The 41,390-nt window shown below is 59.4% G+C and carries 37 protein-coding genes and 3 pseudogenes; 19 read left to right on the forward strand and 21 right to left on the reverse strand.

Translation table 11 applies throughout. The features are described from left to right. Nucleotides 1-128: 128 nt before the first annotated feature. Complete coding sequence (locus FQ187_RS26425) at nucleotides 129-512, reverse strand: PaaI family thioesterase (RefSeq protein WP_149631721.1); 384 nt, start codon at nucleotides 510-512, stop codon at nucleotides 129-131. Then, on the reverse strand, nucleotides 512-2,836 hold the full coding sequence (locus tag FQ187_RS26430; RefSeq protein WP_149631722.1) for a Tex family protein: 2,325 nt from the start codon (nucleotides 2,834-2,836) through the stop codon (nucleotides 512-514). Before FQ187_RS26430 ends, FQ187_RS26425 begins: the two co-directional genes overlap by 1 nt. Nucleotides 2,837-3,197: 361 nt before the next feature. Between FQ187_RS26430 and ompR the strand changes: the two genes are divergently transcribed. Together ompR and FQ187_RS26440 are read left to right on the forward strand one after the other, a co-directional pair. Continuing rightward, the gene (gene ompR / locus FQ187_RS26435) at nucleotides 3,198-3,938 is read left to right on the forward strand and encodes a two-component system response regulator OmpR (RefSeq protein ID WP_129439422.1); all 741 of its coding nucleotides are present in this window, start codon (nucleotides 3,198-3,200) and stop codon (nucleotides 3,936-3,938) included. A 115-nt stretch (nucleotides 3,939-4,053) separates the two neighbouring features. Beyond that, complete coding sequence (locus tag FQ187_RS26440) at nucleotides 4,054-5,367, forward strand: ATP-binding protein (protein ID WP_149631723.1); 1,314 nt, start codon at nucleotides 4,054-4,056, stop codon at nucleotides 5,365-5,367. 165 nt (nucleotides 5,368-5,532) lie between these two features. On the opposite strand, the gene rimK is transcribed toward FQ187_RS26440, so the two are convergent. The 3 genes from rimK to FQ187_RS26455 are packed head-to-tail and all read right to left on the reverse strand — an operon-like array spanning nucleotide 5,533 to nucleotide 7,710. After that, nucleotides 5,533-6,438, reverse strand: a complete 906-nt coding sequence (gene rimK / locus FQ187_RS26445) for a 30S ribosomal protein S6--L-glutamate ligase (RefSeq protein ID WP_149631724.1) — start codon at nucleotides 6,436-6,438, stop codon at nucleotides 5,533-5,535. Further along, the gene (locus FQ187_RS26450; RefSeq protein WP_176471525.1) at nucleotides 6,435-6,896 is read right to left on the reverse strand and encodes an ATP-dependent zinc protease; all 462 of its coding nucleotides are present in this window, start codon (nucleotides 6,894-6,896) and stop codon (nucleotides 6,435-6,437) included. Before FQ187_RS26450 ends, rimK begins: the two co-directional genes overlap by 4 nt. Before the next feature lie 34 nt (nucleotides 6,897-6,930). After that, entirely contained in the window at nucleotides 6,931-7,710 is a 780-nt protein-coding gene (locus FQ187_RS26455; RefSeq protein ID WP_149631751.1) for an EAL domain-containing protein, read from the reverse strand. A 116-nt stretch (nucleotides 7,711-7,826) separates the two neighbouring features. Here FQ187_RS26455 and FQ187_RS26460 point away from each other — a divergent pair, with 116 nt between their 5' ends. Next, nucleotides 7,827-8,234, forward strand: a complete 408-nt coding sequence (locus tag FQ187_RS26460; RefSeq protein WP_149631725.1) for an RNA-binding S4 domain-containing protein — start codon at nucleotides 7,827-7,829, stop codon at nucleotides 8,232-8,234. A 46-nt stretch (nucleotides 8,235-8,280) separates the two neighbouring features. Here the strand turns inward: FQ187_RS26460 and FQ187_RS30595 are convergent. Next, a pseudogene (locus FQ187_RS30595) lies at nucleotides 8,281-8,421 on the reverse strand (phosphoesterase); the annotation flags it as partial. Nucleotides 8,422-8,570: 149 nt separating this feature from the next. Between FQ187_RS30595 and hslO the strand changes: the two are divergent. Then, nucleotides 8,571-9,473 (forward strand): Hsp33 family molecular chaperone HslO, encoded by a 903-nt coding sequence (gene hslO / locus FQ187_RS26470; protein WP_149631726.1) that lies wholly within the window; start codon nucleotides 8,571-8,573, stop codon nucleotides 9,471-9,473. A gap of 181 nt (nucleotides 9,474-9,654) precedes the next feature. Next, complete coding sequence (locus FQ187_RS26475; protein WP_149631727.1) at nucleotides 9,655-11,196, forward strand: phosphoenolpyruvate carboxykinase; 1,542 nt, start codon at nucleotides 9,655-9,657, stop codon at nucleotides 11,194-11,196. A gap of 144 nt (nucleotides 11,197-11,340) precedes the next feature. Here FQ187_RS26475 and FQ187_RS26480 read toward each other — a convergent pair whose 3' ends face one another. The 4 genes from FQ187_RS26480 to FQ187_RS26495 all read right to left on the reverse strand — a co-directional run bounded on the left by FQ187_RS26480 (nucleotide 11,341) and on the right by FQ187_RS26495 (nucleotide 13,982). Further along, nucleotides 11,341-11,694: a DUF1493 family protein gene (locus FQ187_RS26480; RefSeq protein WP_129439408.1), complete on the reverse strand. Its 354-nt coding sequence runs from the start codon at nucleotides 11,692-11,694 to the stop codon at nucleotides 11,341-11,343. Nucleotides 11,695-11,808: 114 nt separating this feature from the next. Further along, nucleotides 11,809-12,105, reverse strand: a complete 297-nt coding sequence (locus FQ187_RS26485) for a hypothetical protein (protein WP_076029037.1) — start codon at nucleotides 12,103-12,105, stop codon at nucleotides 11,809-11,811. A 384-nt stretch (nucleotides 12,106-12,489) separates the two neighbouring features. Further along, on the reverse strand, nucleotides 12,490-13,617 hold the full coding sequence (locus FQ187_RS26490) for a hypothetical protein (protein ID WP_149631728.1): 1,128 nt from the start codon (nucleotides 13,615-13,617) through the stop codon (nucleotides 12,490-12,492). 101 nt (nucleotides 13,618-13,718) lie between these two features. Then, on the reverse strand, nucleotides 13,719-13,982 hold the full coding sequence (locus FQ187_RS26495; RefSeq protein WP_149631729.1) for a hypothetical protein: 264 nt from the start codon (nucleotides 13,980-13,982) through the stop codon (nucleotides 13,719-13,721). A 308-nt stretch (nucleotides 13,983-14,290) separates the two neighbouring features. Between FQ187_RS26495 and FQ187_RS26500 the strand changes: the two genes are divergently transcribed. From FQ187_RS26500 to FQ187_RS26515, 4 genes are all read left to right on the forward strand, one after another. Continuing rightward, nucleotides 14,291-14,587 carry a hypothetical protein gene (locus tag FQ187_RS26500; RefSeq protein ID WP_149631730.1) on the forward strand — a complete coding sequence of 99 codons (297 nt, stop codon included), beginning with the start codon at nucleotides 14,291-14,293 and terminating at the stop codon, nucleotides 14,585-14,587. A 229-nt stretch (nucleotides 14,588-14,816) separates the two neighbouring features. Beyond that, nucleotides 14,817-16,751 (forward strand): ATP-dependent DNA helicase RecQ, encoded by a 1,935-nt coding sequence (locus tag FQ187_RS26505; RefSeq protein WP_149631731.1) that lies wholly within the window; start codon nucleotides 14,817-14,819, stop codon nucleotides 16,749-16,751. Nucleotides 16,752-16,853: 102 nt separating this feature from the next. Next, entirely contained in the window at nucleotides 16,854-18,080 is a 1,227-nt protein-coding gene (locus FQ187_RS26510; protein WP_149631732.1) for a 3-hydroxyacyl-CoA dehydrogenase, read from the forward strand. Nucleotides 18,081-18,251: 171 nt separating this feature from the next. Further along, entirely contained in the window at nucleotides 18,252-18,683 is a 432-nt protein-coding gene (locus FQ187_RS26515) for a thioesterase family protein (RefSeq protein WP_149631733.1), read from the forward strand. A 69-nt stretch (nucleotides 18,684-18,752) separates the two neighbouring features. Here FQ187_RS26515 and FQ187_RS26520 read toward each other — a convergent pair whose 3' ends face one another. The 4 genes from FQ187_RS26520 to FQ187_RS26535 form a co-directional block, all read right to left on the reverse strand. Next, entirely contained in the window at nucleotides 18,753-19,244 is a 492-nt protein-coding gene (locus FQ187_RS26520) for a glycine zipper domain-containing protein (RefSeq protein ID WP_149631734.1), read from the reverse strand. A 240-nt stretch (nucleotides 19,245-19,484) separates the two neighbouring features. Then, complete coding sequence (locus FQ187_RS26525; protein ID WP_149631735.1) at nucleotides 19,485-21,833, reverse strand: FdhF/YdeP family oxidoreductase; 2,349 nt, start codon at nucleotides 21,831-21,833, stop codon at nucleotides 19,485-19,487. Beyond that, a complete protein-coding gene (fdhD, locus tag FQ187_RS26530; protein WP_149631736.1) occupies nucleotides 21,830-22,669 on the reverse strand; it encodes a formate dehydrogenase accessory sulfurtransferase FdhD in 840 nt (279 codons plus the stop codon). The genes FQ187_RS26525 and fdhD overlap by 4 nt, the downstream gene beginning before the upstream one ends. Before the next feature lie 94 nt (nucleotides 22,670-22,763). Next, nucleotides 22,764-23,651: a LysR family transcriptional regulator gene (locus tag FQ187_RS26535; RefSeq protein ID WP_149631737.1), complete on the reverse strand. Its 888-nt coding sequence runs from the start codon at nucleotides 23,649-23,651 to the stop codon at nucleotides 22,764-22,766. Nucleotides 23,652-23,787: 136 nt separating this feature from the next. On the opposite strand from FQ187_RS26535, the gene lysM reads away from it, so the two are divergent. Next, nucleotides 23,788-24,228 (forward strand): peptidoglycan-binding protein LysM, encoded by a 441-nt coding sequence (gene lysM / locus FQ187_RS26540; protein ID WP_149631738.1) that lies wholly within the window; start codon nucleotides 23,788-23,790, stop codon nucleotides 24,226-24,228. A 125-nt stretch (nucleotides 24,229-24,353) separates the two neighbouring features. Here lysM and yrfG read toward each other — a convergent pair whose 3' ends face one another. Then, the gene (gene yrfG, locus FQ187_RS26545) at nucleotides 24,354-25,016 is read right to left on the reverse strand and encodes a GMP/IMP nucleotidase (protein WP_149631739.1); all 663 of its coding nucleotides are present in this window, start codon (nucleotides 25,014-25,016) and stop codon (nucleotides 24,354-24,356) included. Between the two features lie 90 nt (nucleotides 25,017-25,106). On the opposite strand from yrfG, the gene nudE reads away from it, so the two are divergent. Next, entirely contained in the window at nucleotides 25,107-25,673 is a 567-nt protein-coding gene (gene nudE, locus FQ187_RS26550; RefSeq protein WP_033058385.1) for an ADP compounds hydrolase NudE, read from the forward strand. Continuing rightward, nucleotides 25,670-26,497 carry a 3'(2'),5'-bisphosphate nucleotidase CysQ gene (cysQ, locus tag FQ187_RS26555; protein WP_149631740.1) on the forward strand — a complete coding sequence of 276 codons (828 nt, stop codon included), beginning with the start codon at nucleotides 25,670-25,672 and terminating at the stop codon, nucleotides 26,495-26,497. The genes nudE and cysQ overlap by 4 nt, the downstream gene beginning before the upstream one ends. A gap of 12 nt (nucleotides 26,498-26,509) precedes the next feature. On the opposite strand, the gene FQ187_RS26560 is transcribed toward cysQ, so the two are convergent. The 4 genes from FQ187_RS26560 to rfbC all read right to left on the reverse strand — a co-directional run bounded on the left by FQ187_RS26560 (nucleotide 26,510) and on the right by rfbC (nucleotide 30,854). Further along, complete coding sequence (locus tag FQ187_RS26560) at nucleotides 26,510-26,965, reverse strand: thioesterase domain-containing protein (protein WP_149631741.1); 456 nt, start codon at nucleotides 26,963-26,965, stop codon at nucleotides 26,510-26,512. 40 nt (nucleotides 26,966-27,005) lie between these two features. Then, complete coding sequence (locus FQ187_RS26565; protein ID WP_149631742.1) at nucleotides 27,006-28,397, reverse strand: sigma-54 dependent transcriptional regulator; 1,392 nt, start codon at nucleotides 28,395-28,397, stop codon at nucleotides 27,006-27,008. Beyond that, nucleotides 28,394-30,202, reverse strand: a complete 1,809-nt coding sequence (locus FQ187_RS26570) for an ATP-binding protein (protein WP_149631743.1) — start codon at nucleotides 30,200-30,202, stop codon at nucleotides 28,394-28,396. The genes FQ187_RS26565 and FQ187_RS26570 overlap by 4 nt, the downstream gene beginning before the upstream one ends. Before the next feature lie 106 nt (nucleotides 30,203-30,308). Then, nucleotides 30,309-30,854, reverse strand: coding sequence for a dTDP-4-dehydrorhamnose 3,5-epimerase (rfbC, locus tag FQ187_RS26575; protein WP_149631744.1), 546 nt, complete (start codon nucleotides 30,852-30,854; stop codon nucleotides 30,309-30,311). Between the two features lie 197 nt (nucleotides 30,855-31,051). Between rfbC and FQ187_RS26580 the strand changes: the two genes are divergently transcribed. The 4 genes from FQ187_RS26580 (at nucleotide 31,052) to FQ187_RS26595 (ending at nucleotide 36,701) form a co-directional block, all read left to right on the forward strand. After that, nucleotides 31,052-33,964 (forward strand): aminotransferase, encoded by a 2,913-nt coding sequence (locus FQ187_RS26580; RefSeq protein ID WP_149631745.1) that lies wholly within the window; start codon nucleotides 31,052-31,054, stop codon nucleotides 33,962-33,964. 288 nt (nucleotides 33,965-34,252) lie between these two features. Further along, nucleotides 34,253-35,131 (forward strand): N-carbamoylputrescine amidase, encoded by an 879-nt coding sequence (gene aguB / locus FQ187_RS26585; RefSeq protein WP_149631746.1) that lies wholly within the window; start codon nucleotides 34,253-34,255, stop codon nucleotides 35,129-35,131. A 5-nt stretch (nucleotides 35,132-35,136) separates the two neighbouring features. Further along, on the forward strand, nucleotides 35,137-36,243 hold the full coding sequence (gene aguA, locus FQ187_RS26590; protein WP_149631747.1) for an agmatine deiminase: 1,107 nt from the start codon (nucleotides 35,137-35,139) through the stop codon (nucleotides 36,241-36,243). Nucleotides 36,244-36,488: 245 nt separating this feature from the next. Continuing rightward, nucleotides 36,489-36,701 (forward strand): hypothetical protein, encoded by a 213-nt coding sequence (locus FQ187_RS26595; protein WP_149631748.1) that lies wholly within the window; start codon nucleotides 36,489-36,491, stop codon nucleotides 36,699-36,701. A 103-nt stretch (nucleotides 36,702-36,804) separates the two neighbouring features. On the opposite strand, the gene FQ187_RS26600 is transcribed toward FQ187_RS26595, so the two are convergent. Continuing rightward, nucleotides 36,805-38,895: a TonB-dependent siderophore receptor gene (locus tag FQ187_RS26600; RefSeq protein ID WP_149631749.1), complete on the reverse strand. Its 2,091-nt coding sequence runs from the start codon at nucleotides 38,893-38,895 to the stop codon at nucleotides 36,805-36,807. A gap of 254 nt (nucleotides 38,896-39,149) precedes the next feature. On the opposite strand from FQ187_RS26600, the gene FQ187_RS26605 reads away from it, so the two are divergent. The 3 genes and pseudogenes from FQ187_RS26605 (at nucleotide 39,150) to FQ187_RS26610 (ending at nucleotide 41,131) form a co-directional block, all read left to right on the forward strand. After that, nucleotides 39,150-39,821 carry a DsbA family protein gene (locus tag FQ187_RS26605; RefSeq protein WP_149631750.1) on the forward strand — a complete coding sequence of 224 codons (672 nt, stop codon included), beginning with the start codon at nucleotides 39,150-39,152 and terminating at the stop codon, nucleotides 39,819-39,821. Between the two features lie 166 nt (nucleotides 39,822-39,987). Then, complete coding sequence (locus FQ187_RS30600; protein ID WP_256667453.1) at nucleotides 39,988-40,218, forward strand: OprD family outer membrane porin; 231 nt, start codon at nucleotides 39,988-39,990, stop codon at nucleotides 40,216-40,218. Then, a pseudogene (locus FQ187_RS26610) lies at nucleotides 40,161-41,131 on the forward strand (OprD family outer membrane porin). The gene FQ187_RS30600 and the pseudogene FQ187_RS26610 overlap by 58 nt, the downstream one beginning before the upstream one ends. Nucleotides 41,132-41,203: 72 nt before the next feature. Here the strand turns inward: FQ187_RS26610 and FQ187_RS26615 are convergent. After that, nucleotides 41,204-41,390: pseudogene (locus tag FQ187_RS26615) on the reverse strand (IS4 family transposase); the annotation flags it as partial.

Raw genomic sequence — 41,390 nt, forward strand, 5'->3', positions numbered from 1 at the left:
GCGAATGCGGTGGGTCAGGCAACATTAAAGTCATCTGACCCACCGCATTCGCGAGCAAGCCCGCTCCCACAGGGAACTCCGGCGCTGCGGTTACAGCGCCGAAATTAACTCAAATCGATGACAGGTAGCTACAGGACAGCGAACGTGCCTTGTGCTTTTGCGACGAGTTTGTCGCCTTGCATCACGTCGGCTTCGACCACCAGCGTGCGCCGGCCCGGGTGGATCACCCGCGCCGTGCACATCACTTCACCGTCTGCGACGGCGCGAATGTAATTGATCTTGCACTCGATGGTCGCGCTCTGCTGGTCAAAGCCGTGGGTGCTGGAACAGGCCAGCCCCATGGCAATGTCCACCAGACTGAACAAGGCCCCGCCGTGCAGCTTGCCGCCGCGATTGCGCAGTTCTGGTTCCAGCGCCAGGGCGACTTGCGCCACCCCGGCCTCCAGACTGTGCAAGCGACACCCCAGCAACTTGAAAAAAGCGCTTTCGGTCAGCCCGGGCGGGATGTCCATCAGCGTTTCTTCAACTGCTTGGCGTTGGCGAACAGCGAAGCCATGGCGTTGTTGGCCGGAGCCACCGCCGTGGTTTCCTTACGCGGTGCGGTGTTCTGGGACTGGCGCGGGGCCGAGCCCGGACGCGCACCACGGGCACCGTCGATTTTCTCGCCCGGGGTGTCGCTCATACGCATCGACAGGCCAACGCGTTTGCGTGGGATGTCGATTTCCATGACCTTCACTTTCACCACGTCACCGGCCTTCACCGCTTCACGCGGATCCTTGATGAACTTCTCCGAAAGCGCAGAGATGTGCACCAAACCGTCCTGATGCACGCCGATGTCGACGAACGCGCCGAAGTTGGTCACGTTGGTCACCACGCCTTCGAGGATCATGCCCAGTTGCAGGTCCTTGAGGTCTTCGACGCCTTCCTGGAACTCGGCGGTCTTGAACTCGGGACGCGGGTCGCGGCCAGGTTTTTCCAGTTCTTGCAGGATGTCGGTGACCGTTGGCAGACCGAAGGTTTCGTCGGTGTACTTTTTCGGATCAAGACGCTTGAGGAAGCTGGCGTCGCCGATCAGTGAGCGAATGTCGCGGTCGGTCTCAGCGGCGATGCGCTGGACCAGCGGATAGGCTTCCGGGTGAACTGCAGACGAATCCAGCGGGTTGTCACCGTTCATGACGCGCAGGAAGCCAGCGGCCTGTTCGAAGGTTTTCTCACCCAAACGAGCGACTTTCTTCAACGCCGCACGGGTTTTGAACGCGCCGTGTTCGTCGCGGTGGCTGACGATGTTTTGCGCCAGGGTCGCGTTGAGGCCGGAGATGCGCGCCAACAGGGCCACGGAAGCGGTGTTCACGTCGACGCCGACGGCGTTCACGCAGTCCTCGACCACAGCGTCCAGGCCGCGCGCCAGTTTCAGCTGCGACACGTCGTGCTGGTACTGGCCGACGCCGATGGATTTCGGGTCGATCTTCACCAGCTCGGCCAGTGGATCCTGCAGGCGACGGGCAATCGACACCGCGCCACGGATCGACACGTCGAGGTCCGGGAATTCCTTGGACGCCAGTTCCGACGCCGAGTAAACCGATGCGCCGGCCTCGGAGACCATGACTTTGGTCATCTTCATGGCTGGGTATTTTTTGATCAGCTCTGCGGCCAGCTTGTCGGTTTCACGGCTGGCGGTGCCGTTGCCGATGGCGATCAGGTCCACTGCATGCTTGGCGCACAGGGCAGCCAGAATCGCGATGGTCTGGTCCCATTTGTTGTGCGGCACGTGCGGGTAAACCGTGGCGTGATCCAGCAGTTTGCCGGTGGAATCGACCACGGCCACCTTGCAACCGGTGCGCAGGCCCGGGTCGAGACCCAATGTGGCACGCGGGCCAGCCGGCGCCGACAGCAGCAAGTCGTGCAGGTTATGGGCGAACACGTTGATCGCTTCGGTTTCCGCGCCATCGCGCAGTTCGCCCAGCAAGTCGGTTTCGAGGTGGGTGTAGAGCTTGACCTTCCAGGTCCAGCGCACCACTTCGCCCAGCCATTTGTCGGCGGCGCGGTTCTGGTTCTGAATGCCGAATTGCTGGCCGATCATGCCTTCGCACGGGTGCATGGTGCCCGGCAGTTCGTCGCCGACTTTCAGCGCCGAACTCAGAATGCCTTCGTTGCGGCCACGGAAAATGGCGAGCGCGCGGTGCGATGGCATGCTTTTCAGCGGTTCATCGTGTTCGAAGTAGTCGCGGAACTTGGCGCCTTCCTCTTCTTTGCCAGCGATGACGCGGGCGCTGAGGGTGGCTTCCTGCTTGAGGTAGCTGCGCAGCTTGTCCAGCAGGCCGGCGTCTTCGGCGAAGCGTTCCATCAGGATGTATTTGGCGCCTTCGAGGGCAGCCTTCACATCGGCGACGCCTTTTTCGGCATCGATGAAGCGCGCGGCTTCAACGTCTGGCGTCAGGGTCGGGTCGTTGAACAGGCCGTCGGCCAGCTCGCCGAGGCCGGCTTCCAGGGCGATCTGGCCCTTGGTGCGGCGCTTCTGCTTGTACGGCAGGTACAAGTCTTCGAGGCGGGTTTTGGTGTCGGCGAGTTTAATGTCGCGTTCAAGTTGCGGGGTCAGCTTGCCTTGTTCCTGGATGCTGGCAAGGATGCTGATACGCCGTTCGTCGAGTTCTCGCAGGTAGCGCAGACGCTCTTCCAGATGACGCAGCTGGATGTCATCGAGGCTGCCGGTCACTTCTTTCCGGTAGCGGGCGATGAAGGGAACGGTAGAGCCTTCATCGAGTAGCGCGACGGCCGCTTCGACCTGTTGTGGGCGGACGCCGAGTTCCTCGGCGATGCGGCTGTTGATGCTGTCCATAAAACCACCTGACAAATTGTGAAAGCAGGCTCGCAGGCGCAGAGAAAAGGGCTCGGCGAGTCTGGTTGAGCGGCCTGGCCTGCGCCGCTACCTGGATCAACAGGCATCCCGTTGACCCGTGAAATCGAACAATTACTGCTTGCGCCATGAAAATAAAAAACGGCCACCTACAGTAATGATCAGACGTTGCCTGACACAAAAGGCCGCGCATTATAACCAGCGTTCTGTCATTCGGGGGCATCGCAGGCTGTAGGCATAAAGACCGGATTTCTGGCGATGAAGGAAAAATCTGCTAACAATGCACACGGTGCGTATAACGGCAGCTACGCCATAATGCGCGCCGAGATCAAAGGAGCATCTAATGAGCAGCACTGCAAACATTGCTGAAGGCGAAAAAATTCTTATTGTTGACGACGATCCAGGGCTGAGCAGCCTGCTGGAACGTTTTTTCGTCAGCAAGGGCTACCGCGCCCGCGCCGTGCCGAACACTGAACAAATGGATCGCCTGCTGGCGCGTGAAGTGTTCAACCTGGTCGTCCTCGACCTGATGCTGCCCGGCGAAGACGGCTTGACCGCTTGCCGTCGCCTGCGCACCTCGAACAACCAGATTCCAATCATCATGCTGACCGCCAAGGGCGATGAGCTGAGCCGCATCAAGGGCCTGGAGCTGGGCGCCGACGATTACCTGGCCAAGCCATTCAACCCGGACGAGCTCATGGCTCGTGTCAAAGCGGTCCTGCGTCGTCAATCGACTCCTGTGCCGGGCGCACCGGGCAGCGAAGACGAAAGCGTGACCTTCGGTGACTACGAACTGTCCCTGGCCACCCGCGAGCTCAAACGCGGCGACGAAGTGCACATGCTCACCACCGGTGAGTTTGCGGTGCTCAAGGCGTTGGTCATGAACGCCCGCCAGCCACTGACCCGCGACAAGCTGATGAACCTGGCCCGTGGCCGCGAGTGGGATGCCCTGGAGCGTTCCATCGACGTGCAGATTTCCCGTCTGCGCCGGATGATCGAGCCCGATCCGTCCAAACCGCGTTACATCCAGACAGTCTGGGGCGTGGGTTACGTGTTCGTTCCGGATGGCGCCGCCACCAAGTGATCGGCGATTTGTAGGAGCGGGTCTTGCGGGCAACGGGTCAGTTGACCTTGCTCGCAGACTCGCGATCCGCAATATGCGAGCATCGCTCGCTCCTGCAAGTGTGTAGCGGTTATCCATGAAAACCCCCGTTTGGTTCCCCCAGAGTTTCTTCTCCCGCACCCTTTGGCTGGTGCTTATCGTCGTCCTGTTCTCCAAGGCGCTGACGTTGGTTTATCTGTTGATGAACGAAGACGTGCTGGTGGATCGCCAATACAGCCACGGCGTCGCCCTGACGCTACGCGCCTATTGGGCGGCCGATGAAGAAAACCGCACGAAGATTGCCGATGCCGCGACCCTGATCCGGGTAGTGGGCGCTGGCGTACCGGAAGGTGAGCAGCACTGGCCTTACAGCGAGATCTATCAGCGGCAGATGCAGGCGGAGCTGGGTGCCGACACCGAAGTCCGATTGCGAATGCATTCGCCGCCAGCCCTGTGGGTTCGGGCTCCAAGCCTGGGTGACGGCTGGCTGAAAGTGCCGCTTTACCCGCATCCGTTGCGCGGCCAGAAAATCTGGAACGTGCTCGGCTGGTTCCTCGCCATCGGTCTGCTGTCCACCGCCTCGGCGTGGATCTTCGTCAGCCAGCTCAATCAACCATTGAAACGTCTGGTCTATGCCGCGAGGCAACTCGGCCAGGGCCGTAGTGTGCGCCTGCCGATCAGCGACACGCCGAGTGAAATGACCGAGGTCTATCGCGCCTTTAACCAGATGGCCGAAGACGTCGAACAGGCGGGGCGTGAGCGCGAATTGATGCTGGCGGGGGTGTCCCACGACTTGCGCACTCCACTGACCCGGTTACGGCTATCTCTGGAACTCATGGGTGACCACAGCGACCTGAGCGACGACATGGTCCGCGACATCGAAGACATGGACGCGATTCTCGACCAGTTCCTGGCGTTCATTCGCGATGGTCGCGACGAGTCGGTGGAAGAGGTGGACCTGAGCGATCTGGTGCGCGAAGTCGCGGCGCCGTACAACCAGAACGAAGAGAAAGTGCGCCTGCGCCTGGAGCCGATTCAGCCGTTTCCGTTGCGGCGGGTGTCGATGAAGCGGCTGCTCAACAATTTGATCGGCAACGCGTTGCATCACGCCGGCAGTGGCGTCGAAGTCGCGGCGTATGTGTCCGGGGACACTGCTGCGCCGTACGTGGTGCTGAGTGTGATGGATCGTGGGGCGGGGATTGATCCGTCGGAGCTGGAGGCGATCTTTAACCCGTTCACCCGTGGCGACCGTGCCCGAGGTGGTAAAGGCACCGGGTTGGGGTTGGCGATCGTGAAGCGGATTGCTTCGATGCATGGTGGGAATGTTGAGCTGCGCAATCGGTCTGGTGGTGGGTTGGAAGCGCGGGTGCGATTGCCGCTTGGATTGATGCTGCCGCGGGATGCGGTTTAAGAGATCAGCATTGTCGTTGGGGCTCAAGGCCTCTTCGCGAGCAAGCCCGCTCCCACAGTAGATCGTGTCAGACACTGATATTGTGTTCGCCACAGATCAAATGTGGGAGCGGGCTTGCTCGCGAAGGCGGCCTGCCCGTCACCACAAAAGCCGGCTTTTGTACCCTTAACCCTTGCCTTTGGTGCGCGTCATATTCGGCCCAGCATTCTTCTCCAGATGCTCAATGATGATCCCCGCCACGTTCTTGCTGGTGGTGGTTTCAATCCCTTCCAACCCCGGCGATGAATTCACTTCCATCACCAGCGGCCCGTGATTGGAACGAAGGATATCCACACCCGCCACCGCCAATCCCATGACCTTCGCCGCGCGCAACGCCGTCATGCGTTCTTCCGGCGTGATCTTGATCAGGCTGGCAGTGCCACCCCGATGCAGGTTGGAGCGAAACTCCCCAGGCTTGGCCTGGCGCTTCATCGCCGCGATCACCTTGTCGCCCACCACGAAGCAGCGAATGTCCGCCCCGCCGGCTTCCTTGATGTATTCCTGAACCATGATGTTCTGCTTCAGGCCCATGAACGCCTCGATCACCGACTCCGCCGCCGTCGCCGTTTCACACATCACCACGCCGATGCCCTGAGTGCCTTCCAGCACCTTGATCACCAGCGGCGCGCCGTTGACCATCTCGATCAAGTCGGGAATGTCGTCCGGGGAGTGCGCAAAACCAGTGACCGGCAAACCGATCCCTCTGCGTGACAGCAATTGCAGGGACCGCAGTTTGTCCCGCGAGCGGGCGATGGCCACCGATTCATTGAGCGGGAACACGCCCATCATTTCGAACTGGCGCAACACCGCGCAGCCATAAAACGTCACCGACGCGCCAATCCGCGGGATCACCGCATCGAAACCCTCCAACGGCTTGCCGCGGTAGTGGATCTGCGGCTTGTGGCTGGCGATGTTCATGTAGGCGCGCAGGGTGTCGATCACCACCATTTCATGGCCACGTTCGGTACCGGCTTCGACCAGACGACGAGTGGAATACAGACGCGGGTTCCGCGACAGCACAGCGATCTTCATGCAACACCTGTGGAGGAGGTAGATACCGGGAACACCGGCTTGTCTTGTACGTACTTAATGCCTGGATTGACCACCAACTGGCCGTCGATCAAGGCTTTTGAACCGAGTAACAGGCGATAACGCATGGACTTGCGGCAGGCGAGAGTGAACTCGACCCGCCAGACCCGATCACCGAGGGCCAGGGTGGTGCTGACCACGTAACGCATCTGCGCGTGGCCGTTGGAGCTTTTGATGGTCTTCATCGTCACCAGGGGGGCTTCGCAGCGCCGGTGACGCAGTTGCACCACCGTGCCCAAGTGAGCAGTAAAGCGCACCCACTGTTCCCCGTCGCGCTCGAACGGTTCGATATCGGTGGCATGCAGGCTGGAGGTGCTGGCGCCGGTGTCGATTTTTGCGCGCAGGCCCGCGACTCCCAAATCCGGGAGCGCCACCCACTCGCGCAGACCGACAACGGTCAAATGGTCAAATGTCTTCAATAGGAAAAACCGGCGATTAACGCGTCCAGGTCCCAGGTGTTACCTGGGCCAACGCTTTGAATGCGGGCTTGGCGAACCAGTAACCCTGCATCAGAAAAATTCCACAGTCCGCCAGGAAATCCCGTTCTCCGGCGCTTTCGATCCCTTCGGCAATGACTGTAACGTTCAGCTCCGCACAGATTGTGACAACCCCTCGAACGATAACCTGACGAACACGATCGCGGTCGACATCGCGGATCAGTGCCATGTCGAGTTTGATCAGGTCCGGTTGGAAATCAGCAAGTAGATTGAGCCCCGAGTAGCCCGCGCCGAAATCGTCGATGGCGGTCTTGAAGCCGAATTCGCGGTATTCACGCAGAATATTGGTCAAATGGCGATAGTTATCTACGTGCTGGCTTTCCAGAGTTTCGAAAATCAGCCGGTCGATGGGGAAGTTGTGTTTTTTCGCGGCTTCCAGCGTGCTTTGAATACACAGTTCCGGGCGGTACACGGCGTTGGGCATGAAGTTGATCGACAGATGCGTCTGCATCCCTAGATTCGCCGCGCCTTCAATGGCTCGGGTCCGACAGAGCTGGTCGAAGCGGTAGCGGTTGTCCTCGGTGACCTGATCGAGAACCGACTGTGCACCCTCACCCGTTACACCGCGCACGAGTGCCTCATGGGCGAAAATCGACTGATCTCGCAAATCGACGATCGGTTGGTAGGCAAAGGCAAAATCGAAGCCCAGGGGCTCACTTTGCTGGCAACCCTGGCAACCGCCCTTTGGCGAGGTCAATGAAGACGGAAATATAGTCACTCGATTACTCCATGCCGGTGAGCCGGCCAAGAACACAGTCTATCTGGAGGGCCGAGTTCTTGCGCCCGACAGAAACGGTAGTACAGTTCCGACTATTCACCGAGAGAGGAATTCCAGTGGCACAAAAACAGGAAGAGGACGACAAGGTCCGTCTCGATAAATGGTTGTGGGCCGCGCGTTTTTATAAAACACGTGCCTTGGCCAAGGCGGCGATTGAAAGCGGCAAGGTGCATTGCCGGGGCGAGCGCTGCAAACCGGGCAAGGAACCGAGGATCGGCGACGAGTTTCAGATTCGCGCAGGGTTCGAGGAGCGCACGGTGGTTGTTCAGGCGCTGTCGATCGTACGCCGTGGCGCGCCAGAGGCTCAGGCGCTCTACGCTGAAACCGAAGCCAGCATCGCCAAGCGCGAGGCGGCTGCGGCCATGCGTAAGGCCGGTTCGCTGGGCGTGAGCACCGATGGCAAACCGAGCAAGAAGCAGCGACGGGATTTGTTCAAGTTTCGTGGAAGCAGCAACGACGAGTAGTCGCCGCTGTTCGCATCGAGAGATGCAGACTTGCAATTGCCTAAGCGTGTAGCCATATCGGGTTAATCGCCAGCAGCGCGTTGGAGGGGTGAAAGCGCCACTCGTCGAAAACCACCCACAGCCTCTGACCCGTAGGCCATAACCAGAAGGCCAGTTGCGCCAGAGGTAAGAAATTGCATAAAGCCATCCGGCGAAGGTTTCACCTTGCTTGGAACAAACCCGGATTGTTCATAAAATGCCCCTCACGGCTGAACATCGCGCACCCAAATGGTGCCGCAGAGACGCAATTTCTCACTGTTTGAAATCATTTTGTCATTACTTCAGATACCCAGACCTATGACCGATTTACCGGATACCGACTACACCCAACGCTTCATCTTCGATGACAGCGACACCCGCGGCGAGCTGGTTGCGTTGGAGCGTAGCTACGCCGAAGTCCTCGCTAAACACCCGTACCCGGAGCCGGTTGCACAACTGCTCGGCGAGCTGATGGCGGCGGCGTCGTTGTTGGTCGGCACCTTGAAGTTCGATGGCTTGCTGATTCTCCAGGCCCGTTCCGAAGGCCCGATCCCGCTGCTGATGATCGAGTGCTCCAGCGAGCGCGAAATCCGTGGCCTGGCCCGATACGAAGCCGAGCAGATCGCGCCGGATGCGACCCTCGCCGACCTGATGCCCAACGGCGTATTGGCGCTGACCGTCGACCCGACCCAAGGCCAGCGTTACCAGGGCATCGTCGACCTCGATGGCGAAACCCTGTCGGAGTGCTTCACTAACTACTTCGTGATGTCCCAACAAATCGGTACGCGTTTCTGGTTGTACGCCGATGGTCGTCGCGCCCGTGGCCTGTTGTTGCAACAACTGCCTGCTGATCGTTTGAAAGACGAAGAAGAACGCGCCGCCAGCTGGCAGCACATCACCGCGTTGGGCAGCACCCTGACCGCCGATGAATTGCTGAGCCTGGACAACGAAACCGTCCTCCATCGTCTCTACCACGAAGAGCAGGTTCGTCTGTTCGATGTGCAGAAGCTGCGCTTCCGTTGCAGCTGCTCGCGCGAACGTTCTGCCAATGCGCTGGTCAGTTTGGGTCTGGAAGATGCCCAGTCACTCGTGATCGAACATGGCGGCAACATTGAGATTGACTGTCAGTTTTGCAACGAGCGCTACTTGTTCGACGCCGCCGATATCGCTCAATTATTCGCCGGCGCGGGTGTTGATACGCCGTCAGATACCCGTCACTAAAACGGTTCAGCGCAGGTAAATTCACTGGTTTGTGCCGGAATAACGCCGTTACGACGGGAGGGCCCTACTATTTTTGGGCTTTTCTGGCATAATCCGGCCCACTTTTTTCGCGGTAGTAGTGCACGACTTTCTACTACAAAACGTTTGGAGCACACTCGGCCAATGGCCGACGGGGAACCTCATGACGCAAGCCAATAACGCCGTGTACACCGATCTGAGTGTTGATGATCTGGTAAAAGAAGCCCTCAATCGCGGTGAAGGCGAGCTTGCCGATACCGGCGCGCTGGTTGTTCGCACCGGTCACCGCACCGGCCGCTCGCCAGTCGATCGTTTCATCGTTGACGAGCCGTCCACTTCGGCTTCCATCGCCTGGGGCCCGATCAACCGCAAGTTCCCGGCCGACAAGTTCGATGCCCTGTGGGACCGCGTTGAAGCGTTCAACAACGCACAAGAGCATTTCGTTTCCCACGTGCATGTAGGTGCGTCCGAAGACCACTACCTGGCCGTGAAGATGACCACCCAGACTGCCTGGCAGAACCTGTTCGGCCGTTGCCTGTTCATCAACCCGCAGAAGTACAACCCGGCTGGCCGTGATGAGTGGCAAGTGCTCAACGTTGCTAACTTCGAGTGCGTGCCAGAGCGTGACGGCACCAACTCCGACGGTTGCGTGATCCTCAACTTCGCTCAGAAGAAAGTGCTGATCGCCGGCATGCGTTACGCCGGTGAAATGAAGAAAGCCATGTTCTCGGTGCAAAACTTCCTGCTGCCGGCTGCCGACGTGCTGCCAATGCACTGCGCCGCCAACATCGGCGAAGAGGGCGACGTGACCCTGTTCTTCGGTCTGTCCGGCACCGGCAAGACCACCCTGTCCGCCGATGAAAGCCGTTACCTGATCGGTGACGACGAGCACGGCTGGGGTGAAGGCGTTGTCTTCAACATCGAAGGCGGCTGCTACGCCAAGTGCATCGATCTGTCCGAGAAGAACGAGCCGGTCATCTGGAAAGCCATCAAGCACGGCGCAGTCCTGGAAAACGTCGTTATCGATGAAGCCAAGCACGCCGACTACACCGATGTCAGCCTGACCCAGAACAGCCGCGCCGCCTACCCGCTGGAGCACGTCGCCAAGCGTTCCGAGAAAAACCTCGGTGGCGAGCCAAACGCTGTGATCTTCCTGACCTGCGACCTGACCGGCGTACTGCCGCCAGTGTCGATCCTCAGCGAAGAACAAGCGGCCTACCACTTCCTGTCCGGCTACACCGCACTGGTGGGCTCGACCGAAATGGGTTCCGGCAGCGGCATCAAGTCGACTTTCTCCACCTGCTTCGGCGCACCGTTCTTCCCGCGTCCGGCTGGCGAATACGCAGAACTGCTGATCAAGCGCATCCGCGGCTTCGGCTCCAAGGTCTACCTGGTCAACACCGGCTGGACCGGCGGCGGCTACGGCGTCGGCAAACGCTTCAACATCCCGACCACTCGCGGCGTGATCGCAGCGATCCAGAGCGGCGCGTTGATCGGTGCTAAAACCGAACACCTCGACACCATCAACCTCGACGTGCCGTTGGCTGTGCCGGGCGTTGAGACTGGACTGTTGAACCCACGTAATACCTGGGCTGACAAGGCTGCTTATGATGAAGCCGCTAAAGCACTGGCTGGGTTGTTTGTTGAGAACTTCAAGAAGTTTGAAGTGAGCGACGCGATCAAGGCTGCTGGGCCTAAGCTGTAAGGCTTGGATTTAGCGAATGAAAAAGCCGCCCTTTGAGGGCGGCTTTTTTGTGCGTGCAATGCAGGCCGTCAGGGACACCTTAAGTGCCATTATTCCAGCCGAAAAGGCGCTAAACGACCAGAATAATGGCACTTACGCGTTCAGCTAGATTCCTTCCAATTCCTGTGTGTCCCACCGTTGCAACTTGATCGCTTGGTAAATCATTCCGATAGTCAGAGGGATCTTGTCGCCACGCCCCTTGGCCCGGCGCTTGAGGAATACGTCAAAGCCTTCGGGCTGGAAGTAGCGATAGGCGTCGTAATCGATGAAGTCGATGGCGAACTGTTCTTCCAGCGTCTCCATCAGGTGGCGCGCATCGGTGCCGTTGCAGCCAAAGTCGAAGTTAATCGAGGTGGTGAGGCTGATGGTTTTGCGTTCTGGCAGACCGAGCTCTTCGTGCAGCAGCTGCATGAGCAGATGCATGGTTTGGTCGTCGGGGAAGTCGGGGGCGAAGTTCATTGCGGAGTGTCCGATTGGGCTTGGGTGGAGCTTATTGATCGTCGGGCCCTGGGGGAAGGACCGACTAACTTGAGGCATTCCCACGCAGAGCGTGGGAACGATCTTCGCTCGGCGTCAGGTTGGTGCTTTCCAGCCCATCATGCGTTGTTGGGCGACTTTCAGCAGGTCGCAGCCGTCCTGAGTCAACAGGTAGAGGGCGTGGGTGATATGCGGGATGTCTTCCACATCGCCGTTTTTGAAGCATTGGCAATGTAGGGTTTTGAGTAGGTCGCCGGAAGCTCTGATTCGCTGGAGGGCAGCTTCGAGGATGTCCTGGGGGTTGGCCTCTGTGTCGATGATCAGGGGTGGGGAATCGGTGAGGTTTGTTTGGAGGGGGCGGTAGCGATCGGGGAACGGGTTCAACGTTTTCATTGTTTGTAGCCTCAAATGCATCAGCAATAACCCGCGCCATCGTGACCAAGCGATGGGAGGCGGACTGTGTTCGGGTTGGTCAACCGATGAGGCTCACATCCCGGCACGCCCGAGGGCGTCCCAAACACAGCCACCATATAGCGAGCAGGCACTTGAAGTGCCGGCAGCATACAACGGACGCGTAGATATGAGCTATTCGGGTGACCAAGCCCGAGTCGCTGAATTAGCAGCGACAGCCCGACTATAGGTGTGAGCAGCCGGGCAGCGATAGACGACAAAGAGTCCCCGCATGTAGGAACGGGATGAACCTTGGCTAGGCCCTTTCTATAGGAATTTTCGCGACGAAATTTCTCGTGCTTTTCCGCCATCCCGCGCCCTACCACCTCAACGAATATGCTGATACGAAGCAACATCCAGCGGGCTAGTGGTCAGCCCGGTCGCCGGCGCGTAGATCGTGCCTTTCACTGCCGAGAACTTGACCCCATTACTACCCAGCGAAACGTAACGCTCGCCCTGGTCCAGCTCGGTGAAGTAGGTGTACGAACACTTTTCCATCGCTTTGTATTTCACAGCGGCGCTCGCCATGGCGTTGTGGTGGTTCTGCAGGTCGGCCGGGGTCAGGTTGAGGGTTTTGTTCAGCGGCACGCCCCAACGCCTCAGGCACACTTCGGCAAAGTGACGGACGATCAGGCCGGGTTCGGCCAGCGTTTTAGGGCCGCTGACACCGTCTGCTGCGGCGTTGCCAACCAGCGTGCCATGGCGGCCGGACATGGGAAAAATGTGGGTTCGGGTGCCGGTGGTCGTTTGCGGGATGACACAGCTGAAGCCTTTGGAGCGCTCGTCTCGGGCGTAGAAGCCGACGTATTCTTTTACGTTGGCATTCAGTTTTACTTTGTCTTCCTGAAAGTTACCGATGCCCGGTACCGGATCAATCGCAAAGATATTCACCGGGATGTTCTTCAGTGCGCTGTCCTTGAACATGGCATTGGCCAGCATATGGCAACTAATACCGCCTCGGCTCCAGCCCACCAAGTTGACCTTGGTTGGAAGGATGCCGTCCTTGCGGAACGTTTTGATAATTTGCTCCTGTAACTTCTGCTGGGTCACACTGCGGTCGCCGTAGTTATATTTACGCCACAGCCAGGAGCCTTCGACGATCACGTCTTCGATTGGAATGCCTGCAGCCTTCAGGCGGTTGTATTCGGTCTCGGTCAGTTTTTCACGCTGCCAGTCACACTGACCTTTGATGATGTTGATGGCGTGCTTTACGTTCTCCTCCCAGCCCTTGCCGAACAGCGTGCCGCTCAGGCCGTAGTCCTTGGATATAGTGAACAGCTCATCAGCTTGCAGGTTGCTGGTGCCTGGGCCGTCAATGACGATCCATTCGGCAAACTCTCGGCCAGCATGATGGGAGACCAGTGCCGAAACCAGTTCGCCATTCCAGTAAGTTGGGTTTTGGTTGTCAAATTTAGTCGAGCCGGTACCGCAAAAGAAAATAGTTAATGTAGTCATTGTTGTGCTCTTGTTTGGTTTAAGAGCGTGCAGACTAGTTCGAGTTATTTAAATAATGAAGTGGTTAGTTGTTACTGGGGTTGTAGTATGTGTTTGAAGTTTTAGTGTTCTATTCTTTGTTTGGCAACTTCTAGTAACTCGCAACCATCCTGCGTTAGTAAATAAAGTGCGTTCACGATATGAGGGATGTCTTTAACATCGGCCTGTTTGAAGCACAGACAATAAAGCGTTTCGAGCAAATCGCTGGCTGCGCGAAGGCGTTGGTGCGCTGCGTCGAGGACGGCACCGGTGCTGGACGCAGTGTCGATGACGAGGACGGGCGTTTCGCTGTAGCTGGTTTTGAGTGGACGATAGCGGTCTTGCATTTAGGTCAGTCCTGTAGGAAGTCGGGCAGTCTCGCCGGCAGGTCGACACCCTGTTTTCAGCCGCGCCGCAAACTATGAAGGTGGCGACGCAGCGCGGCAATACGGCCGCAATGGACAGGGTTTGTAGGGGTTTTTCCTGCCTTTTCGGACCGAACCTACGCGTTTCCCGAGGTTTTTTACGCCTAAACCCTTAGATGGCAAATTTCCTACGGGTTTGTCAGGCGCAACACATCAAGCCTCTGTATGGTGTGCGCCAGAATCAGTAGGACGTTTCGAAACGTCCGTCCAACGCGTAAAGGGAATTAGGTATGCAATGGCTACGTATGGCCTCGATTTTGTTGCTGTGGGCCGGGTTTTGTCGCGCGGCGGGTGCTGCTGACGCCGGTAACTCGATGGTCCTGTCCAATATGGAGCGCACCGGTTGGCCGGATGCGCTGATCAGTCAGGCGAGCATGGACACTGCTTTCCGCGCTGATTTGCATCAGTTGGGGGCGGCGTTCACCGGCGAAATCAGTCCGGCCCATGCCATTTGGGCGAGCAAGAGCCAGGTGTTTCACGAGCAGGCATTGAATGAACAGCTGCGCGTGGCGGTGTTGGCGCCTTAGCCTCCTCTCCTGACTGATCTTCCCACGCACCCGAGTGGGAATGCCTCAAGGGACGCTCCGCGTCCAGTAACGCGAAGCGTCACGGGCTGCATTCCTTTGCGGCGCATGGGAACGATCGCCGACAACACGCTGTATCATCCCGTATCGTTTTGGTCCCCGACCTTTTCTCGACTCGCTGCGTTTGCCGGCTAGGCTTTGGGCTTCGCAGCGGTCAACGGAGTGACAGCTTATGCACAACACCCTGGAACAGGTTTTCGGTTATCCACAGTTTCGGCCCGGCCAGGAAGCGGCGGTCAGCGCGGTGTTGGCCGGGCGCTCGGCGGCGGCGATTTTCCCCACCGGCTCGGGCAAGTCCCTTTGTTATCAATTGCCGGCCTTGCTGCTGCCGCACCTGACGCTGGTGGTCTCGCCGCTGCTGGCGTTGATGCAGGATCAACTGGCGTTCCTGCAGCGCCACGGCATTGCGGCGGGCAGTATCGATTCGGCCCAGAGCCGCGATGACGCCAGCGACGTGATGGCTCGGGCCAAGTCTGGCGAGCTGAAAATTTTGATGATCTCCGTCGAGCGCCTGAAGAACGAGCGCTTCCGCAATTTCTTGCAGCAGGTGCCGATCTCGTTGCTGGTGGTGGACGAGGCGCACTGCATCTCGGAATGGGGCCACAACTTTCGCCCCGACTACCTCAAGCTCCCCGACTATCAGCGCCAGTTCAACATTCCTCAGGCGCTACTGCTGACCGCCACCGCGACACCCAAGGTGATCGCCGACATGGAGGCCAAGTTCGCCATCGCCCCTGAGGACGTGGTGACCACCGGTTTCTACCGGCCGAACCTCAATCTGTTGGTCGAGCCGGTGCGCGGTCAGGACAAGCGACGACGCCTTGTCGAATGGATGAGCCAGCGTCCCGACCAGCCGAGCATTGTCTACGTCACCCTGCAGAAAACCGCCGAGCACATTGCCGAACATCTGACCCGCAACGGCATTCAGGCCGAGGCCTATCACGCCGGTCTGCCCCACGAACAGCGCGAAGCAATCCAGCGCCGGTTCATGGGCGGGCAGTCCAATTGCATCGTTGCCACCATCGCGTTCGGCATGGGCATCGACAAGAGCGACATCCGCAACGTGGTGCATTTCGACCTGCCCAAATCCATCGAAAACTACAGCCAGGAAATCGGCCGCGCAGGGCGTGACGGGCAGCCGTCCGACTGCCTGGTATTGGCCAACCGCGACAGTCTCAACGTGCTGGAAAACTTCGTCTACGGCGATACGCCTGAGCTGGATGGCATCCGCTATGTGCTCGACGAGTTGCAAGCCGCCGCGCCCGAGGGGCAGTGGGAGTTTCTGTTGGGGCCGCTGGCCGATCAGAGCAACATCCGTCAGCTGCCGCTCAAGACTTTGCTGGTGCAGTTGGAACTGCGTGGAATCATTGCGCCGCGTTACGCCTATTACGCCGAATACCGTTTCAAGTATTTGCAGGAGCCGGAAGCTTTACTCGCCCGTTTCGAGGGTGAGCGCAAGGACTTCGTCGCGGCGATCATCCAGACCTCCAGTCGCGCACGGACCTGGGCCACGGTGAATTTCGATGCGCTGTATGAACAGCATCAGGCCGAACGCAATCGAGTGGTCAAGGCGCTGGATTATTTCCAGGAAAAGGGCTGGGTCGAGCTCGAAAGCAAGCAGATGACCGAGGTCTACAGCCTGCTGCAAACGGACTTCAACAGCCAGGCCCTGAGCGCCGAGCTACACGCCTACTTCAACCGGCACGAGCGCACCGAGATCGCGCGGATTCACGCCATGCTGGATCTGTTCGCCACGGAACATTGCCTGGGTTATCGCCTGGCCGAGTACTTCGGCGATGAAAATGCGCCGCAGCAGTGCGGGCATTGTTCGGTGTGTCACGGGGATGTGGCGCGATTGCCCGCTCCACCGGAGTTGCCAGCGCTTGTGGATAAAAACTTCGAAGCGTTGTGCGGTGATTTTATCCATAGGCATGAGCAGCACACCGGCAACGCACCGTCGGCGGAGCGCGTGACACGGTTTTTGTGCGGGATCAGCGTGCCGCTGTTTACCAAGCTCAAGGCACGGTCGATTCCGGGGTTTGCAGCGCTGGAGGAATATCCGTATGGCGAAGTCAGGATGTGGGCCGAGGCGCATTTACCCGTGTAGATCCATCCGCTGAATGTTGCTCATCACAGGAATAAATTTCAAAAATGCGCGGCGCCTGACTATGGTGAAGGCTGTCTTTGGATCGCCAACAAGAGAACAACTATGAGCCAGACACCGTTCACTATTCAGCGCGCCGCCGTCATTGGCGCGGGCACCATGGGCCGTGGCATTGTCATGTGTCTGGCCAACGCCGGCGTCCCGGTGCAGTGGGTCGATAACAATCCACAGATGCTTGAACAGGCGCTGGCTACCGTGGCGGACACCTACGCCCACAACGTGCGTCAGGGACGGATCGATCAGGCCGAAGCGGACGCTCGCATAGCACGGGTAACGGCGGCTGCTGACTACGCGGCGATCTGCGATGTCGATCTGGTCATCGAAGCAGTGTACGAAAACCTCGAACTCAAGCAGAAAATCTTCCGTGAGCTGGACAATCTACTCAAACCTGAAGCGATTCTGGCCAGCAATACCTCGGCGCTGGATATTGACGCCATCGCCGCGGCCACCCGCCGTCCGCAACAGGTCCTGGGCCTGCACTTCTTCAGCCCGGCGCACATCATGAAACTGCTGGAAATCGTTCGCGGTGCCCAGACTTTACCGGTGGTGCTTGAGGCTGCTCTGGCACTGGGCAAGCGCATGGACAAAGTCAGCGTGGTGTCGGGCAACTGCCATGGTTTCATCGGTAACCGCATGCTGCATCCGTATGTGCTAGAAGCGCGCAAGATGCTGCTCGAAGGCGCTTATCCACATCAGGTCGATGCGGCACTGCAAGGTTTTGGTTTCGCCATGGGGCCGTTCCGCATGTACGACGTGGTCGGCATTGATCTGGAGTGGCGTGCCCGGCAGTTGGCCGGCAAAGGGCAGGATGCGCCTGAGGTTCAGGTGGACAATCGTCTGTGCGAATTGGGTCGTTTCGGCCAGAAAAGTGGCAATGGCTATTACCACTATGAGTCGGGCAGTCGCCAGGCTGAGCACGATGTTGAAGTCGATGCGCTGGTGTTGAAGGTCAGCGAAGGGTTGGGCTTCCAGCGTCGCGAGATAAGTCCCGAGGAAATTCTTGAGCGTTGCTTGCTGGCACTGGTCAATGAAGGGGCGAAGATCTTTCAGGAAGGGATTGCCGAATCGGCGCACGACATTGATCTGGTGTATCTCAATGGCTACGGCTTCCCGGCGGACAAGGGCGGGCCGATGGCCTGGGCGGATCAGCAAGGGTTGGCGGATATTCATCAGCGTTTGATGGCGCTGGAGACCCGGCAGGGTGATCACTGGAATCCGGCACGGTTGATTGGGGAGTTGGCGGCGGTGGGCAAGGGGTTTTCTGAGCGCTGATTGAAGTAGTGCCTCTGATGGCCTCATCGCGAGCAAGCTCGCTCCCACAGTTTGATCTTCAGTGAGCACAGATTTTGTGTACGACTGAGATTCACTGTGGGAGCTTGCTCGCGATGAGTACGACGCGGTTTTCGCCTTAGACTGGCAATCCAACTCCAGGAATCGACGCTGATGTCCAACCCGATGCCCCAACGCACCGACTACCCCCACTTCCAGCCCATCACCACCCGCTGGCACGACAACGACGCCTATGGTCACGTCAACAACGTTACCTACTACAGCTTCTTCGACACGGCAGTGAACACCTACCTGATCGAAGTCGGAAGTCTGGATATCCATGACGGCGAGGTGGTGGGCTTTGTGGTGAGTTCGGCCTGCGATTACTTTGCTTCCATTGCCTTCCCCGATCGAATCGAGATCGGTTTGCGGGTGGGCAAGTTGGGTAACAGTTCGGTGCAATACGAACTGGCAGTGTTCAAGGCCGGGGAAGACGAAGCCTGCGCAGCGGGGCGGTTCGTGCACGTGTTTGTAGACCGGGTGTCGAATCAGCCGGTGGCGATTCCTGCCGGGTTACGGGGGGCGCTGGAGCGGTTGGTGGTTTGACGGACAAAAAAAATCGCAGCCCTTGGGCTGCGATTTTTTGATGCATCGGCAAGCGAGGCGATTCAAGCCTCAGTCGCGATCGCGATGGTGATGCTTGCGGTGGCCATAGGCATGACCGCGCCCCGGGTGGCCGTCACGGTAGTAGCGACGATCATCATCATCATAACCACGACGATAGGAGCGACGATCATCGTCGTCATCGCTCTTGTTGCCCATGTAGTTACCCAGCGCGCCACCGGCGCCGCCGCCTGCTGCGGAGCCGATCAGGCTGCCGGAGGTGCCGCCCATGCTGCGGCCTACCACGTTACCGCCTGCTGCGCCCAACGCACCGCCAATGGCGGCTTCGCCACGGCTGCGTCTGTCTGCGCCGACGGCGCTACCACCCGCGCCACCCAGGGCCGCGCCGATGGTGGAACCTGTATTGCCGCCTAGTGACTGACCGACGACTGAGCCCAGAACCCCGCCCAATGCGCCGCCCACACCTGCTTCAGCGGTGCCGCCAGCAGAAGCGATGCCACTAGCCAGGCTAAGGGACAACAAGAGAATCGAGGAGAACTTCATAGAGGAATCTCAAGGGGATGACGGCGCGATCCTGAGGCTGTGTCATGGTCGTGACAATCGAAATCCGACGAGTAACACGACTTGAGCACATTTCTATAAGTTACTGTTTTGTAGCCGGAACTTAAGTGTTTTTCGCCGGTCTTTAGCTACTTCGGACAGGCCGTTTTTATGCAAAAGCGGCCTTTTTTGTGGGCGATGGAAAAGTGTGATCGACGCTCCGCGTGGGAATGCAGCTCGGGCTCAGGCCGACTTCGCCATAATCAACCCAGTCGCACTCGCCGCTTCCAGCCGGATCGCCACAAACTTCGATGTCGGCGTATGGCTGCCATCCCCGATGCTTTCCAGCGGCACCAGCGGATTGACTTCCGGGTAGTAAGCCGCCGCTTGCCCGGCAGGGATATCAAACGCCAGCAGCGTAAAGCCCTTCACCCGACGCTCACGGCCATCATCCCAGATCGAAACGATGTCAGCCTTTTGCCCCGGCTTGAACCCCAGGCGAATGATGTCGGCTTCGTTGACGAACAACACATCACGCTGACCTTTCACCCCGCGATAACGGTCGTCGAGACCATAAATGGTGGTGTTGTACTGATCATGGGAACGCATCGACTGCATGATCAGGTCCGGCAATACGCCGGTGGCGCGAGTGCGTTCGTGCACCAGATCTTTAGGCAGGATGTTCGGACGGAAATTGGCACGCCCCGACGCGGTATTCCAGCGGCGAGCACCGGCGCTGCTGCCGAGGTAGAACCCGCCCGGGTTCTGGATCTTCTCGTTGAAGTCCTTGAAACCCGCAATGGTGTCGGCGATCAGCTCGCGGATGCGCCGGTAATCGGCCACCAGCCAGTTCCAGTCCACCGGTTTGCTGCCCAGGGTCGCGGCGGCGATGCCGGCAATGATCGACGGCTCCGAGCGCATCTGGTTCGACAGCGGCTGCAACTGGCCGTTGGAGGCGTGAACCATGCTGAACGAGTCTTCGACGGTCACCGCTTGCGGGCCTTCGGTCTGGATGTCGATGTCGGTGCGGCCCAGGCACGGCAGGATCAGCGCCTCTTTACCGTGTGCCAAATGGCTGCGGTTGAGCTTGGTGCTTATTTGCACGGTCAGGTCGCAGTTGCTCAGGGCCTGGAAGGTCCGTGAGCTGTCCGGGGTGGCTTGGGCGAAGTTGCCGCCCAGCCCGATAAAGACTTTCGCGCGGCCGTCGGCCATGGCATGGATCGCCTCGACCACGTTGTGACCGTTTTCACGCGGCACCTTGAACTTGAAGCGACGCTCCAGGGCGTCGAGGAACGCCACTGGCGGACGCTCGTTGATGCCCATGGTCCGGTCGCCCTGCACGTTACTGTGGCCTCGCACCGGGCACAGACCGGCGCCGGGCCGGCCGATGTTGCCGCGCAGCAACATCAGGTTGGCGATTTCCTGGATGGTCGCCACCGAATGGCGATGCTGTGTGATGCCCATCGCCCAGCACATGATCACGTTCTTGCCTTTGGCGTACATCCGCGCCGCTTGCTCGATTTCAACCCGCGTCAGTCCGGATTGTTCGACGATCTGCTCCCACGAGGTGTCGTCGACGATGCCCAGGTATTCCAGCACGTTGACACTGTGTTCGTTGAGGAAGTCGTGATCGAATACGGCAGGCTCACCCGCCTTCTGTGCGTCACGCTCCCACTGCAGCAGGAATTTGGCCATGCCGCGCATGATTGCCATGTCGCCGCCCAATGCCGGACGGAAGTACGCGGTGTTGGTCGGCTTGTCGCCGTTGGTGAGCATTTCGATCGGGTGTTGCGGGTGCTGAAAGCGTTCCAGGCCGCGCTCCTTCAAAGGGTTGATGCAAACCACCTGAGCGCCGCGTTTCACCGCTTCGCGCAGCGGTTCGAGCATCCGCGGGTGGTTGGTGCCCGGGTTCTGGCCCCAGACAAAAATCGCGTCGGCGTGTTCGAAGTCGTCGAAGGTGACGGTGCCTTTGCCGACGCCGACACTTTGCGCCATGGCCACACCGCTGGCCTCGTGGCACATGTTCGAGCAATCGGGGAAGTTATTGGTGCCGTAGGCACGCACGAACAATTGATACAGGTACGCCGCTTCGTTGCTGGCGCGGCCCGAGGTGTAGAATTCGGCTTGATTCGGGCTCGATAGGCCCTGCAAATGTTTGGCGATCAAGGAGAACGCAGCTTCCCAACTGATCGGCTTGTAGCGATCGGTCTCGGCGTCGTAGCGCAGTGGCTCGGTCAGGCGGCCCTGATACTCCAGCCAATAGTCGCTCTGTTCCAGCAACGAGCTGATGCTGTGTTTGGCAAAGAACGCACCGTCGACACGGCGTTTGGTCGCTTCCCAGTTCACCGCTTTGGCGCCGTTCTCGCAGAACGCCACCATGCCGGCTTCGTTGGAGTCGCCCCAGGCGCAACCGGGGCAGTCGAACCCGCCGTTCTTGTTGGTCTTGAGCATCATGCGCAGGTTTTTCAGCGCGTTGTCGCTGGTCAACCAGGCCCGGGCAACGCTGGCCAGCGCGCCCCAGCCACCGGCCGGGCCTTTGTAGGGCTTGTAGCGGGGGACGGGTTTCTGGTCGGCTTGACGATGTTGACTCACGCTTGGTTCTCCGTCGCAGGGCTGTAGACCCGCGGCGCACTTTTCTGCGGCAGGTGGATGAGATTGAGGTTGTGACGACGGGCCCATTGCACGGCAAGGCCCGTGGGCGACGACAGGCTGATCAGGGTCTGGATACCTGCGCGCAACACTTTCTGGATCAATTCGAGACTGCAACGGCTGGTGACAATCGCCAGCCCGCCGGTGGTCGGGATCTTCTGGCGAATCAGTCCGCCAATCAGCTTATCGAGGGCGTTGTGTCGGCCGATGTCTTCGCGGCCCAGCAGCAATTGGCCCTGACTGTTCATAAACACGGCGGCGTGCACCGCGCCGGAGTACTGGCCAAGCGGCTGAAACGCACCGATGCGCTGACGCAAACCATCGAGCCATTCGGCGGGCGGCAAGGGTGCGCCGGGCAGGATCTTGAGGTCTGGCAATGCCTGCTCCACCGCCTCCACACCGCAGAGCCCGCAACCGCTGGTGCCAGCCATTTGCCGACGCTGTTGCTTGAGGTTCCAGAAGGCGCGATTGGCGATGGTCACTTGCGCGTATTGCGCTGACCCCGAGCCGCTGAGTTGCAGGTCATAGATATCGCAGGCGTCTTCGATGATGCCGCTGCCGAGGCTGAAGCCGACGATGAAGTCTTCAAGGTCCGTCGGCGTCACCAACATGACCGCCTGACTGATGCCGTTATAAGCGATCGCCAACGCGACTTCTTCGGCCAGCGCGGTGCTGGCTGATTCGGTGTCTTGAAGGTCGCAATAACTGTATGTCTGGCTTGCGGCGGGCGCTGGCGTTTCGAGGGCTGGCGCCGCGCAGGCAGGGCGCTTGGCGTTCATGAGGTATCACCGACGGTTTAGGCTGCTTTAAGCCTAGGCGCGTCAACTTGTCGCGTCTAATCGCTAATACTGATCTACCGATAGATGGCGTCGATCAAGAACTCGGTAGTGATTGCTGAAGAATCGCGAAACAGGCTTCCGCGAGCGCCGAACGCGGGGCGCTGCGACGCATGATCAGCCCCAGCCGGGCGAGGGTTTGAGCATTTTCGATGGGTTGCAGGCGCAAATGATCGGTGAGTTTTTCCAGGCCTCCGTCCAGCGGCATCACGGCGCAGCAGAATCCGCCGTGCACCGCTTGTAACAATTGGTGGACGGCATCGGTTTGCAGTAATGGCTGTGGGGTGAGGCCACGACTGTGGAAATTGTGGTCGATAGACTGGCGAAAATGCATACCGCTGGTGAGCATGCCCAGCGGCAGCTCGATCAGCGACTCCCAACTCAGCGGCGCCTCGCCGAAACTGAAGAAGCGCTGATCGTAGAGCAGGCCCATGCGGGTTTCGCTGAACGCCAGGGAATCGAAGCGTTCGCCGTCCAGTCGCTCCAGGTACGAAACACCGAGGTCCAGGCGATTGTTTGCCAGTTGTTCGAGGATCTGTTCGGAACTCAGGGCCGAAAGTTCGAAGCGCAGGTTCGGGTGTTCGGTGTGCAAGCGTTGCATCAGCGGCAGCGGATCGAAACTCGACAGCGGCACCACGCCCAGACGCAACGTACCGACCAGATTGCCACGACAGGCAGCTGCCTCGGCCTGCAAGCCGTCGTAGGCCGCCAGCACGGTGCGCGCCCACGCCAGCACCCGTTCACCCGGCGCGGTAAAACTTTCAAAGCGCTGACCGCGATTGACCAGCGGCAACTCGAGTTCTTCTTCGAGGCTGCGCAGGCGCATGGACAGGGTCGGCTGGGTGATGTGACAACGCGCAGCGGCCTGGCCGAAATGCCGGGTTTCGTCGAGGGCGATGAGGAATTTCAGTTGCTTGATGTCCATCTTCGCTCCAGGGCGCGGGAAGGTTCGGATTCTAGCGCTTGGGGGGAAGCGGCGTCATTGGTCGGGTTGGAACCGCAGGTGACAGCCTTGGTCTAGGCTTTTGCGTCTGCAACCCAAAACCCAAGGAGAGTGCACCATGAGTATTTTTAGCTTTGTGAAAGAAGCAGGCGAAAAACTTATCGATCTGCTGACGCCAGGCAACGCCAATGCCAGCGAGCAGTTGAAGGAACACATCAGCAAGGTCGGCCTGGGTAAACCGAATGTGCAGGCGACGGTGGATGGTGACAAAGTCACCGTGACCGGCGAAGTCGGCAGTCAGGAAGAGAAGGAAAAAATCCTGCTGGCGGTGGGCAATATTGCCGGTGTTGGTAGCGTTGATGACCAGATCACCGTGACCGGGCCGGTGGCTGTGGCCGCGAAGTTTGTAACGGTCGTGAAAGGCGACACCCTCAGCGCGATTTCCTTGCGCGTGTATGGCGATGCCAACAAATATCAAAAAATCTTCGATGCCAACAAACCGATGCTCAAGGACGTAAACAAGATCTATCCGGGGCAGTCGTTGCGGATTCCTGAGTAAGCCTCAGGACCGTGTGATGGCCTTCGCGGGCAAGCCCACACATTTGATCTTCGTCGCGCACACATTTTGTGTTCGCTGGAATTCTAATGTGAGAGCGGGCTTGCTCGCGAAGCAGGCGACTCGGTCTAAAGCCCTTCGATCAACTCCCGATAATCCCCCACCGCCGCAAACTCCGCCGTGTCCTTCGGCCCTTTGCGGCTGTCCGGCTCACGCACGGCCAACAAGTGCGCCACCCCAAAATTCCGCGCGCTACGCAGGATCGGCAACGTATCGTCGATAAACAGGCTGCGCGCCGGGTCGAAGCCGATGTCCGCCTGCAGAGCATCCCAGAACTGCGGGTTTTCCTTGGCGAAACCGTAATCATGAGAGCTGATCAACCGTTCGAAGTACGGCGCCAGTTCGATTCTTTCCAGCTTCAATGACAGCGAATCGCGGTGTGCATTGGTGATCAGCACCACGCGCTTGCCGGCCTGTTTGATAGCGGCCAGAAAGGTATCCGCGTCCGGTCGCAAGGCGATCAGGTGCGCGGTTTCCAGTTTCAGTTCGCGCACCGGCAGTTTGAGCTCGGCGCTCCAGAAGTCCAGGCAATACCACTGCAGCTGGCCAGCGTTGCGTTCGAACAGCGGCTGCAGTTCCAACTCGGCCATGGCCCGGCTCACCCCGTGCAATTCGGCGTAACGCTGGGGCAGGTGCTCCATCCAGAAATGGTTGTCGTAGTGCAGGTCCAGCAGGGTGCCGTCCATATCCAGCAGAACGGTGTCGATGTCGCGCCAGGGCAGCAGGGACATAAAAAACTTCTCCAGCGGTAAAAAAGATATCCGAGGTAAACAATCAGGATAGGCCGGGTATAGTAACGCGCTATCGCCAAGGAGCCGCTCATGCGCCAGAAACCCACCATCCTCGCCCGCGAGATCGTCGCCACCAGCCGCTTGTTCTGCGTCGAAGAGCTGAAGTTGCGCTTTTCCAATGGCGTGGAGCGAACCTATGAGCGACTGGTGGGCAAGGGTGCCGGTTATGGCGCGGTGATGATCGTGGCGATGCTGGATGCGGACCACGCGGTGCTGGTTGAAGAGTATTGCGGCGGCACCGATGAATACGAGCTGTCCTTGCCTAAAGGCTTGATCGAGCCGGGCGAGGACGTGCTGGCGGCGGCCGAGCGGGAGCTCAAGGAAGAGGCCGGGTACGGCGCGCGGCAACTGGAGCATTTGACTGAGTTGTCGTTGTCGCCCGGTTACATGAGCCAGAAGATCCAGGTGGTGTTGGCCACCGATTTGTACGAAGAAAGCCTTGAAGGCGATGAGCCCGAGCCGATGGGCGTGGACAAAATCAACCTGCGTGAGTTGTCGGCCCTGGCCCAGAACCCGCGATTCACCGAGGGCCGTGCATTGGCAGCACTGTATCTGGCCCGTGATCTACTGACTCAGCGTGGAGTGTTCCAGCCATGATTTTCCCCCATCCGTTGATGGCGCCTGTTGTTGAACTGGCGCTGAAAGCCGGTGAGGCGATTCTGCCGTTTTGGCGTGCCAACGTCGCCGTGACTGCAAAACCCGATGATTCTCCGGTGACGGCCGCCGACATGGCCGCTCACCATGTGATCCTGGCCGGGCTGACGGCGCTGGACCCGAGCATCCCGGTGCTGTCCGAAGAAGACGCCAACATTCCCCAGAGCGTGCGCGCCGGGTGGCAGCGTTGGTGGCTGGTGGACCCGCTGGACGGAACCAAGGAATTCATTTCCGGTAGCGAAGAATTTACCGTCAACATCGCGCTGATCGAGCAGGGGCGAGTGGTGTTTGGCGTGGTGTCGATGCCGACCAACGGGCGCTTCTACGTCGGTGGTGCGGGTCTGGGCGCGTGGCGTGGCGATAAAGACGCGGAGCCTTTGCCGATTCTGGTTCGCGAGGTTCCTGCTGAGGGTGAAGCGTTTACCGTGGTCGCCAGTCGTCGGCATACAAGTCCTGAGCAGGAGCGCCTGCTGGCCGGGTTGAGCGACAGTCTGGGTGAGCTGCAATTGGCCAATATCGGCAGTTCGCTGAAGTTCTGCTTGTTGGCGGAAGGGGCGGCGGATTGTTATCCGCGGTTGGCGCCGACTTCGCAGTGGGACACGGCGGCGGCACAAGGCGTGCTGGAAGGAGCGGGCGGTGAGGTGCTGGATTTGAGTGGTGCGCCGTTTTGTTATCCGGCGCGGGAGTCGTTGTTGAATGAGTTTTTTTTGGCGCTGCCGGCGAAGGCTGCCTGGCGCGAAAAACTGCTGGCGTTGGCGCGGGCGTAAAGATCTTTTGCGTTAGCGGTGGAGTACGTACTGCCCAGTAAACTTCACGGCATCGTCATTACTGTCCGTATTTACGATCCGAGAATGCAGTGTCAACCGCGCTCGTCCATACCGCGCATACATCGCCAAAAACTTCTTCCAAACCGCCGCACTCGGCGCATGGCAAATCGCTGTCGCGTCCATGGTTACTGGCAGCGGATAGCTGATCTGTCCTTCCTGAATCACGATGTGCCCGCCTTCAACCCCTTCTTCACGCAAACGCAAATGCAGCCAACCCCAACCGGCCAGCACGGCGCCGCAATACAGGCTGCCGCCGAACATGGTGCTTTTATGATTGACGTTGGCCTCCAGCGGCAAGTGCAGGCGCAGTTGCTGGTCGTGCCAATCGAGCACCTTGAGGCCCATGTCCCGCGTCAGGGGAATGTCGCGATGGAGGACTGATTCCAGATGACGGCTGTCGCGGTTCATGCACGGATCTCTTGTTTGAAGATGATGAATTGACGGTAGCTCAATCGAGTTCGTCGGTGTGGCTGCTGCCACCGTCGGCGAAGTTCAGCCCGTGCTTGCGCAGTTTGTCGTGCAAGGTCTTGCGTGGGATGCCAAGGGCTTCGGCGAGGCTGCGCACCGAGCTGTGAGAACGCGCCAGTTCGGCAGCGATCAAACTCTTCTCGAAGTTTTCCACTTGTTCGCTGAGACCGCCACTGACCACTTCTACCGTCATGCCGACAGCGCCATTCGGCGCGTTGTGGTCCAAGGCCAGTTCCAGGCCCAGGGCAAAGCGTTCGGCGGCGTTCTGCAATTCCCGCACGTTACCCGGCCAGGTGTGGCGCAGCAGGAGGGCGCGTTGTCCCGGTTGCAACTCGTGGGGTGGTAGGCCGTGGCGAGCGCTGGCTTCATCGGCAAAATGCTGGAACAGCATCAGCGCATCTTCGCCACGCTCGCGCAGCGGTGGAATACGCAGCGGTGCGACGTTCAGGCGGTAATACAAGTCGGCACGGAAGCGGCCCTGATCGGCGGATTGACGCAGGTCTTCCTTGGTCGCGGCGATGATGCGGATGTCCAACGGGATCAGCTGATTACCGCCCAAGCGCTCGACCACCCGCTCTTGCAGCAAACGCAGCAACTTCACCTGCACATCCAGGCTCATGCTTTCGATTTCATCGAGGAACAACGTACCGCCATTGGCGAATTCGAACTTGCCGATGCGGCGCTTTTGCGCGCCGGTAAAGGCGCCTGGCTCGTGACCGAACAGCTCGCTTTCTACTACCGACTCGGCCAGGGCGCCGGCATTGATCGCCACAAACGGACCGTTACGACGGCTGGACAGATCGTGCAACGCACGTGCGACAACTTCTTTACCGGCGCCGGTTTCGCCAAGGATCAGCACATCGGCCTTGGTCGCTGCCAATGCACCGATCTGCTCGCGCAGGCGCAGCATCGGCGCCGATTGCCCAACCAGTCGGGTGCTCAGCTCATTGCGATCGCTCAGGGCCAGACGCAGGCTGCGGTTGTCCAGCACCAGCCGGCGCAGGGCCAGGGCGCGGCGCACGCTGTCGAGCAGGGCGTCGCTGGCAAAGGGTTTTTCCAAAAAGTCATAAGCCCCGGCGCGCATGGCTTGCACGGCCAGCGGCACATCGCCGTGACCGGTAATCAGCAGCACCGGCAGTTCCGGATCCTGGGCATGCAGTTCAGTCAGCAATTCGAGACCGTCCATGCCCGGCATGCGGATGTCACTGACCACCACGCCGGGCCAGTCGCGTTCCAGTTGCGCGGCCAGACCCTTGGCTTCGGCCAGTGGCAGAATTTTCAGGCCGGCGAGGTCCAGGGTCTGGCTCAGGGCTTGACGCAGGTGCGGGTCGTCGTCGATCAGCACGACCTGGATGCGGTTGTCGATGGTCATGCACTTCGGTCCTCGGACGGTTGCAGGCTCACACCCGGTGCGCCTGCACGCAGCTTCAGGGTAATCAGGGCGCCGCCTTCCTTGTGGTTGGCGAACGACAGTTCACCACCGAAGGCACGCATCAGGGTTTCGCAAATCGCCAGCCCTAACCCAAGCCCCTGAGTGCGGGTCTTGGTGGTGTAGAAGGGCTCGCTGGCGCGGCCAAGTGCCTCCAGGCAGAACCCGGGGCCATTGTCGCGAATGTAAAGATTGACGCCGTCGGCAGTGGATTGGGCACTCAACCAGAGCTTACGCGGCGGGCCTTTTTCCGTCAGGGCGTCCAAGGCGTTGGCCAACAGATTGCCCAGTACCTGACGCAGACGGGTTTCCCCGGCCTCGACCCACAGGGTGGCGGCCGGCAAGTCGCGGATCAGCTCGACTTCCATGCTGCGTCGACGCTTGGCCAGCAGCGCCAGCGCGTCGTCCAGCGCAGGTTGGAGGGCGACGCTTTCCGGGGCGTGGCGATCGCGCCGGGCGAAGGCGCGCAGGTGGGCGATGATCGAGGCCATTCGCCCGGTCAGTTCGCTGATCAGCTTGAGGTTGCCGCGCGCATCGTCGGTGCGCTGATGGTCGAGCAGCACTTCGGCGTTTTCCGCGTAGCTGCGGATCGCCGCCAGCGGTTGATTCAATTCGTGGCTGATGCTCGCCGACATGGTGCCAAGGGCCGACAGTTTGCCGGCCTGCACCAGATCATCCTGAGCGCGAACCAGCTCTTGCTGGGCCTGTTCGCGTTCCAGCACTTCCTGTTTCAGTCGACGGTTGAGGCCTTCGAGGTCGCTGGTCCGCTCGGCTACCCGGCCTTCCAGCTCGCGACGGGCCTTGGCTTCGAAGGCGATTCGATCAAGGTAATGCCGGCGTCGCTGCATCATCAGACCCAGCAGCAACATCAACACCAACAACGTCGCGCCGCCGATGGCGACGACCGTGCGTACCGGGCGATCGATCAGGGTGCGTGGGGCGAGGATGCTGACGTTCCACCCGGTTTCTGCGATGGGCTGAGTTTGTGTCAGCCAGGCGTTGGGGTTGAGGCGCAATGGTTTGGGATCGCGGGTCGGATAGGGTTGAATCGCGGTGATCGCCTTGCTTTCCTCTTCGCTCAACGGGCGGGTTGAGCGGAATCGCCACTCGGGCCGCGACGTGAGAATGACCACGCCGTTATGGTCGGTCAGCAGCAGTTGTTCCGGGGTTTTGCCCCAGAGGCTTTCGGTGTGGTCCAGGTCGACCTTGACCACCAGCACGCCGATGATCTTTTCGCCGTTACGCACGGCGGCGGCGAAGAAATAGCCACGCTTGGCCGATGTCGTGCCCAAACCGAAAAAACGCCCAAGCCGTCCGGCCATGGCTTCGCTGAAATACGGCCGGAAGGAAAAATTACGCCCGACGAAACTGTCGTGTTTGTCCCAGTTGGACGCGGCCAGAGTCTTGCCCGTAGTGTCCATCAGGTACATGACTTCGGCGCCGGTCTGGGCACTGATGTTTTTCAACAAGCGATTGGCGTTGCCTTGGGTGACGCCATCGTCGGGCGCGCCGAGGACGGCTCGCAGGGCCGGCAGATCGCCGAGGATTTGCGGCAACACTTCATAACGGTGCAGGGTACCCAGCAGGTTGGCGACGTAAAGGTCGAGGGTCTGACGGTTCTGCCCGGCCAGTTCGCTGCGATAGTAACGCTCGGCCAGATGCTCCAGGGGCCACAGCAATGGCGCCAGGCACAGTGCGAGCAGGGCCAGGCTGCGCCAGCGGGGTCTGCGGGGGAGGGTTGGATTCATGAGCATCGGGCGCCTGTGGGTACAGGCGCATTATGCCTAGGCTTGAGGGCGCAGTCTGCGCGCCATGGGTCAGGCACGCTTGCGCGGTGAAGATTCAGACGGTGTTTCAGGAAAAGACGTCAGCGTCCTTGAAGAACGCGGCAGCCTGATCTTTACCGGACAGTTGCGGTGCTTCATCCAGTTGCCAATCGATGGCGAGGTCCGGGTCGTCCCAGCGAATGCTGCGCTCGGCGGACGGTGTGTAGTAGTCGGTAGTTTTGTAGAGAAATTCGGCGAACTCGCTCAGCACCACAAAACCGTGGGCGAAACCCTCCGGGACCCAGAGTTGGCGATGGTTCTCGGCGGACAGACGCACGGCCACCCATTTGCCGAAATGTGGCGAGCTGCGGCGAATGTCCACCGCCACGTCGAGTACTTCACCCGCTGTGACGCGCACCAGTTTGCCCTGAGTGTTTTCCAGTTGGTAATGCAGGCCGCGCAGTACGCCTTTTTGCGAGCGGGAATGGTTGTCTTGAACGAAATTCGTCTCCAGGCCAGTCGCTTCTTTGAAAGCCTTGGCATTGAAGCTTTCATAGAAGAAACCACGCTCGTCACCAAATACCTTGGGTTCGATGATCAGAACACCGGGAAGGTCGGTGGTGACTACTTTCATGGTCTTTCTCCAGCAATAGGCGTTGATGGGCGTCATTCTTGCGCAAAGTGACGGCCGGTGCGAGTGGAGTGTGTTTTTTCCTGATTCGTTTACTGATTCTGTCGAGCCTCGGGTGGGTTTCAGGCAGGCGAAGGGGGTTGCGTATCGCCCCAAGCAGTGGCGATATAAGCGACTAATAAAATTTCAGGGGTCGTTGTATGCCACTCGCCACGTTGATTCATCGCGCCAGTTTGCCCAGCCCGCAAGTGTCTGCGGAGCAAGCGCTTGAGCTGCTGAAGGGACATTACGGCCTGAGTGGAAGGTTGCAGGCCCTCGGCAGCCAGCAGGATCTTAACTATCGGGTCGACAGCGACCAGGGGCGTTTTGTCCTGAAAATCTGTCGTGGCGACTACTCGGCGCTGGAGCTGCACGCCCAGCACGCCGGGCTCAAGCATTTGGGTGAACACCCCGATGTGCATGTGCCACGAGTGATTCCCGCCAAAAACGGTGCAGACCTTCTCTCCCTGGAAGTCGGTGGCCAACCGGTGCATGTGCGCCTGCTCGATTACATCGAAGGCCAGTCGCTCACACACCTGGATCATCTGCCCGGTCCAGTGGTGGCCGGTTTCGGTCGGCTCTGCGGTGAAATGGATCTGGCGCTGGCCGGTTTCGACCATCCGGGCCTCGAGCGCACCCTTCAATGGGACGCCCGCCACGCCAACGCGTTGATCGCCCATTTGCTGCCGGTCATCAAGGATGACCAGCAACGCCGGTTGATCGCCGATGCGGCTGAGCAGGCCGAACGTCATTTGCAGCCGCTTGTGGATAAGCTGCCGGTACAGGCGATTCACATGGACATCACCGACGACAACGTGGTGTGGCAGCGAGATTCGCAACGCCAGTGGCAATTGCAGGGGGTGATCGATTTCGGCGACCTGGTTCGTACCTGGCGCATCACTGATCTGTCGGTGACCTGCGCGGCACTGCTGCACCACGCCGATGGCGATCCGTTCTACATTTTACCGGCGATTCAGGCCTATCACGCTGTCAATCCGCTCACGCATGAAGAGCTACTGGCGCTCTGGCCACTGATCGTCGCCCGTGCAGCGGTGTTGGTGCTCAGCGGCGAACAGCAGGTCAGCATCGATCCTGGCAACGCATACAGTCGCGACAACCTCACCCACGAGTGGGAGATTTTCCGCGTCGCCACATCGGTGCCGTTGGCGTTGATGGAAGCGGCGATCCTGACCTCGGTCGGCCAGAACCTGCCGAGCATCGGCAGCGAAGGCTTCGCGCCGCTACTACCGAGCCTGGTCGGGCGTGAGTTTGCGTTGATCGATCTGGGCGTGCTCAGTCCGCATTTCGAGGCCGGCAACTGGGAGCAGGAGGGGATCGATCAACGACTGCTGACCGAAGCTGCTGCGGCTCATGGTCTGGCAGCCAGTCGTTATGGGCAATATCGCTTGTCCCGCACCCGGCCGGACAGCGCCACTGAGCCGGACACGTGCCCATTGCACGTCGAATTGCGAGTGCCCCACGGCACGGCGGTCGAATCGCCGTTTGCCGGGGTGGTGCATCAGCCGGCGGCAGGCGTGCTGCAATTGGATGGCCCGCAACTGAGCGTGCGGTTGTGGGGCGTGACGCCATCGCTGCACACCGGCGTAGCGCTGGTCAAAGGCCAGGTGCTGGGTTCGGTCAGCGGGCCGTTGATCGTGCAGTTGTGCCGGGTCGCTTCGTTCACGGCGCCGTTGTTTTGCACGCCGTCCCGCGCGGCTGCCTGGCAAGCGTTGTGCCCGTCACCGGCGGCGCTACTGGGACTGGCCTGTGACGCTGAAGAAGAACTCGATCCGCAGACATTGCTTGCCCGTCGCGATGCGAGTTTCGCTCGTTCCCAAAAACATTATTACGTCGACCCGCCGCGCATCGAACGCGGCTGGCGTAATCACCTGATCGACATGCAAGGCCGCTCCTACCTCGACATGCTCAACAACGTCGCGGTGCTTGGCCACGGTCATCCGCGCATGGCCGCGGTCGCCGGTCGTCAGTGGTCGCTGCTCAATACCAACTCGCGTTTTAACTACGCAGCGATTGCCGAGTTTTCCGAGCGTTTGCTGAAACTGTCGCCGGACTCCATGGACCGAGTGTTCCTGGTCAACAGCGGCAGCGAGGCCAACGACCTGGCAATCCGCCTGGCATGGGCCTACAGCGGCGGTCGCGACATGCTCAGCGTGCTAGAGGCCTATCACGGCTGGACAGTGGGCGCGGACGCAGTCTCGACCTCGATTGCCGACAACCCGAAGGCTTTGAGCAGCCGTCCGGACTGGGTGCATCCAGTCACCGCGCCGAATACTTATCGCGGCGAATTCCGTGGACCAGGCAGCGCGCCGGACTACGTGCGCCGCGTCGAACACAACCTGGCGAAAATTGCCGAGCAGAAACGTCAACTGGCCGGTTTCATCTGCGAGCCGGTGTATGGCAATGCCGGCGGTATCTCGCTGCCGCCAGGGTATTTGAAGCAGGTTTATGCCCTGGTTCGCGCTCAGGGCGGTGTCTGCATCGCCGATGAAGTGCAGGTCGGTTACGGCCGCATGGGCAACTTTTTCTGGGGTTTCGAAGAGCAGGGCGTGGTGCCAGACATCATCACCATGGCCAAAGGAATGGGCAACGGTCAGCCGCTGGGCGCAGTGATCACTCGCCGGGAAATCGCCGAAGCGCTAGAGGCCGAGGGTTACTTCTTCTCGTCGGCCGGCGGCAGCCCGGTCAGTTGCCAGATTGGCATGGCGGTGCTGGATGTGATGGAAGAAGAAAAGCTCTGGGAAAACGCTCAGGTCGTTGGCGGGTATTTCAAGGAACGGCTTGAAGCGCTGATCGATATTCATCCGCTGGTGGGCGCGGTGCATGGTTCCGGCTTCTATCTGGGCGTCGAGTTGATCCGCAATCGCGAAACCCTGGAACCGGCAACCGAAGAAACCACGGCGCTGTGTGATCGATTGCGCGAGTTGGGAATCTTCATGCAGCCGACTGGCGATTACCTGAACATCCTCAAGATCAAACCGCCGATGGTGACTTCGCGTCAGAGCGTGGATTTCTTCGTGGACATGCTGTCGCAGGTTTTGGATGAAGGGTTGTAAACGGTATTTCTCGATGTACACGGACTAATGTGGGAGCGGGCTTGCTCGCGAAAGCGTCGTTTCAGTCGACATCAATGTTGAGTGATCAACCGCCTTCGCGAGCAAGCCCGCTCCCACAGGGGATCGCGCTAAGTCCGATTATTATCGAGTGTTAGTGCGTTGTTTTAGACGGAATGGATATTTATCGCTTTTAAAGCCGATTTTTATCGGCTATAAAGTCGTCATTCTTCTTTCTGTCATCGGTCGATGCCACCTTCGACCCTCAAGCAATTGCCCCGGAGATGATTCATGAGCCGTATCGTTACCGTCGCCGCCACCCAGATGGCCTGTTCCTGGGACCTTGAAGCCAACATCGAGACCGCTGAGCGGCTGGTCCGTGAGGCCGCGGCGAAAGGCGCGCAGATCATCCTGATCCAGGAACTGTTCGAGGCTCCGTACTTTTGCCAGAAGCCAAACCCGGATTACCTGCAGCTGGCCACGACCGTTGAAGACAACGTCGCCATCAAGCACTTCCAGAAAATCGCCAAAGAGCTGCAAGTGGTTCTGCCGATCAGCTTCTACGAACTGGCGGGCCGCGCGCGTTTCAACAGCATCGCGATTATCGATGCAGACGGCAGCAACCTCGGGATTTATCGTAAAAGCCATATCCCGGACGGCCCTGGCTACCACGAAAAGTATTACTTCAATCCGGGCGATACCGGTTTCAAAGTCTGGAACACCCGTTACGCGAAAATCGGTGTGGGTATCTGCTGGGACCAGTGGTTCCCGGAATGTGCCCGCAGCATGGCGTTGCTGGGCGCGGAAATCCTGTTCTACCCGACCGCAATCGGCAGCGAGCCACACGACAAGACCATTTCGTCCCGTGATCACTGGCAGCGCGTGCAACAAGGCCATGCCGGCGCCAACCTGATGCCGCTGATCGCCAGCAACCGCATCGGCAACGAAGAGCAGGACGGCTACGACATTACGTTCTACGGCTCGTCGTTCATCGCCAACCAGTTCGGCGAGAAGGTTCAGGAGCTCGACAAGACCGAAGAAGGCGTGCTGGTTCAAAGCTTCGACCTCGATGAGCTGGAGCACATCCGCAGCGCGTGGGGTTCGTTCCGTGATCGTCGCCCGAACCTGTATGGCACACTAAAGACCCTCGACGGTTCCCTGGAGTCCTGATCGCTATGACCACTTTGAACAGCACCCCTCGCGCTGATGGCTTTTACATGCCAGCCGAATGGGCGCCGCAAACCCAGACCTGGATGATCTGGCCCGAGCGCCCGGACAACTGGCGCCTGGGTGGCAAACCGGCGCAGGCCGCGCACGTCGCGGTGGCCAAAGCCATTGCCCGCTTCGAACCGGTGACCGTGGCGGTTTCCGCCGGCCAATACGAAAACGCCCGTGCCCGTCTGGACGTGCCGAATATTCGTGTGGTGGAGATGTCCAGCGACGACGCCTGGGTTCGCGACACTGGTCCGACGTTTGTCATCAATAACGGTGGCGAAGTCCGTGGTGTGAATTGGGACTTCAACTCCTGGGGCGGTTTCGACGGGGGGCTTTACTCGCCGTGGAATCGCGATTCGCAGGTGGGCGGCAAGATCCTCGAGATCGAGCGCAGCCAGCGCTACCGCACCGAGGGCTTCGTGCTCGAAGGCGGTTCGATCCACGTCGATGGCGAAGGCACGCTGATCACCACCGAAGAATGCCTGCTTAACCGCAATCGCAACCCGCACATGAACCGTGCAGAAATCGAAGCGGTGCTCCGCGCCAATCTGGCTGTGGATAAAATCATCTGGCTGCCGGACGGTTTGTTCAACGACGAAACCGACGGCCATGTGGATAACTTCTGCTGCTACGTGCGTCCGGGCGAAGTGTTGCTGGCCTGGACCGATGACCCGCAGGATCCGAACTACCCGCGCTGCCAGGCAGCAATGAGAGTGCTGGAAAGCAGCACCGACGCCAAGGGTCGCCCATTCACGGTGCACAAGATGCCGATTCCGGGGCCACTGTATGCGACCGAAGAAGAGTGCGCTGGTGTTGATCCGGTGGACGGGACTCAGGAACGTAATCCGACCGTGCGTCTGGCCGGTTCCTACGTGAACTTTCTGATCGTTAACGGCGGCATCATCGCGCCAAGCTTTGACGACCCGTTGGATGGCCCGGCAAAAGAGATTTTGCAGGCACTGTTCCCGCAGCACGAAGTGGTGATGGTGCCCGGCCGCGAACTGTTACTGGGAGGCGGTAACATCCACTGCCTTACCCAACAACAGCCAGCACCGCACAAGGAGTGAGTGAGGTTGTAACAGCTTGAGTTGATTGCAGAATCGATTCGGCAAGCGTTTTGCCTTCTCGCCTTGCAGAGAGCCCGCAGTCCTTCAGGACCGCGGGCTTTTTTGTATCCACTCGTCGACAGTTACGAAACCTTGGCACAGCTCTTGTATCTCTCATGGTGCAAAACAGGGAGGGGGAGAACTGCGATGTTCTGTCATAAACCTTGGATAAGTTAGCCGCTCACAAACCAGGAGAGAGCGCGGAAATGAACGCCGAAATGAATGTAGTGAGCGAGCGGGCGTTGCATCCCCTGGCAGTAAACAGCGAATCGCTCCAGGTCCTGGCGCACTGGTTGAAGTCCAATGGAACGCGTCAGATCAGAGAACCTGATCCGCGCCGGATGATGATCGAACGCTACCCCGCTGATTTATTCAGCGAAGCGGAGCTGGAAGCGTTGTGGGATGTGATGGAAGGATAAGAAGAAAAAACAACGGATTGGTAAAAGCGCTGCCGGGATGGCGGCGCTTTTTTTATGGGCGAAGGTTTTTGTGATCACTGCAGACCCAATGTGGGAGCGGTGTTTAGAAGCTGTAGGTTCCGGTCACGACCAGGCTGCGAGGTTCACCCGGCTGAATCTGCGCCGCACTGGTGGCCGACGAGTAATAGGTCTTGTCGCTGATGTTGTTCAGCGCCGCGCGCAAATCCCAATCCTTCTGCCGGAACCCGGCCAATGCATCCCAACGGCCATAACCCGGCAGGACGGTGGTGTTGAGGTTGTCGGCATAACGCTGGCCCACCAGGGTCAGACCGGTTTCGGCATACCAACCCATTTCCGGTTTCCAGGTCAGGAACAGGCTGCCGTTGTGCTTGGCCACATTGCTGATGCGTTTGCCTTCAAAGCCGTTGTTGTCCTTCTCGACCGTCGCGTCCTGTACACCCACACCACCGCGCACATACCAGTTGCCGGCGATCTTGCCGGTGCCAGTCAACTCGACTCCGCGGGAACGTTGCACGCCGGTCATCAAGGTGACGGTCGGATCATTCGGATCGCTGGTACGGCGGTTGTAGAGTTCCAGTTCGTAGATCGCCAACGTGGTACTCAGGCGATCATCGAGCCAGTCGCTCTTCACCCCGATTTCCTTTTGCTTGGTCAGCTCGGGACTCAGGTCATTGCTGTTGCCGGCGGCCCCTGGGGCGATACCGATCAAACCACCGCCGACCGGCGAAAACGTCTTGGTCCAGGAGGCGTAGAAGGAATGATTCCGCAGTGGCGTCCACACCAGTCCTACACCCGGGCTGGTGCTATGGCTGTCGCGATCTTCGGAAATGTCCCGCAGCTTGTTGGTCGACTCAATGTCGAAGGTGTCGTAACGCAAGCCGGCCAGCAGTTGCCATTGATCGTTCAGGCGCAGTTGATCCTGCACGTACACCGCACGGCTTTCGACTTCGGTGTGAGTGCTGCTGGAGACCTGCATCCGCCCGGTATGGCGCAAATTGCGATCGGGGTTGTACAGGTCCAGTGCAGGTACAGGCTGAGCCCCGCGTCCGGTGGCTGCGTTGTACAACGTAGGGTCGCGCCGCTGGCTGCCGATTTCGACGCCGGTCAGCAAACGATGCTCAAGGCCGAATGTGTCGAAACCGCCTTCCAGTTCGACGTTGTTGTAGACGTTGCGGGTGGTCAGGTCCTGTTGCCAGTGCTGGCGCGTGACCTTGTTGGTCGCCGGGGTATAACCCGTCAGGTAGGTGTTGTCGAAATCGCTGTTTAGCTTGAACACGCCCAATGTGTGGCGCAGCTGCCAGTTGTCGCTGAGCTCATAACTGAGTTTCGAGCGCAGGGATTGCGACTTGTCGTCGATGAAATCGTGTTCGCTGCCGTAGGTCGTATCCCGTCCTACGTCCGCCGGGCGTCCGTTTACACCGGGGATGCCGCGATCCGGCGTACGGTTGTAGCGGCTGTATTCGTACTGCATCAGCCAGTTCAGGTCCGGCGTCAGTTGCCAGCTCATCGACGGAGCGAACAGTTGGCGATTGCCGCTCACGCCGTCGCGGAAGCTGTTTTGGTCCATGTTGCCCATGTTCAGGCGCAGGCTGATGTTCTCGCTCGGGTCGGTGCTGAGGTCGGCGTAGAGGCTGCGCAAATCATCGCTGCCGCCCTGGGCCTCGAGGGTCGAGCGACGACCGAATTCGGGAAGTTTGCTGACCCGATTGACGATCCCGCCCTGACTGCCACGGCCATACAAAACAGCGGCCGGGCCTTTGAGGACTTCGATGCGTTCGATGTTGTGCAAATCGCGCACGTATTGGCTGTCGTCACGGATGCCGTCGAGGTAGAAGTCGTTGCTGGCGTCGAAACCGCGGATGCGCAGGCTGTCGAAGCGAGTGTCGGCGCCGCTGCTGACATTGGGGATGCCGCTCAGCGCGGTGCCCAGATCGTTGGTGCCGTAATCCACGACGTTCGCGGTTTTGATCGAGTCGATGGCTTGTGGAACGTAGCGCACCGGCGTGGCGGTGCGGGTCGCGGTGCTGGTTTCTTTCACGCGCGGGTCATCGACTTCAGCTTCGGCGCTGATCGACGTCTCGGGTAAAACGGTGGTGGCGGCGCAGGTAAAACCGGCAGAGAGAAATGCAGAAAGCCCAAGGGTGACGGGCGTGAGGCGAAAGGGGGCAGGCATCTGAAGCGCATCCGAGAGGGTGGAGAAATCCGATGGCGCGAATGGTAATGCTTGTTATTTACTTCCGTTAATTATTCTTGAAAGGTTTCACTGTTTGATTATTTCGAATTGTGTCGAGATGGCTACAGTGGGGCCGTGAGGCCATTCGACCGATTCATGAAACAGACTGAAAGCCATTGCAGCGTTTTTCAGAAACGGGCGGAGGACTAATCTGCCGGCATCTCGTTTTCCTACGCTTTTGCCGGAGTCTTCCCATGATCCTTCACTACATTTACGACCCGTTGTGCGGCTGGTGCTATGGCGCAAAACCGCTGGTGCAAGCCGCCCAGGCTGTTTTGCCAGTGATCGCCCACGGCGGCGGGATGATGACCGGTGCCAACCGCCAGACAGTCTCGCCACAATTGCGCAACTACGTGATACCCCATGATCGGCGTATCGCCGAGTACACCGGCCAGCCGTTCGGCGAGGCGTATTTCGAAGGATTGCTGCGCGATGAGACAGCGGTGTTCGATTCCGCACCGCCGATTGCCGCGGTGCTGGCAGCCGAGCAGATCGCCGGCCGAGGACTGGAGTTGCTGGGGCGTTTGCAGAGTGCTCACTACGAGGAAGGTCGACGCATTGCCGATGAAGCGGTCCTGTTTGAACTCGCCCAAGTTATCGGTCTGGAACTCCAAGCGTTTCAGGCTGCTTTCAACGAAGCTGAAACCGATCGCCACATCAAGGACAGTCGAGCATTCTTGGCCGAGGTCGGCGGCCAGGGTTTCCCGACCTTCGCCCTGGAACACAACGGTCAATTCACCTTGATCGATATCGGCCCATGGCTCGGCAAGCCGCAAGCCTTTACGGCATGGTTGAGTCAGTCGCTTCCCGCACAAGCGTCATCATCGGAGCTTCAAGCCTGTGGCCTGAACGGCTGCGCCCATTGACGTCGACCAGTGATTTCTTAGACGTCTTTCGCCTTAAATAACAAAAAGGCCCGCCACGTTTTCTTCGTGTGCGGGCCTTTTTGTTTGGGGTGAAAAAAGAGTGCGGTAGCGCCGTTTCAGCCGTTCGACACAGCGCGTATCAACCGGTCATAAGGAAAAGAACAAAATGTTGAACAAGCGAATCAGCCTGATCGTTCTGGGGATGTTGGGCGCTACACTGGTCATGGCTAACGACCAGGCCGAATCCAAGGGTTTTGTTGAAGACAGCGGCCTGAAAGTGCTGCTGCGCACTGCCTACATCAATCGCGACAAAAAACACGGCAACGACGACCAGCGTGAATGGGGTCAGGCTGCCATCGGCACCTATACCTCCTGGCCAAAGCCGGTGGCACGGTAAAATTCCGCGTATCCAGCACTGTCCTGACCTACGGCGACCAGATGCCGACTTTGCCGGTGTTGAACTATGACAACTCCCGCCTGTTGCCAGAAAGCTACACCGGCACGCTGATCACCTCCAAGGAGATCAAAGGCGTGGAGCTGAACGCCGGTCGCTTCACCGCCAAATCGCGCAAAAGTGCTGAAGGCCGTGACAGCGGTGGCCTGAAGTCGATCAACGTGTTGGGCGGTAGTTACCAGTTCACCGAACAGTTCAAGGCTGCACTGTACGCCTCCGACGTCGAAGACGTGCTGAAGAAGCAATACGTGAACGCCAACTACGTGTTCCCGATCGACAAGGATCAGTCCCTGACCCTGGACTTCAACGGCTATCGCACCAAGCTGGACGATTCCTACGTCCGCGTAAGCGGTGCGACCGGTGACGACAACAAGATCTGGAGCCTGGCCGCCACATTCGCCACCGGCGCGCACTCGTTCACGCTCGTCCACCAGCGCAGCACCGGCGACAGCAACTTGGGCTACCCCTACGGCGGCTACCAGAAAGACCAAGGTCGCATCGGCGACGGCGGCAACACCATCTACCTGGCGAACTCCTACTGTCCGACTTCAACGCCGAAGACGAACGCAGCTGGCAACTGGGCTACGGCCTGGACTTCAGCACCTTCGGTGTTCCAGGCCTGAGCTACAACTTCGCCTACGTGCGCGGCGACAACATCACCACTTCCACCAGCGAAGGCGGTACCGAGCGCGAAATCTTCAACCAGTTCAAATACGTCGTGCAAAGTGGCCCGGCCAAAGACCTGAGCGTGAAACTGCGCAGCTCGATCCTGCGTGTCTCGCAGAAATCGAGTGAGTGCAACTCCAGCGGTAATGAAGTGCGTGTGTTCGTGGATTACCCGATCAACATTTTCTGATGATCGGTTGCGCTATCGAGGCCTGATGCAAGGCTGAGAAAGGAAAAGCTCCGATTGATTCGGCAATGCTGTTCACTTAAGCGGAGCAGCCTTGCGGTTAACCGGATACCGGGTTTTAGACATCTTCACCGCCCTAGGCCTCGCAGGCCTGGGGCGTTTTACTATAAAGAGCACACCAATGCTGCCGCGAAGCTCGTCCAGGCGTCTTGCCGTGTGTGAGGGCGAGACCGCTCCGGCCATGACCATTAGATGGCTGGCG

Origin of the sequence: Pseudomonas sp. ANT_J28 (assembly GCF_008370005.1) — a bacterium.
In the GTDB taxonomy this organism is placed as follows: Bacteria; Pseudomonadota; Gammaproteobacteria; order Pseudomonadales; family Pseudomonadaceae; genus Aquipseudomonas; species Aquipseudomonas frigoris.

What these genes read in the sequence shown, in the direction of transcription:
- FQ187_RS26425 (WP_149631721.1), bottom strand. Translation starts at nt 512, where the DNA reads ATGGACATCCCGCCCGGGCTGACCGAAAGCGCTTTTTTCAAGTTGCTG.
- FQ187_RS26430 (WP_149631722.1), bottom strand. Translation starts at nt 2,836, where the DNA reads ATGGACAGCATCAACAGCCGCATCGCCGAGGAACTCGGCGTCCGCCCA.
- ompR (WP_129439422.1), top strand. Translation starts at nt 3,198, where the DNA reads ATGAGCAGCACTGCAAACATTGCTGAAGGCGAAAAAATTCTTATTGTT.
- FQ187_RS26440 (WP_149631723.1), top strand. Translation starts at nt 4,054, where the DNA reads ATGAAAACCCCCGTTTGGTTCCCCCAGAGTTTCTTCTCCCGCACCCTT.
- rimK (WP_149631724.1), bottom strand. Translation starts at nt 6,438, where the DNA reads ATGAAGATCGCTGTGCTGTCGCGGAACCCGCGTCTGTATTCCACTCGT.
- hslO (WP_149631726.1), top strand. Translation starts at nt 8,571, where the DNA reads ATGACCGATTTACCGGATACCGACTACACCCAACGCTTCATCTTCGAT.
- FQ187_RS26475 (WP_149631727.1), top strand. Translation starts at nt 9,655, where the DNA reads ATGACGCAAGCCAATAACGCCGTGTACACCGATCTGAGTGTTGATGAT.
- FQ187_RS26480 (WP_129439408.1), bottom strand. Translation starts at nt 11,694, where the DNA reads ATGAACTTCGCCCCCGACTTCCCCGACGACCAAACCATGCATCTGCTC.
- FQ187_RS26485 (WP_076029037.1), bottom strand. Translation starts at nt 12,105, where the DNA reads ATGAAAACGTTGAACCCGTTCCCCGATCGCTACCGCCCCCTCCAAACA.
- FQ187_RS26490 (WP_149631728.1), bottom strand. Translation starts at nt 13,617, where the DNA reads ATGACTACATTAACTATTTTCTTTTGCGGTACCGGCTCGACTAAATTT.
- FQ187_RS26495 (WP_149631729.1), bottom strand. Translation starts at nt 13,982, where the DNA reads ATGCAAGACCGCTATCGTCCACTCAAAACCAGCTACAGCGAAACGCCC.
- FQ187_RS26500 (WP_149631730.1), top strand. Translation starts at nt 14,291, where the DNA reads ATGCAATGGCTACGTATGGCCTCGATTTTGTTGCTGTGGGCCGGGTTT.
- FQ187_RS26505 (WP_149631731.1), top strand. Translation starts at nt 14,817, where the DNA reads ATGCACAACACCCTGGAACAGGTTTTCGGTTATCCACAGTTTCGGCCC.
- FQ187_RS26510 (WP_149631732.1), top strand. Translation starts at nt 16,854, where the DNA reads ATGAGCCAGACACCGTTCACTATTCAGCGCGCCGCCGTCATTGGCGCG.
- FQ187_RS26515 (WP_149631733.1), top strand. Translation starts at nt 18,252, where the DNA reads ATGTCCAACCCGATGCCCCAACGCACCGACTACCCCCACTTCCAGCCC.
- FQ187_RS26520 (WP_149631734.1), bottom strand. Translation starts at nt 19,244, where the DNA reads ATGAAGTTCTCCTCGATTCTCTTGTTGTCCCTTAGCCTGGCTAGTGGC.
- fdhD (WP_149631736.1), bottom strand. Translation starts at nt 22,669, where the DNA reads ATGAACGCCAAGCGCCCTGCCTGCGCGGCGCCAGCCCTCGAAACGCCA.
- FQ187_RS26535 (WP_149631737.1), bottom strand. Translation starts at nt 23,651, where the DNA reads ATGGACATCAAGCAACTGAAATTCCTCATCGCCCTCGACGAAACCCGG.
- lysM (WP_149631738.1), top strand. Translation starts at nt 23,788, where the DNA reads ATGAGTATTTTTAGCTTTGTGAAAGAAGCAGGCGAAAAACTTATCGAT.
- yrfG (WP_149631739.1), bottom strand. Translation starts at nt 25,016, where the DNA reads ATGTCCCTGCTGCCCTGGCGCGACATCGACACCGTTCTGCTGGATATG.
- nudE (WP_033058385.1), top strand. Translation starts at nt 25,107, where the DNA reads ATGCGCCAGAAACCCACCATCCTCGCCCGCGAGATCGTCGCCACCAGC.
- cysQ (WP_149631740.1), top strand. Translation starts at nt 25,670, where the DNA reads ATGATTTTCCCCCATCCGTTGATGGCGCCTGTTGTTGAACTGGCGCTG.
- FQ187_RS26560 (WP_149631741.1), bottom strand. Translation starts at nt 26,965, where the DNA reads ATGAACCGCGACAGCCGTCATCTGGAATCAGTCCTCCATCGCGACATT.
- FQ187_RS26565 (WP_149631742.1), bottom strand. Translation starts at nt 28,397, where the DNA reads ATGACCATCGACAACCGCATCCAGGTCGTGCTGATCGACGACGACCCG.
- FQ187_RS26570 (WP_149631743.1), bottom strand. Translation starts at nt 30,202, where the DNA reads ATGAATCCAACCCTCCCCCGCAGACCCCGCTGGCGCAGCCTGGCCCTG.
- rfbC (WP_149631744.1), bottom strand. Translation starts at nt 30,854, where the DNA reads ATGAAAGTAGTCACCACCGACCTTCCCGGTGTTCTGATCATCGAACCC.
- FQ187_RS26580 (WP_149631745.1), top strand. Translation starts at nt 31,052, where the DNA reads ATGCCACTCGCCACGTTGATTCATCGCGCCAGTTTGCCCAGCCCGCAA.
- aguB (WP_149631746.1), top strand. Translation starts at nt 34,253, where the DNA reads ATGAGCCGTATCGTTACCGTCGCCGCCACCCAGATGGCCTGTTCCTGG.
- aguA (WP_149631747.1), top strand. Translation starts at nt 35,137, where the DNA reads ATGACCACTTTGAACAGCACCCCTCGCGCTGATGGCTTTTACATGCCA.
- FQ187_RS26595 (WP_149631748.1), top strand. Translation starts at nt 36,489, where the DNA reads ATGAACGCCGAAATGAATGTAGTGAGCGAGCGGGCGTTGCATCCCCTG.
- FQ187_RS26600 (WP_149631749.1), bottom strand. Translation starts at nt 38,895, where the DNA reads ATGCCTGCCCCCTTTCGCCTCACGCCCGTCACCCTTGGGCTTTCTGCA.
- FQ187_RS26605 (WP_149631750.1), top strand. Translation starts at nt 39,150, where the DNA reads ATGATCCTTCACTACATTTACGACCCGTTGTGCGGCTGGTGCTATGGC.
- FQ187_RS30600 (WP_256667453.1), top strand. Translation starts at nt 39,988, where the DNA reads ATGTTGAACAAGCGAATCAGCCTGATCGTTCTGGGGATGTTGGGCGCT.